The organism is Orrella marina (genome assembly GCF_003058465.1).
In the GTDB taxonomy this organism is placed as follows: Bacteria; Pseudomonadota; Gammaproteobacteria; order Burkholderiales; family Burkholderiaceae_B; genus Algicoccus; species Algicoccus marinus.
In genome coordinates this window covers 3,802,793-3,859,858 of record NZ_CP028901.1, presented here as the reverse complement: position 1 = coordinate 3,859,858, position 57,066 = coordinate 3,802,793, and the positions used below count along the sequence as shown (strand labels likewise).

Annotated in this window: 54 protein-coding genes (1 of these 54 running past the window's edge); 21 read left to right on the top strand and 33 right to left on the bottom strand. The window is 57.0% G+C overall.

The annotated features are described in order from the left end of the window. Positions 1 to 70 precede the first annotated feature (70 nt). From DBV39_RS17595 to DBV39_RS20355, 9 genes are all read right to left on the bottom strand, one after another. Positions 71 to 853, bottom strand: a complete 783-nt coding sequence (locus tag DBV39_RS17595; RefSeq protein WP_108622658.1) for a citryl-CoA lyase — start codon at positions 851 to 853, stop codon at positions 71 to 73. Next, entirely contained in the window at positions 850 to 2,427 is a 1,578-nt protein-coding gene (locus DBV39_RS17590) for an AMP-binding protein (RefSeq protein ID WP_159079023.1), read from the bottom strand. The genes DBV39_RS17595 and DBV39_RS17590 overlap by 4 nt, the downstream gene beginning before the upstream one ends. 14 nt (positions 2,428 to 2,441) lie before the next feature. After that, positions 2,442 to 3,632, bottom strand: a complete 1,191-nt coding sequence (locus tag DBV39_RS17585) for an acyl-CoA dehydrogenase family protein (RefSeq protein ID WP_227870698.1) — start codon at positions 3,630 to 3,632, stop codon at positions 2,442 to 2,444. A 69-nt stretch (positions 3,633 to 3,701) separates the two neighbouring features. Then, complete coding sequence (locus tag DBV39_RS17580) at positions 3,702 to 4,421, bottom strand: ABC transporter ATP-binding protein (protein WP_227870697.1); 720 nt, start codon at positions 4,419 to 4,421, stop codon at positions 3,702 to 3,704. Between the two features lie 2 nt (positions 4,422 to 4,423). Next, complete coding sequence (locus DBV39_RS17575; RefSeq protein ID WP_108622654.1) at positions 4,424 to 5,170, bottom strand: ABC transporter ATP-binding protein; 747 nt, start codon at positions 5,168 to 5,170, stop codon at positions 4,424 to 4,426. Next, positions 5,167 to 6,051, bottom strand: coding sequence for a branched-chain amino acid ABC transporter permease (locus DBV39_RS17570; RefSeq protein ID WP_108622268.1), 885 nt, complete (start codon positions 6,049 to 6,051; stop codon positions 5,167 to 5,169). The genes DBV39_RS17575 and DBV39_RS17570 overlap by 4 nt, the downstream gene beginning before the upstream one ends. A gap of 5 nt (positions 6,052 to 6,056) precedes the next feature. Beyond that, positions 6,057 to 6,929: a branched-chain amino acid ABC transporter permease gene (locus DBV39_RS17565; protein ID WP_108622267.1), complete on the bottom strand. Its 873-nt coding sequence runs from the start codon at positions 6,927 to 6,929 to the stop codon at positions 6,057 to 6,059. A 24-nt stretch (positions 6,930 to 6,953) separates the two neighbouring features. Further along, positions 6,954 to 8,072, bottom strand: a complete 1,119-nt coding sequence (locus DBV39_RS17560) for an ABC transporter substrate-binding protein (protein WP_108622653.1) — start codon at positions 8,070 to 8,072, stop codon at positions 6,954 to 6,956. A 217-nt stretch (positions 8,073 to 8,289) separates the two neighbouring features. Then, a complete protein-coding gene (locus DBV39_RS20355) occupies positions 8,290 to 8,412 on the bottom strand; it encodes a hypothetical protein (RefSeq protein ID WP_265416014.1) in 123 nt (40 codons plus the stop codon). 116 nt (positions 8,413 to 8,528) lie between these two features. Here DBV39_RS20355 and DBV39_RS17555 point away from each other — a divergent pair, with 116 nt between their 5' ends. Further along, entirely contained in the window at positions 8,529 to 10,127 is a 1,599-nt protein-coding gene (locus DBV39_RS17555; RefSeq protein WP_108622652.1) for a sensor domain-containing diguanylate cyclase, read from the top strand. 42 nt (positions 10,128 to 10,169) lie between these two features. Here the strand turns inward: DBV39_RS17555 and DBV39_RS17550 are convergent, their stop codons facing one another. The 7 genes from DBV39_RS17550 to DBV39_RS17525 form a co-directional block, all read right to left on the bottom strand. Next, positions 10,170 to 11,105, bottom strand: a complete 936-nt coding sequence (locus DBV39_RS17550; protein WP_108622651.1) for an N-carbamoyl-D-amino-acid hydrolase — start codon at positions 11,103 to 11,105, stop codon at positions 10,170 to 10,172. Between the two features lie 2 nt (positions 11,106 to 11,107). Continuing rightward, positions 11,108 to 12,247, bottom strand: coding sequence for a M20 family metallo-hydrolase (locus tag DBV39_RS17545; protein ID WP_322348726.1), 1,140 nt, complete (start codon positions 12,245 to 12,247; stop codon positions 11,108 to 11,110). Next, positions 12,244 to 12,384, bottom strand: coding sequence for a hypothetical protein (locus tag DBV39_RS20485; protein ID WP_322348725.1), 141 nt, complete (start codon positions 12,382 to 12,384; stop codon positions 12,244 to 12,246). Before DBV39_RS20485 ends, DBV39_RS17545 begins: the two co-directional genes overlap by 4 nt. Then, positions 12,381 to 13,610, bottom strand: coding sequence for a diaminopropionate ammonia-lyase (locus DBV39_RS17540; RefSeq protein ID WP_108622650.1), 1,230 nt, complete (start codon positions 13,608 to 13,610; stop codon positions 12,381 to 12,383). The genes DBV39_RS20485 and DBV39_RS17540 overlap by 4 nt, the downstream gene beginning before the upstream one ends. A 113-nt stretch (positions 13,611 to 13,723) precedes the next feature. Next, positions 13,724 to 14,770 carry a TRAP transporter substrate-binding protein gene (locus tag DBV39_RS17535; protein WP_108622649.1) on the bottom strand — a complete coding sequence of 349 codons (1,047 nt, stop codon included), beginning with the start codon at positions 14,768 to 14,770 and terminating at the stop codon, positions 13,724 to 13,726. Between the two features lie 70 nt (positions 14,771 to 14,840). Continuing rightward, positions 14,841 to 16,133, bottom strand: coding sequence for a TRAP transporter large permease (locus DBV39_RS17530; protein ID WP_193853037.1), 1,293 nt, complete (start codon positions 16,131 to 16,133; stop codon positions 14,841 to 14,843). Continuing rightward, positions 16,130 to 16,891: a TRAP transporter small permease gene (locus DBV39_RS17525; protein ID WP_227870696.1), complete on the bottom strand. Its 762-nt coding sequence runs from the start codon at positions 16,889 to 16,891 to the stop codon at positions 16,130 to 16,132. Before DBV39_RS17525 ends, DBV39_RS17530 begins: the two co-directional genes overlap by 4 nt. A 145-nt stretch (positions 16,892 to 17,036) precedes the next feature. Here DBV39_RS17525 and rfaH point away from each other — a divergent pair, with 145 nt between their 5' ends. Then, positions 17,037 to 17,528, top strand: coding sequence for a transcription/translation regulatory transformer protein RfaH (gene rfaH / locus DBV39_RS17520; RefSeq protein WP_108622648.1), 492 nt, complete (start codon positions 17,037 to 17,039; stop codon positions 17,526 to 17,528). Positions 17,529 to 17,609: 81 nt separating this feature from the next. Beyond that, positions 17,610 to 18,389 carry an SDR family oxidoreductase gene (locus DBV39_RS17515; RefSeq protein WP_108622647.1) on the top strand — a complete coding sequence of 260 codons (780 nt, stop codon included), beginning with the start codon at positions 17,610 to 17,612 and terminating at the stop codon, positions 18,387 to 18,389. A gap of 53 nt (positions 18,390 to 18,442) precedes the next feature. Here the strand turns inward: DBV39_RS17515 and DBV39_RS17510 are convergent, their stop codons facing one another. Together DBV39_RS17510 and norR are read right to left on the bottom strand one after the other, a co-directional pair. Beyond that, positions 18,443 to 19,753, bottom strand: a complete 1,311-nt coding sequence (locus tag DBV39_RS17510; protein WP_108622646.1) for an MFS transporter — start codon at positions 19,751 to 19,753, stop codon at positions 18,443 to 18,445. A gap of 201 nt (positions 19,754 to 19,954) precedes the next feature. Next, on the bottom strand, positions 19,955 to 21,547 hold the full coding sequence (gene norR, locus DBV39_RS17505) for a nitric oxide reductase transcriptional regulator NorR (protein WP_108622645.1): 1,593 nt from the start codon (positions 21,545 to 21,547) through the stop codon (positions 19,955 to 19,957). 318 nt (positions 21,548 to 21,865) lie between these two features. On the opposite strand from norR, the gene ytfE reads away from it, so the two are divergent. The 6 genes from ytfE to DBV39_RS17475 all read left to right on the top strand — a co-directional run bounded on the left by ytfE (position 21,866) and on the right by DBV39_RS17475 (position 27,356). Continuing rightward, positions 21,866 to 22,546 (top strand): iron-sulfur cluster repair protein YtfE, encoded by a 681-nt coding sequence (gene ytfE, locus DBV39_RS17500; RefSeq protein ID WP_108622644.1) that lies wholly within the window; start codon positions 21,866 to 21,868, stop codon positions 22,544 to 22,546. Then, positions 22,543 to 23,100, top strand: a complete 558-nt coding sequence (locus tag DBV39_RS17495) for a hemerythrin domain-containing protein (RefSeq protein WP_108622643.1) — start codon at positions 22,543 to 22,545, stop codon at positions 23,098 to 23,100. The genes ytfE and DBV39_RS17495 overlap by 4 nt, the downstream gene beginning before the upstream one ends. A 15-nt stretch (positions 23,101 to 23,115) precedes the next feature. After that, positions 23,116 to 24,273 (top strand): NAD(P)H-dependent flavin oxidoreductase, encoded by a 1,158-nt coding sequence (locus DBV39_RS17490; RefSeq protein WP_108622642.1) that lies wholly within the window; start codon positions 23,116 to 23,118, stop codon positions 24,271 to 24,273. A gap of 405 nt (positions 24,274 to 24,678) precedes the next feature. Then, entirely contained in the window at positions 24,679 to 26,487 is a 1,809-nt protein-coding gene (locus DBV39_RS17485) for a ribonucleoside triphosphate reductase (RefSeq protein ID WP_159079022.1), read from the top strand. Then, the gene (nrdD, locus tag DBV39_RS17480) at positions 26,474 to 26,680 is read left to right on the top strand and encodes an anaerobic ribonucleoside-triphosphate reductase (protein ID WP_108622641.1); all 207 of its coding nucleotides are present in this window, start codon (positions 26,474 to 26,476) and stop codon (positions 26,678 to 26,680) included. The genes DBV39_RS17485 and nrdD overlap by 14 nt, the downstream gene beginning before the upstream one ends. Before the next feature lie 25 nt (positions 26,681 to 26,705). Further along, a complete protein-coding gene (locus DBV39_RS17475; RefSeq protein WP_265416013.1) occupies positions 26,706 to 27,356 on the top strand; it encodes an anaerobic ribonucleoside-triphosphate reductase activating protein in 651 nt (216 codons plus the stop codon). Positions 27,357 to 27,388: 32 nt separating this feature from the next. Here DBV39_RS17475 and mobA read toward each other — a convergent pair whose 3' ends face one another. From mobA to moaA, 9 genes are all read right to left on the bottom strand, one after another. Beyond that, the gene (gene mobA, locus DBV39_RS17470) at positions 27,389 to 28,054 is read right to left on the bottom strand and encodes a molybdenum cofactor guanylyltransferase MobA (protein WP_108622639.1); all 666 of its coding nucleotides are present in this window, start codon (positions 28,052 to 28,054) and stop codon (positions 27,389 to 27,391) included. Positions 28,055 to 28,079: 25 nt separating this feature from the next. After that, complete coding sequence (locus tag DBV39_RS17465) at positions 28,080 to 28,583, bottom strand: molybdenum cofactor biosynthesis protein MoaE (RefSeq protein ID WP_108623361.1); 504 nt, start codon at positions 28,581 to 28,583, stop codon at positions 28,080 to 28,082. A 5-nt stretch (positions 28,584 to 28,588) separates the two neighbouring features. Next, the gene (gene moaD / locus DBV39_RS17460; protein ID WP_227870695.1) at positions 28,589 to 28,843 is read right to left on the bottom strand and encodes a molybdopterin converting factor subunit 1; all 255 of its coding nucleotides are present in this window, start codon (positions 28,841 to 28,843) and stop codon (positions 28,589 to 28,591) included. Next, a complete protein-coding gene (locus DBV39_RS17455; protein WP_227870694.1) occupies positions 28,728 to 30,095 on the bottom strand; it encodes a molybdopterin molybdotransferase MoeA in 1,368 nt (455 codons plus the stop codon). The genes moaD and DBV39_RS17455 overlap by 116 nt, the downstream gene beginning before the upstream one ends. Beyond that, complete coding sequence (locus DBV39_RS17450) at positions 30,092 to 30,751, bottom strand: response regulator (protein WP_108622638.1); 660 nt, start codon at positions 30,749 to 30,751, stop codon at positions 30,092 to 30,094. The genes DBV39_RS17455 and DBV39_RS17450 overlap by 4 nt, the downstream gene beginning before the upstream one ends. 2 nt (positions 30,752 to 30,753) lie before the next feature. Then, the gene (locus DBV39_RS17445; protein WP_108623358.1) at positions 30,754 to 32,682 is read right to left on the bottom strand and encodes a GAF domain-containing protein; all 1,929 of its coding nucleotides are present in this window, start codon (positions 32,680 to 32,682) and stop codon (positions 30,754 to 30,756) included. Positions 32,683 to 32,773: 91 nt separating this feature from the next. Beyond that, positions 32,774 to 33,286 (bottom strand): molybdopterin-guanine dinucleotide biosynthesis protein B, encoded by a 513-nt coding sequence (gene mobB, locus DBV39_RS17440; RefSeq protein ID WP_108622637.1) that lies wholly within the window; start codon positions 33,284 to 33,286, stop codon positions 32,774 to 32,776. Continuing rightward, positions 33,283 to 33,987 carry a carbonic anhydrase gene (locus DBV39_RS17435; protein WP_108622636.1) on the bottom strand — a complete coding sequence of 235 codons (705 nt, stop codon included), beginning with the start codon at positions 33,985 to 33,987 and terminating at the stop codon, positions 33,283 to 33,285. Before DBV39_RS17435 ends, mobB begins: the two co-directional genes overlap by 4 nt. 14 nt (positions 33,988 to 34,001) lie before the next feature. Continuing rightward, positions 34,002 to 34,994 (bottom strand): GTP 3',8-cyclase MoaA, encoded by a 993-nt coding sequence (gene moaA, locus DBV39_RS17430; protein WP_227870693.1) that lies wholly within the window; start codon positions 34,992 to 34,994, stop codon positions 34,002 to 34,004. Positions 34,995 to 35,342: 348 nt separating this feature from the next. Between moaA and DBV39_RS17425 the strand changes: the two genes are divergently transcribed. The 8 genes from DBV39_RS17425 (at position 35,343) to DBV39_RS17390 (ending at position 46,282) form a co-directional block, all read left to right on the top strand. Then, positions 35,343 to 36,575, top strand: a complete 1,233-nt coding sequence (locus tag DBV39_RS17425) for an MFS transporter (protein ID WP_108623357.1) — start codon at positions 35,343 to 35,345, stop codon at positions 36,573 to 36,575. A 108-nt stretch (positions 36,576 to 36,683) separates the two neighbouring features. Next, complete coding sequence (locus DBV39_RS17420) at positions 36,684 to 38,069, top strand: NarK family nitrate/nitrite MFS transporter (protein ID WP_108622634.1); 1,386 nt, start codon at positions 36,684 to 36,686, stop codon at positions 38,067 to 38,069. 176 nt (positions 38,070 to 38,245) lie between these two features. Beyond that, positions 38,246 to 42,055 carry a nitrate reductase subunit alpha gene (locus DBV39_RS17415; RefSeq protein ID WP_108622633.1) on the top strand — a complete coding sequence of 1,270 codons (3,810 nt, stop codon included), beginning with the start codon at positions 38,246 to 38,248 and terminating at the stop codon, positions 42,053 to 42,055. Between the two features lie 26 nt (positions 42,056 to 42,081). Next, positions 42,082 to 43,614 (top strand): nitrate reductase subunit beta, encoded by a 1,533-nt coding sequence (gene narH / locus DBV39_RS17410; protein WP_108622632.1) that lies wholly within the window; start codon positions 42,082 to 42,084, stop codon positions 43,612 to 43,614. A 1-nt stretch (position 43,615) separates the two neighbouring features. Further along, on the top strand, positions 43,616 to 44,338 hold the full coding sequence (gene narJ, locus DBV39_RS17405; RefSeq protein WP_108622631.1) for a nitrate reductase molybdenum cofactor assembly chaperone: 723 nt from the start codon (positions 43,616 to 43,618) through the stop codon (positions 44,336 to 44,338). Beyond that, on the top strand, positions 44,335 to 45,063 hold the full coding sequence (narI, locus tag DBV39_RS17400) for a respiratory nitrate reductase subunit gamma (protein ID WP_108622630.1): 729 nt from the start codon (positions 44,335 to 44,337) through the stop codon (positions 45,061 to 45,063). Before narJ ends, narI begins: the two co-directional genes overlap by 4 nt. A gap of 32 nt (positions 45,064 to 45,095) precedes the next feature. Continuing rightward, positions 45,096 to 45,875 carry a peptidylprolyl isomerase gene (locus DBV39_RS17395; protein ID WP_108622629.1) on the top strand — a complete coding sequence of 260 codons (780 nt, stop codon included), beginning with the start codon at positions 45,096 to 45,098 and terminating at the stop codon, positions 45,873 to 45,875. A 5-nt stretch (positions 45,876 to 45,880) separates the two neighbouring features. Then, a complete protein-coding gene (locus tag DBV39_RS17390; protein WP_108622628.1) occupies positions 45,881 to 46,282 on the top strand; it encodes a ribonucleotide reductase subunit alpha in 402 nt (133 codons plus the stop codon). 31 nt (positions 46,283 to 46,313) lie between these two features. Here DBV39_RS17390 and DBV39_RS17385 read toward each other — a convergent pair whose 3' ends face one another. Both DBV39_RS17385 and DBV39_RS17380 read right to left on the bottom strand, forming a co-directional pair. After that, positions 46,314 to 47,537 carry an ISAzo13 family transposase gene (locus tag DBV39_RS17385; RefSeq protein ID WP_108622627.1) on the bottom strand — a complete coding sequence of 408 codons (1,224 nt, stop codon included), beginning with the start codon at positions 47,535 to 47,537 and terminating at the stop codon, positions 46,314 to 46,316. A gap of 88 nt (positions 47,538 to 47,625) precedes the next feature. Next, positions 47,626 to 48,042, bottom strand: a complete 417-nt coding sequence (locus tag DBV39_RS17380; protein ID WP_108622626.1) for a MarR family winged helix-turn-helix transcriptional regulator — start codon at positions 48,040 to 48,042, stop codon at positions 47,626 to 47,628. A 136-nt stretch (positions 48,043 to 48,178) separates the two neighbouring features. Here DBV39_RS17380 and DBV39_RS17375 point away from each other — a divergent pair, with 136 nt between their 5' ends. Both DBV39_RS17375 and DBV39_RS17370 read left to right on the top strand, forming a co-directional pair. After that, positions 48,179 to 48,739: a Yip1 family protein gene (locus tag DBV39_RS17375; RefSeq protein WP_108622625.1), complete on the top strand. Its 561-nt coding sequence runs from the start codon at positions 48,179 to 48,181 to the stop codon at positions 48,737 to 48,739. Positions 48,740 to 49,237: 498 nt separating this feature from the next. Then, on the top strand, positions 49,238 to 50,851 hold the full coding sequence (locus DBV39_RS17370) for a BCCT family transporter (RefSeq protein ID WP_108622624.1): 1,614 nt from the start codon (positions 49,238 to 49,240) through the stop codon (positions 50,849 to 50,851). A 169-nt stretch (positions 50,852 to 51,020) separates the two neighbouring features. On the opposite strand, the gene DBV39_RS17365 is transcribed toward DBV39_RS17370, so the two are convergent. The 3 genes from DBV39_RS17365 to DBV39_RS17355 form a co-directional block, all read right to left on the bottom strand. After that, positions 51,021 to 51,704 (bottom strand): glutathione S-transferase family protein, encoded by a 684-nt coding sequence (locus DBV39_RS17365; RefSeq protein ID WP_108622623.1) that lies wholly within the window; start codon positions 51,702 to 51,704, stop codon positions 51,021 to 51,023. A gap of 65 nt (positions 51,705 to 51,769) precedes the next feature. Further along, the gene (locus DBV39_RS17360) at positions 51,770 to 53,155 is read right to left on the bottom strand and encodes an NTP/NDP exchange transporter (protein WP_108622622.1); all 1,386 of its coding nucleotides are present in this window, start codon (positions 53,153 to 53,155) and stop codon (positions 51,770 to 51,772) included. 65 nt (positions 53,156 to 53,220) lie between these two features. After that, complete coding sequence (locus tag DBV39_RS17355) at positions 53,221 to 54,282, bottom strand: aldo/keto reductase (RefSeq protein WP_159079021.1); 1,062 nt, start codon at positions 54,280 to 54,282, stop codon at positions 53,221 to 53,223. Between the two features lie 414 nt (positions 54,283 to 54,696). Here DBV39_RS17355 and DBV39_RS17350 point away from each other — a divergent pair, with 414 nt between their 5' ends. Further along, entirely contained in the window at positions 54,697 to 55,548 is an 852-nt protein-coding gene (locus DBV39_RS17350) for an alpha/beta fold hydrolase (protein ID WP_159079020.1), read from the top strand. A gap of 320 nt (positions 55,549 to 55,868) precedes the next feature. Beyond that, positions 55,869 to 56,933, top strand: a complete 1,065-nt coding sequence (locus tag DBV39_RS17340; protein ID WP_108622618.1) for a linear amide C-N hydrolase — start codon at positions 55,869 to 55,871, stop codon at positions 56,931 to 56,933. 87 nt (positions 56,934 to 57,020) lie between these two features. Here DBV39_RS17340 and DBV39_RS17335 read toward each other — a convergent pair whose 3' ends face one another. Next, on the bottom strand, positions 57,021 to 57,066 hold the 3' portion of the coding sequence (locus DBV39_RS17335) for a DSD1 family PLP-dependent enzyme (protein WP_108622617.1). Its footprint extends 1,088 nt past the window's final position; 46 of the gene's 1,134 nt are visible here — the last part of the coding sequence; its start codon lies off the right edge, out of view — the gene reads right to left on this strand; it ends in the stop codon at positions 57,021 to 57,023.

Below are 57,066 nucleotides of genomic sequence, written 5' to 3'. Positions count from 1 at the left end.
CCTGGCGGGGGAATGCGCGGACTGATGTTCAAAAAACGAGAAAAGTTCGTCCGGGCGTCGGGAACCTGGTTCAGTCTTTGGGTGCCAGATGCTGGCTTGCCTCGTGCTCCAGACGCATATAGATCTCGCCTGCCATGGGTTGGCGGGACTCTTCAATGATATGACCAACCAGACCCACTGCACGCGCAGCGACTGCCAGACCGCGACAGACACGGTGATCGATCCCCATCTGCGAAACCACCGCAGCCATGGCTGCGGTCACGTTGACCGGGAGAACCTTGCCCGTGCGCTTTTCTGCCGTCTGTCCGATCAAGGTGATCAGGTCAGCAAACGGTCCGTAATAGCCTGTTTCCTTCGCCACATTGAAGAGCGCTACGGTTCTGGGATCAATCGGCTTGTGAAATGGATGTCCGATACCGGGAATGATGGCCTTACGTTGCATGTAATCATCGACGATTTCGAGCGCCTTGGCCTTCAGATCACCCGGACTGGAGGGGTCGGGGATCGCAGTTTGCAGCATTCGAGCGGCCTGATCGAGTGATCCGACAAAGACTGAACCCAGCCCCAAAAGCCCAGCAGCAACGGCAGCCTGGACAGACTCAGGTGCGCCACAATAGGTGAGTCGTGTAGACAGTGAGGAGGGCGTGATCCCGTGCTCGACCAGAATCACCATCACGGCGTTAAACATCCTGAGTTCGTTGTCGTCCTTGGGCATTCTGGCAAAAATCTGCAGAAACGTCATTTGCCCAAAATCGACTTTGCCAACAATTTCATCACACAGGTTATAGCCATGAATCATGACCCTGTCAGGGGCACTCCATGCGATGTCTGATTTGATTTCTGCTCGTTTCATTGACTTGCTGCTCCTACTTGATGGTTATGTTGCATGACGATCTCTTGCGCCATGTCCCGAATCTTGTTTTTCAGAATTTTCAGACCATTTGGGCCTTCCTTGCGCGGATAGTCACCAACGAACACAAAGTGCGAAGGCACCTTGTAGTTGGCAAGGCCCGCTCTGCACTGCTCATACAGCCATTGCTCAGTGACGTGGTCCGGCGCATTACCAGATGCCAACTTGCGCACAAACGCCACCGCCATATCTCCTTTACCCGGGTGACGGTACGCTACCACCTGTGCATCTTTGACACCATCGAGTTTGAAGAGAAACTCTTCGATCTCGACCGGATCGACCAGATATCCGCGAAGTCGCATCGTGTCCTTTATCCGGGCAACGTAAGAAAAGCGGTCTGCGTAGACATATCCGAGATCCCCGCTGCGAAACCACCCGTCCTCCGTGAACGCGTCAGAAGTCGCGTCCGGGTTATTCAGGTACCCCGCCATGACGTTGTAACCCCGGAACTGCAGTTCACCACGCTGATCTTTCGGTAAGGTCTCGCCGGTTTCCAGATCGGCCACCCTGAATTCGATATCACGGCAGATGGGCTTGCCTCCTGGCACGGCACGCGCGGCGTCATCTTGTTCCCTGGACTGGCCAGCCATGATGGAGAAACACTCTGAAGATCCGTAAAGCGCAATCATGCGGATCCCGTACAGACGACGCGCTTTCTCGGTCACTTCAAGCCCGCGTCCGTTGAACTCGGCGAATCCTGCCACCTTGAATGACCGCGGATCTTTTCCGGGTACGGAAATCAGGTCGTCGAACAGTCCTTCACCTCCATAAAAGTGCGTCGCCCTGTGTTGCTCGACCAGTTCTGCCGCTCGCTCCAGATTGAATGTCTGCATGAACACGCACTGCCCGGCACCTGCGAGAGCACTAAGCGCCTGCATGAATCCCAGCACCCCGTAAAGAGGGACGGCACACAATGAGCTATCGCCTGGCACCACATCGCTAAAGCGGGCAACTTCGTAGGCATGGCGCAAGATTCCGTACTGGGTATGCGTGGCAAGCTTTGGGTTACCAGTGGTCCCGGACGTACTGAAAGTGCACAGCAGATCAGTCAGTTCACCTTCGTCAGCACAGACCGGCGTCACATCACCCGTATCGAACAGTCCCGCAGGATTGAACACATCCACCACATCCTGAACACTCTGGACCTCTGACTGAATCTGCCTCGCCACTGCTCCATAGTCATAACCGACAAATTCCGGCTGCACAAAAATCAGCTTGCCCTGAGCAGTTTTAACGATATGCAGCGCCTCATCATGGCGAAGCCGCGTGCTCACCGGCACCATCAAAACACCCAGACGTGCGCAAGCAAACAAAAGCTGCAGCCAGACACCGCCGTCAGGCAACCAGACACAGATTGTGTCGCCGCGCTCGACACCCCGGGACTTCAGGTAGCCAGCCATCCGGTCGGATGCGCGGGCCAGCCCGGCGCGTGTGACGGTCTCATCAAGACAGACGTACGCCGGCAAGTCAGGGTGCTTGAGCAGAATGTCAGAAAAACTGGTCGGTATGGTTTCCATCTGTACATCAACCTTCAATGCTGCAAAATATGACGGGCAATCTGGATGCGTTGCATCTCGGAGGTTCCTTCCCCAATCCTGAACGCACGCATATCGCGGTAGAACCGCTCGATCGGCAACTCTGTCATATATCCCATCCCGCCAAAGATCTGCATCACCCGGTCCACCACGCGGCTTCCCATTTCTGTGGCATAAAGTTTTGCCCGGGATGCGGCGATTCGTGCCTGCGGGTCGTCGATGTCAGTCAGGTGGGCTGCTTCATGTGCCAGCAGACTGGCCGCTCTGAGCTCGACATCATTGTCGGCCAGCATGAACTGGATAGCCTGGTGATCGGCCAGCCTGGCACCGAACGCCTTGCGCTCACGGGCATACTCGATCGCCATATCCTGGGCGCGCCTGGCTATTCCCCACGCCCGGAAAGCCGAGAACACCCGGTCTGTATTGATGCAGCTCATCATCACTTCAAACCCCTGCCCGGGCGCCCCCAGCACATCCTCGTGCGGTACAAAACAGTCCTCAAGCGAGAATCCGTTCAGGTGATACCCACGCCAACCCATCTTCTGGTAGCGGACCATACCCTTGATGCCTGGATTGTCCTTGCGAACGATGAAAGTCGACAGGCGCCGCTTGATTGGTGCAGCAGGGTCGGTGCAGCTCAGAACGACAATGTAATCCGCTGTCTGTGCGTTGGAAATAAACTGTTTGCTGCCATTGAGCAACCATCCGCCTTCCACGCTGACACCCCGAGTCTGGATCGCACCCAGATCGGAGCCAGCGCCTGGTTCTGTCAGGGCGTATGTCATGAGCTTGCGTGCAGAAACGATTTCCTTGAGCAAGCCCGCTTTCTGGCCACTGTCACAGTAAGCCAGCGTCAGTGGCAGATGTCCCAGTGCCTCGACCAGCGGCATGGAGGTCTGAGTGATCTCCTCGTAAATCACACATCGCGCTTTCACGCTCAGACCGGGACCTCCCAGATTCTGCGGGAAGTTGAACCCATAGATGCCAAGCTCGAGCGCCTCCTGGCGGATCTTTGCATCGAGCTCCGGGCTCACATCATCGGCCTGGTCAATCGCCGCCTCAAGCGGCTGCAAACGCTGCTGCACGAAGCGTCGAACTGTCTGCCGCAGAAGGTCGAGATCTTCATCAGACCATGTGTCAGCACCTGGCTGTCCGGGTGCTGTATTGTCCAGTTTCATTTCAGTCATGAATCACTTCGTAAAAAGATGCCACCGGTCACGTCTCACCGTTCCAGTTCCGTCGTTAGTACGGATGGCTCAGTACAGCTCCATCAGTGCCGTGTTGTCACTGAACTCGGCGGGATCTCCCTCCTTGATCAGTGCCCCGGACTTCATCACGATCACCCGATCCGAAATCTTGAGCGCCTCCTTGACGTTCTGCTCCACAATCAGGATCGACATCTTTCGCTCTTGCTGCAACGCCTTGATCGGGCCCATCAGGTCCTGAAACAGCTTCGGTGCCAGTCCGATCGACGGCTCGTCAAGCAACAGACAACGCGGCTGACTCAGCAACGCCCGGCCCAGCGACACCATCTGCTGCTGCCCACCCGAAAGCGTGCCGGCACGCTGGTTATAGAACCGCTTGACCATCGGCAAAATCTCGAACACCCACTCCAGGCGCGCCTGCTGATCAGCCGGCTTGATCCCGGCCGCCCAGAACCCCAGCCGCATGATCTCGGCCACACTCAGCCCCGGAAATATCCCGCGCCCTTCGGGCACCATCGCGATCCCGTTGGCATTCATGAATCGGGAGTTCAGATTCTGTATTGGTTTGCCCTCGAGCCAGACTTCACCGGACGAGGGCGCCACCAGCCCGAACAGGGCTTTGAGCAGCGTGGACTTGCCAGCCCCGTTGTGACCGATCAGACACAGCACCTCGTCGTACCCGAGTCTGACATCAAACCCCTCGAGCACGGGGCGCCCGCCATAGCCGACCTTGAGCCCGCGACCTTCCAAAAACCAAGACGATGTCGACATGCTCATCGATCTCCAAAGTAAATTGCAGCCAGATGGGGATCTTTCAGAATCTCCTCTGACGATCCTTGTGCCAGCACCTTGCCCTGATCCAGAAACGCCACCGTGTCCGAGAGCTGGATCACGATATCGAGGTTGTGCTCGATGATACAGATCGTCACCCCTCGACGCGCGTAGTCCTTGAGCAACGCCACGAAACGATCGAATGAGCGTGGATCCAGACCAGAGGCTGGCTCATCGAGCAGCCAAAGTTTGGACTTGGCTGCCATGATCCGGGCCATGCTTAAAAACTTGCGCTCGGCATACGCCAGATCCACGGCCCGCTCGTTGCGTTTGCCGGCCAGGCCAGTCTCCTCCAGAATCTCGTCGATGCGCGCCGCATCAGAGGCACCGAACTGCCACAGCCAGCTGCTGTTCTCCATGACGCTCTGGATGTTCTCCTGCACGGTCATGTGATTAAAGAGCCGCAGATCCTGAAAGGTGCGCCCGATCCCCTTTCGCGCGATTTTCCAGGGGGGCATGCTCACCAGCGGCTCGCCAAGCCAGTGGATGGTTCCGCTCGTAGGCACCAGGTGCCCGGTCACCATGTTGAACAGCGTCGTCTTGCCCGCGCCGTTGGGTCCGACCAGGGTCGTAATGATCCCCGCAGGCAAATCCAGCGACACATCGGAAATCGCCTGCAAACCACCAAAATTCTTGTTCAGACCCCGGATCTCGAGCAGGATCTCGTTCGAGGAACGCGTTTGACTCATGCTGACTTTTCCTTGCTGCGTCCACCAACCAGACCACCCGGCCGGTACATCATCAGAATGACCATGGCTGCGCCATAGATGATCTGCTGGATCGTGCCGAGCTCGCCCGGCGGAATGAACGGCAGATAGGTCAGTGCCGCAGGCAGTGCCATGACGATGGCCGCCCCCACGAGTGGCCCCATCAACGTGCCGGTGCCTCCGATGATGACCATCGCCATCAGCAGGATCGACATATTCAGCGTGAACACCTCGACGTTCACAAAGCTCATGTAAAACGCGTACAAGCCGCCACCCAGCGCCGCGAGCGCCGCTGACACCGCAACCGACAGCGTCTTGATCGCGTTGACGTGCTTGCCGTAGGCCTGGGCGGCCGATTCGCTATCGCGAATGGCCATCAGGCTCCGTCCAAAGCTGCCCCTGACCAGTAGCGCCAGCACTCCCAGCACCCCCAGCAAAATCGCCAGCGACAGCCCCACGAACTGGCTGGTACTGGTGAACGTGTAGCCAAACAGCACCGGCGGCGGAATGCCGACCATGCCGCCCAGACCACCGGTGACCGACTTCCATTCAGAAAAGATGGTCACACCAATAATCTGCAGGCCCAGGGACGCCGCTACAAAGTACTCACCGCGCACGCGCAGCGCGGGCAAGGCCAGTGCCATGGACAGAATGGCGGACAAGCCCATGGCCGCCAGCATGCACAGCAGTAGCGAATCGGTGAAGTTCAACGCCACGTAGGCAGCCGTATAGGCTCCCACCCCGAAGAAGATGGCATGGGCGAGCGAGAAGATGCCCGCATAGCCCATGATGAAGTTCAGCGTCAGCGCCAGAATCGCGTTGATCGAGAACAGGATGAAAATGTTCTGAAGATAGGCAAGCATGGCTTTTATGACACGATGGCTCGCCCGTAGAAACCGCCCGGACGAAAGATGATGAAAAGAAACAGGATCACGAAGGTGACCGCTTCGCTCCACTGCGGCTCAAAGAATGCAAGACTCAGGTTCTCGGCCAGTCCAAAGAGCATCCCGGCCATGGCCGCGCCTCGCAGACTGCCCACACCCCCCACGATCGTGGCCGCGATACTGATCATCATGATGTGATGCCCCATCGAGGCACTCAAACCGGTGGTCGTGGCCGTGAGCACCGCAGCCGGCACCACCAGCACGGACCCAATCAGAAAGGCGTACTTGCCAAGCTCGCGCTGGTTCAGACCGAACACATCGATCAGCATCGGATTCTCGCCCAGCGCCCGTAGCGCCACCCCCAGACTCGTGTGGGTGAACAGCCAGTGCAAAATGGCAAAGCAGACGATGGCCACAATCACCGCGACAAACGACATCGGTGCAACAAAGAGCCCCGGCATCATCTCGACACTGCGGCTCCAGTCGGTGCTGACCGTCATCAGACCCTTGCCAAAGAAAATGGCGATCAGGTTCTCGACCACGATCGCAGCACCAAATGACGCCGCAAAGACGGTAAAAAACGACCCCTCATGGCGCTGAATCACCACATAGACCCAGCGGTTGAGCAACATGCCAAACAGACCCGCAGCCAGGGCCGAGCCCAGAACCGAGAGGATCAGTCCGAGCTCGAACACCTGGTAACACTCGTAGAACACGAAACCGGCAATCGTGAAGGTGGCACCATGTGCCGCGTGAAACACCCTGGTCATCCCGAAGATCAGCGAGAATCCCGCGGCAATCAGGGCATACATCGCCCCGGTCTGTATGCCGTTAACCAATAGTTGCAAATACAGCATGACGCCACTCTTCCTTGAAGCTGATTATTTGCCTGCCTTGAGCAAGGTGAATGACCCGTCACCAGCAATCTCGTTGATCTGGACGGGTGATTTCACGGTGCCGTCCTCAAGGAACGAGACCGGCGACCCCACGAAATCAAACGTCGGAGTTTTCTGGCGCTGCTCGAGCAGATTGGCTCCCGTGATCGCCTTGCCTTCCTTTTGCAGGGCCTCGACCAGATCCGCATAGAGGAGGACCGCGTTGTAGTAGTTGATCGCGTACATGTTGGGATCTTTGTTGAACTTCTGGCGATAGTCGGCAACCATGCGCTTGGTGCGCTCATCCGGGCTGTCAAGATTGATCTGCTGACTGGTGAAATAACTACCTTTGGCTTCCGGCAGATTCAGCAGGGAAGGGATCGAGAAGGCTGAGTAGCTTGCCAGTGGCTGGCTCACACCATTGTCACGCAACTGCTTGACCAGTTGTACCTGCTGGTTGCCATAGGACGCGATATAGACGGCATCGGGTCTGGTGTCACGCACCCGGGCGGCAACACCCGAGAACTGTTGCGCTGTTGCTGGAATGGAAAAAGCACCCACCAGTTCTCCACCCGCAGCCTTGAGCTCCTTGTCCAGCACTTCACGAGCAGCCTGGCCCAGTGGATCATCAACATAGACCAGCGCCACCCGTTTGAGACCCTTTTCATTGACCAGGAACGGAACCATGGTTTCAACCTCAAGGTTGGCCAGCGGAATCACGTTCCAGAAATATGGGCCCAGCTGAGCCAGATCGGGGCCCACACCGCCCCCGTTGATCATCACGACCTGGTTGCGCTGACCGAGTGGTGCCAGTGCCTTCGACACACCTGTGAATGCGGACAGGATGTAAGGGGTCTCTTCAACGTTGATCAGTTTGTTGGCTGCAATCACACCCTGCGTCGGCAATGCCTGGCTGTCTTCGTAGACCACTGCCATGGTGCCTTTAAGACGCTTGTCAGCGTTGACGTGCTCCACCCCCAGGTTCACACCTGAGGAAAAAATTTCACCGTATTCCGCATTGGCCCCGCTCATGGGGAACGCGGCACCTAGCTTGATATCCTGCGCGAGCGCAGGTGCAGCCACAAGAGCCTGGCATAGAGCCAAGACACCCAGTACTTTTTTCATGGTTATGTCTCCATAGATCAAGACCTCTGCGGCGCTAATGGACGGCCGTCAGACGCTGCGAGGTCATGGGTCTTGTAAATTTTTGTAAATCAGTTCTTGACCTGTGCATATAACGATGCAATGACAACAACGTGACGTCAACCTCGAGTAATCCCCAAGCAGGGACAACCCGGGTTCGCTTGACACCAGGTTCGCCAGCAGAGTGCAGGGCTGAGATTTACTCACCCAGACTCACAGCACATGACTGAGCCAGCACACAAAAATTGATATACATCATGGCCAGCACGCTTGCCGCCCCATCGACCCGGATCGCCTTATAGACTCCTGATTGAATACACATCTGGCAGCATCCGCCCAACAGCACAGCGCAGCTCCCGGTGTAGAGATACCGTAACGACGCTGACTATCAGCACGTTGTCCGACGCACAACCAGACCCGGTTTAACAAGATAATTCGATGGGAACTCAGCAGAAAAGAAGCTCAATCCGCATCAACCTGCTCCAGCTGATCTTGCTACTGGCCATCTCCAGTGTGATCGTGGTGCTCGTAAACAGTCTTTTTGTGAGCTACCGGGTGCAACGGGACCTGCTGGTCAGCACCGTCACGCAAGCCAATCGGGCATACGCCGCCAAGCTCGCCACAAGCATTGACGAGTTTCTCGAAACCGCCCTGCAACAACTGGCCTTTGGTGCGGCTGTGATCGGTAAAAACTGGAACAACCCTAAAGCCATCGCAACTGAAACCAGGCGTCTCAAACATCAGACAGACAGCTTCAATTCAGTCGTGACTGTCAATCACCTGGGAACCGTTCTGGCTACAGATCCTGACCTGGGTCTTGTTGACTCCAGACTAACCTCTGAGTCTTCGCGCACGGCGCTGGAGAAAAGACAGGGATGGATCAGCTCACCCTTTGTTTCATCAACTGGCAATCTGATCATCTTTATCTCTCAGCCTGTCTTCGCACCGGACGGCAAGTACCTTGGCTACGTCGGCGGGACGATCTACCTGCTGGCAAACAACATCCTGAACGACATCCTCGGAAACCACTACTACCAGGATGGCTCCTACGTCAGCGTCATCGACCAGAACAGAAAGATCCTGTACCACCGTCAATCCGATCTGATTGGCACCGAAGCGCCGCCAAGAATGCTCTATCAGGAGGTTCTCAAAGGCCAGACTGGCGGCACCCGACTGACCAATGCCGAGAACCTGGACGTGATGGCAGGATTTGCACCCGTCAAACACACTGGATGGGGGGTCGTGGTCCAGAAGCCAACCGACCTGGCACTGGCCCCGCTCAGCAAGGCAACTGAAGAAGTGCTGATCAGGTCGCTACCCTTGACCGCCCTGATTGCGCTTGGCATTCTGTGGATGTCTAGAAGAATCACCTTACCGCTCAGGAAACTGGCCGATTCCGCCCGAAATCTGGATCAACCCGGGGTTGGAGAAGCGATACGATCAGTCAAATCCTGGTATTTCGAGGCCGCTGAGCTCAAGCGCGCAATGATCCTTGGCACTGACATGGTGCGAGGCACCATCGAAAAACTCAATCACGATATCCAGATAGACGCACTGACCGGGCTTTTCAACCGAAGACGGCAAGAAACCGCACTCACTGTCTGGGAGGCCGAGGGCAGACCTTTTGCTCTCATGGAAGTCGACATCGATTTCTTCAAGCGTGTCAACGACACTTACGGACACCCGGTGGGAGACCAGGTACTTGAACAGATTGCCTCACTGATCACGCATCACACGCGAAATGATGACCTGGCCTGCAGAATTGGAGGTGAGGAATTCACGCTGCTGCTGCCAGACACCACCGCGCAAGCCGCGTATCAGATCGCGGAAAGACTGCGTAAAGCCGTTGAATCGGCCCTCTTTCCGGGAGTCGGCCGTGTCACCATTTCAATTGGTGTGGCCCTCTGGCCGGAACAGGTTGATAATATCCACGAGGTGATGCGAGTTGCCGACCAGATGCTCTACAAAGCCAAGCACAATGGACGAAATCAGGTTCAGATGGCATGGGCAGATCAGACACAGAAAGTCCGGGCATAAGCGGCGAGCCCTGAGCCCAGAGCCCTGATCTGACTCAAGCGATCACACCGTCACAATCGCACCCTTGCGCTCGACAATCAGACCGTAGGCGTGTGGTTCGCGGTGCATGGCAAAATTGAAAACCGTGTTCTTGTAGGACTGGGTCAGATCCAGATCACAGCGAGCAATCGCCAGCTCATCCCCGAGCGTGCTGCATGCACCCACGATCTCGCCTGACGGTGCAACGATGATAGAGTTCCCGATCTGGTCCACCCCCTCTTCGTGACCTGCCTTGGCCACCCCTACTACCCAGGTTCCGTTCTGATAGGCACCTGCCTGCATGACCAGTTCGTTATGAAAGTTCGACAGATTATCGTGCTCGGGCGCAGGTGGATTGTGCACCGGCGTGTTGTAGCCAATCAGCACCATCTCCACACCCTGCAGCCCCATCACCCGATAGGTTTCCGACCAGCGACGATCATTGCAGATCGCAATCCCGATGACACCCCCAAACGCACGAAACACTGGAAACCCGAGATTCCCGGTCTCGAAGTAACGCTTCTCCAGATGCTGAAATGCCCTCCAAGGCTCATGCTCGGCATGTCCCGGCAAATGCACTTTGCGGTATTTACCAACGATCTCGCCTGCCTGATCCACCAGGATGGACGTATTGAAGTGTCGCGCCCGCCCATCCTCTTGCGTGAGCTCTGCATATCCCAGACAGAACCCGACACCGAGCTTTCTGGCTGTATCAAACAAGGGTTGCGTATCAGGCCCAGGCATCTGTCGCTCAAAGAACGCGTCCACCTGCGCCTGGTCTTCAAAATACCACCTCGGAAAAAATGTGGTCAGTGCCAGTTCCGGGTAGACCACCAGGTCGCAGCCGTGACGGGCCGCCTGCTCCAGCAGACTGACCAGTCGTTCAACGACCACTTTTCTGGATTCATTCAAGGCAATTGGACCGAGCTGGGCTGCGCCGACGGTCAGCACTCTGGACATGTTTAATTTCCCCTTTGGGCAAGTTCATAAAGCGTGGCGAGCAGTACATTGGCGCCTGCCACCAGATCATCAGGCTCGGTGAATTCGGCCGGATTGTGGCTGATGCCCTTGACGCTCGGCACAAATATCATTGCGGTCGGACAGATGCGCGCCAGCATCTGGGCGTCATGTCCAGCACCCGAGGTCATCGGACGATTCGACAGCCCGAGCAACGTTGCGTGACGTGCAATCCGGTCAGCCAGTGCAGTGTCGAACTGCACCGGCTCGAAGCGGGCCAGCGACGTGGAGTCGATGCTGACCCCTTCACTTTCGGAGAGCTTGTATAAGAATTCTGCAAGTCGGACTTCAGCCTGCTTCAAAAGCGCCTCGTCGGTGTTACGCAGGTCGACCGTCAACTCGGCCCGCGAAGCGATAACGTTAACGAGGTTGGGGGTCAGATCAACCTTGCCAACCGTGGCAACCTGATCCCCACCCATATCGCGGGCGAGTTCGCGCACAAAACATGCGATGGCGCTCGCCGCGTAACCGGAATCGTGGCGCAAGTGCATCGGCGTGGTCCCGGCGTGATTCGACTGCCCAATGATGACGACTCGCTGCCACGAGATTCCTTGCAGATTTTGAACCACGCCAATCTTCACACCTTCCATGTCCAGGACCGGCCCCTGCTCGATGTGCAATTCCACAAACGCGTCTGGCCGGAACAGTCCCAATGGAGCGTCACCGGCATATCCGATGGCTTGTAGTGCCTGTCCCAGCACCTCACCGTCAATCGCACGTGTCTGCAAAGCTTGATCCAGGTCCATCCCGCCTACGTACACCAATGACCCCATCATGTCGGGTGCAAACCTTGCGCCCTCTTCATTGGTAAAGACTGCAACGACCAGTGAGCGCGCGGTCTGGATCCCTGCTTCATCAAGTGTGGCAACCACTTCGAGCCCGGCCAGCACACCCAGGTTGCCGTCATAGGCTCCGCCTGAGCGCACCGTGTCAATGTGCGAGCCCGTCATGACGGGCGCAAGTTGAGGGTCCAGGCCTGGCCTCACACCAAAGATGTTGCCGATCCGGTCAACGACGACAGACATGCCAAGGGAGTTCATACGTGCGACGATCCAGTCACGGCCCAGTCTGTCGTCCTCGGTCAATGCGAGACGGCAACTCCCCCTTCGGGTGTGGCCCCGATCCGCGCAAGGTCCTGAAGGCTATCGAGCAGCCGGCTATCGTTGATCAACAGACGGTTGGCATCACTCAGCCCCTCTGAGGTCGGGTTGTCAGCACTCATGATGCCAGCACCTCGCGCGCAGTCCGACCAACCACCTTCTCGAAAATCTCGGCATCCGTATCACCCTCGCTACCCAGAATCAGTACACGCGATTGATTGTCGAGTCCTAGCAACGACCAGATTTCTGGAGACTGGTTTGCAGCGAGCAGCAATGCGAGCCCTGCAGCCCCGGTTTCGCCAGAAACAATGGCCGGATCACCTCGCCCGGGATTCGCCAGACGACGCATGGCGTCAAGTGCATAGGCATCACCCACAGTGCTGAACACATTACATCCACTCTGAAGGACCTCCCAGGCAACAGGGGAAACTTCGCCGCAAGCCAGACCTGCCATGACGGTATCGAGTTCGCCGGTCACAGCGACCGGCTCACCCTGCTGTCCACTGACAAAGAAGCAGGCTGCCTGCTCAGGCTCCACGATGATGAAACGGGGGCGTCTGTCAGCCCAGTGCTGCCAGAAGGCCGCACACACGGCCGCAGCAAACGCACCGACACCGGCCTGAACAATCACATGGGTTGGCGCCTGGCCACCGAGCTGATCAATGACCTCTCGCGCCATCACGCCATAACCGTGCATGACGTCGATCGGAATATCCCGATAGCCTTCGTAGGTTGTATCCGAGACAACGGTCCAGCCATTTTGCTCAGCCTGTTGCTGTGCATGGCGTACGGAATCGTCATAGTTCCCGTCAAGTCGAATCACTTCAGCTCCGAAAGCTTCGATTGCCCGAACACGTCCTTCGCTGACAGTTGCGTGCACGTAGATGACACACCGGCAGCCAAACAGACGGGCGCCCCAGGCAACTGAGCGGCCATGATTGCCATCGGTTGCGCATGTCACCGTCATCTGACGGATCAGATCGCGATACGCCCCGTCGAGAATGTCGCTCACACCGACAACAGCATCGGGCATCACAGCACGGATGGCATGCTGGAGCAGACGTAGCACGGCATATGCACCACCAAGCGCCTTGAAGCTCTTTAGCTCGAACCGCTGGCTCTCATCCTTGTAAAAAAGCTGCCCTAGACCCAGATCCGAGGCCAGGACGGGCAAACCATGCAGCGGTGTCGGCGCATAGCCTGGCCACTGACCGATTTCACGTTGTGCCTGATCAAACCCGTCCTGGTTCAGGACATGATCGAGCATCGGACTATAAGAAGCATCTGGCTGGGCAGCGCCCGGGTTGCGATACGCAGCGACCGATACACCGCTTTTGATTTCTGACATGCTGGATCAAACTCCTGACATAAAAAGATTCCAACCTTGCGTCAGGTGCGCATGCAGGATCCAAAGCCCCTGCTGGTCACTGCGGCCTGTCCTTCGTGCGCACCCTTCACGACTTAGTTGGCTTTCTGAACTTGCTGAATGTTGTCCATCATGGCATCCAGCAACTCGACTCCCTCGGGCCCAAGGCGCTCGACAATTACCTGTCTGACCGCTGGCTGTGACATCTCAGCCAGCTTCTGCAACTCAGCTGGTTCAATCGCGTTGATTTCCATACGTTTTCCGAGCTTGGGCAAGCCCTTGTCTGCAGACGCCTCGATGATGCGAGACAAACCGACACCTGATTCGACTGCAACCTGTGCAGCCATGTCAACGACTGCCTTTTCGGCGTCAGTCAGACCATTGTAGAAATCTTCATTCATAGTCCAGATGTAAGGGGTGATCACATGATTGGTAATCGAGAGATACTTCTGGACTTCGTCGAACTTGGCAAACGCGATGATAGGAATCGGGTTCATCTGTCCGTCAGCCACCCCCGTCTGCAATGCCGTATAGACCTCAGCCCATGGCAGGGGTGTTGGCTGGCCACCAAGCGAAGTAATGGTGGCCTCGTGCGTTGGCAAAGTCATGGTCCGGATGCGCAACCCTTTGAAATCATCTGCGGTACGAATCGGGCGCTTGGAGTTACTCACAGCAAAGAACCCGCCCGAGTCCAGCAGGCCGAGGACCTTAAGCCCGGTCTTTTGCTCCAGGTCAGCGGCAAACTTCTTGCCAAACGGACTATCCATATTGATGACTTCCTGGGCAACTCCAATGTTCGGGAACGCAAAAGGCATGTCGAACACGCCCACCAGGTTGTAATGGGCAGCGATGCCACCAGCCGACGAGATCGCTGATTGCACCAGCCCGTCACGCACTTGCTGGATCACTTCATCGTCCTTGCCCAGCTGGCCATTGGGAAACACCTCAACCTTGAGGCTGCCATTGGTGCCGGTCTCAACCAGGCTCTTGAACACCGCGGACATTGCGGCCGAGTGACTGTCAAACGGATTGTCTGGATTCAAGTGCGCAAGCCGGATGGTCTTTTCTGCCAGTGCCGGCCCTGCCAGCAGAGCCGAAGCAGTCAATGCAGTCATGGCAAGTTTTTTTAACGATCGTTTCATGTTGACTCCTGTTCAGTCGCCTGGACAAGTGACGAGTCAGTGCTCACTACCGCCAGGCAAGGTGGATTCCTCAGTTTGTGGTCATACCCAGCCACCGGGGAACTGTGAGGGTGAGCGATGGCCAGTAAGCCACCAGAAAGAGCACGGCCAGCTCTGCCAGCAAAAACGGCCAGAGCGACCTTGCAATCCGTTCAATTTTTTCGCCTGTTACCGAGGCCAGCACAAACAGACAGGCACCGACTGGCGGGGTCATCAGGGAGAGGTTCAAGGCCAGCACGATCATCACACCTGCGTGAACGGGGTCCATGCCGATTGCGACGCTCAAGGGTCCCAGCACAGGAGCCAGAATGATCAGCAGCGCGTTGACATCCATGAACATGCCAATGATCAGCAGCAACGCCAGAACCATGGCGATGATCACCGCCGGATTGTCAGAGACCGCCAGGAACGAGGCTGCAATCATCTGCGGAATCTGGTTGAACGTCATCCACCAGCCAACGATCGAGGCACTCGCGATGATGAGAAACACCACACCGGTGATCCGGGCGGTCCGCATCAGCATGAGATACAAGTCCGACCAACCAACTTTGCGGTAAACAAAACACCCCATGACGAGCGCGTAAAGGACCGCAAGCGAGGCTGCTTCGGTCGGCGTAGTGATACCGCCCAGAATCGCACCCAGAATCATCACGGGCATCACCAGCGCAGCCAGCCCATCCTTGAAGGCCAGCAGAATCCTCATCAGACTCGGCCGATTCTTGCTGACAGGCAGATTCAGGCGTTTGCCAAGCGCGGCAATGGTGGCCATGCAGACCAGACAAATTAACAGCCCTGGAAGAATACCGGCGGCAAACAGCCCAGCCACAGAAACCCCCATGAGCGACCCATAGATCACCATCAGATTCGATGGCGGGATCGTCGGTCCGATGATCGAGCCGGCTGCCGTCACGGCACAGGCGAACGGGCGGCTGTACCCTTGCTTGACCATTGCAGGAACGAGCGTGTTGCCGAAAGCAGCAGCATCCGCTGTCGCCGCGCCTGAGAGTCCGGCGAACATGACTGAGGCCACCATGTTTGAATGTGCCATCCCGCCTCGCAAGTAGCCAACCAGCGCGTCGGCCAGACCGATCAGCCGATCCGTGATACCCGAACGGTTCATGATTTCGCCTGCGAGTATGAAAAACGGCATCGCCAGAAAGGTGAACAGATCCAGTCCGGCAAAGAACCGGTCAGGTGCCATGGCAAGATAGCGTCCCTGTCCACCGATGGTGAACATACCCACCATACCGGCCAGGCCGATCGTGTAACCGATTGGCATACCAAGCAGGAGCAGAATGACAAACGTCAGGCCGACCTCGATCATGGGCACACCACCAGGGTCGAGTCCTGCCTGAGCCGAAGCTGATCACGTACGGCCACCAATGCCAGCTGAGTGATCGCCAGCGCGGCACTGACTGGCACTGCAGCAAATGGCAACTGTTTGGAAATCCCGTAGATCATGGTCGAGACCCGGGCACCGCGTTCAACCATACCCAGCCCATAGTAAAAAAGCACAAGAAAGAACAGAATCCCGAGCAGATCCATCGCACCAAGCAAAATCCGCTGAACACACCTGGGAAACATCACGAACAACATCTGCATCCCGATATGCTCGCGCCGGCGGATACAACTCGACACAGCGAGTAACGCAATCCAGATCATCAGATATCGTGCCGCCTCTTCCATGAACGTGATCGGCAATGGCCAGACGTAGCGCGCAAAAACGCCTAGCCAGACGTCAAGCACCAGCAGGCCCATCAACCCGACGCAAACCCGGTCAGTCATCGAAGAGAGCCGACGACTGATGTCATCGCAGGCTCTCGCGAACCCGCTTAACTGCATCTGCGATCTGGTCGATCCTTCACTCATGCGTCGTCTTCCTGTTTGTGTTTCCCATGTCCGTTTGCTCTTGTTAATCACGCCATCCAGCCTGGCGTGACCGGCTCTGCACCGTCTGGCACCACTTTGGTGCTCATGCACCAGCATCAGCACCGTGTTCCGCACGGCGAGAAAGCCCTGGCAGGTGCCACTCGCGACAGCATGCCCTTCTGCTGGCAGACCATGACCTTTTGTCTGAAGCAATTGGTGTGCCAGGCCGGCACCCGGACACTTGAAACGAGTCGTCAAGCCCGGGCCTGAAGGCGCATCCGGGAGACTCCAAACTCTGCTAGAGTAAGGAGGAGGATCTGGATTCAGGCCCGGGAAACATGGATGATTTGATATACATATGTTCTGGTTTGTCGTACACACCAAGCCGAGGCAGGAGCATCGGGCACTTGAAAACCTCCAGCGTCAGGGTTTCACATGTTTTTTGCCGACACTCGCCAAAAAGAAAACCACCAAGAGAGGTCTCAAAGTGGTTCATGAGCCCCTGTTCAAGCGCTATCTGTTCATTGAGCTCGATACCACCATGTCCGGGCGCAGCTGGGCCCCGATTCGTTCCACTCTTGGTGTGACCAGACTCGTGACGTTTGGCAACGAACCTGCGAGAGTCGATCCGCGTCTGATCGAAATTCTCAAGATCCAGCAGGAACGGCAGGATGCACCGGAATCGCCCTACCAGAAAGGTGCCGTGGTTCGCATCATCAGCGGTCCGTTCGCCGGTATCGAGGCGATTTACCAGATGGACGATGGCGAACGCCGGGCGATGGTACTGATCGAACTGATTCAGAAGCCGACCAGGCTCGAAATTGACATTTCTCACATAGAAGCCATCTGAGACAGTGATCCTGACGACTCGCACACGGGGACGCCAAGCCTGTATTCTTTGAGTCGGACAACAGCTTCTGAGGAGACGACGATGGACATCGGGCTAAAAGGAAAGTGGGCCGTGGTATGCGGCGCGAGCAAAGGGCTGGGCTATGGATGTGCACAGGCACTCGCCCAGGAAGGCGTGAACCTGGTGATCAATGCCAGAACCCAGTCCACACTGGAAAGTGCGGCCCAGGAACTGGCCCACGCAAACGGAGTCACTGTCCATGCCGTCGCTGGCGACGTGACCGACCCCGCTGTGCAGACGCAGCTCCTGTCGGCTGCGCCCCAGGTCGACATTCTGATCAACAATGCGGGTGGCCCACCGCCGGGCGACTTCAGGGAATTTGAGCGGGAAGACTGGATCAAGGCGCTAGAGCAGAACATGCTGGCACCGATCGAACTCATCAAAGCCTGCATCGATCCCATGATCGAGCGCCAGTTTGGCCGTATCGTGAACATCACATCCATGTCGGTCAAGATGCCTGTGGAGTCACTGATTCTGTCAAATGGCGCACGCGCCGGGCTCACCGGGGTGGTTGCAAGCCTTGCCCGGGATGTCGCTCACCACAACGTCACGATCAACAACCTGCTGCCGGGCAAGTTTGATACGGATCGACTGCGTGGCAACGCAGTCAAGCGCGCCGCCGCTGCCCAGCGCACAGTTGAAGAAGAACTCAAGCTCGCGGCAGCAACGGTGCCTGCCAGGCGACTGGGCGTTCCGAGTGAATTCGGCCACGCCTGCGCCTTTCTTTGCAGTGCCTACGCGGGCTACATCACCGGACAGAACCTGTTGATCGATGGTGGCGCATTTCGCGGTGTCATGTGAAGGATGTGCTGAAGCGATGTGATGTGGAGTGAAGCCTCCACAAGTCGCCTCGATCAGCGCATCCGATCGCGAGCAAGTGGTGGCGAGGCATTTGCTGCCGCACGCCGGCCTCGCTCCAGATTGATCGGCAACATGAGAATCAATCCGGCGACAAACAAGAGACTGGTCGCACTGATTGCCAGTCTCTGATCACCATCACTCAACCAGGTCACCAGTCCGTACATAAGCGGACCGATGATGCTCGCCACCCGGGTCGCCAATGTCCACAAACCATAAAACTCTGCAAGACGGTCTGACGGGGCAAGCAACCCTACCATCGCCCTGCCCACCGACTGACTCGCACCCATGCTCAGTCCCGCAATCGTTGCTGCCACCCAGAATCCGGATTTGGTCGTCACTGCAGCAGCTATCAGACACGTCGCAAACCAGGCCAGCAGAGTCAGTGCCAGCGCACGCTTGTGTCCAATCAGATCCTGCCCGTACCCAAAAATGAGCGCACCGATGACAGCCGCAATGTTCAACACAAAAATGAGCAGCATCGTTTCATCCTGCCCGAAACCGATCACTTCCTGTGCATAAATCGCGGCCAGTGCGATGGCCACTGCCACACCACCCATGTATGCCACTGTACAGGCCAGCAGCCACACAAAGTCTGAGTATTCCCGCGCATGACGCCAGGTCTGCTGCAGTCGCTTGAATGCATTGCTGCGGCCGACGGACTGACCTGGCACACCACGCTCTTTCAGCAGACTCAGCGACACTGTGGCTGCCAGCGCGAAGACGCCCGCTGTCAGCAACATGGTGACTGGCACAAATGATTCCGCAGTCTGTCCTTGATCCTGCGCCCAGATCACATAAGCCAGGCAGATACCAAGCGTGAGCATGCCCCCCAGATACCCAAACCCCCACCCCCAGCCGCTGACGCGACCAATGGACTCCTGACGGGCGATACCTGGCAGAAAGGCCGAGATCAAGGCCTCGCCCCAGCTGAAAAAGGCATTCGACAGTATGACCAGGATCATGGCCCAGGCGAGCTCCCCGGGACCCGCAGTGGCCAGCCCGGCGGTTGCAAGCACACACCCCGTTGTTGTCCAGACCAGTCCGCGTCGCTTGGACTGGTGGCGATCGGCCCATGCCCCGATCACGGGTACCGTCAGCATCACCAGAAGGTTGGACAGACTCAGGGTCACGGTCCAGAGCAGCGTGCCGAGCGACTCACCCCCGGCCACTACACCCACAAAATATGCCGAAAAAACCGCGGTCAGGACCACGGTGGTATAGCCGGAGTTTGCGAAGTCGTAAAGCGCCCATCCGAAGACCTCGGACGGTCTGACCCCTGGCCTTAGAATACCCTTGCTGAGCATCGCATCGGGATGCTCCTGACTGGCTGGCTGCTGCAATCCTGTTCCCCTGGTTTAGCGACAATCGGTTCGGACTTCGCAGCAACGACGCCCACCCGTACGAACCAGTGCGGGTTGTACATCATTCCTTGATATTCTCAAAGACAATCGGGCCCACATTGCCTGCCTCGCCCTGTGCCCGTGGACCTGACCCGATGGGCTGCTTCATGCGGGCGACTGCACGCCCAGTCGCCTTGCCAGCTTGTGCAAGTTGCTCGCATCCAGATCAAGCGCTCGAGCAGCGGCAGACCAGTTTCCACCATGCCGTTCCAGTGCCTGCTGAATGCACTCTCGCTGAAATTGATCAGTCGCATGACGTAGTCCCATCACCTGCATGCCTGGATTGAGACGATCCTGACTGGCACGTCTGCCGGTGTCAGCATTGACATCTTCATCTCCGAGACCCTTCCCCTGATAACCGGGCTGGCCAATGACATCAGGATCGAGTCCGAGCATTTCCGGCTCAATGGTCACGATGACATCTCTGGATGTTTTTCTGCTGGCTGCGCGCAGTGCTGCCCTGCTGATGGCGTGCTCGAGTTCGCGGATGTTGCCCGGCCAGGCGTAGCTTGTGAGCGCTTGCTGAGTCGCCTGCGACAGACGCAAACTGTGCAGACCCAGACGGGCACGGTTCAGTTCCAGAAACCGGCCTGCGAGCAACAGCACATCGCCCCCTCTTTCCCGCAGTGGCGGAACATGGACGGGATAAACCGACAGCCGGTGATACAGATCGGCCCTGAACCGTCCAGACTTGATGTTCTCGGTGAGATTACGATTGGTGGCGGCCACGATACGGACATTGACCCGGCGCGGCCGGTCTTCGCCCAGACGTTGAACCTCGCCGTTTTGCAAGGTACGCAGCAACTTGGCCTGGATGCTCAAGGGCAACTCTCCGACTTCGTCCAGAAAGAGTGTGCCCTCGTCAGCGGCTTCGATCCGGCCGGCACGATCTGCACCTGCCCCTGAGAATGCCCCTTTCAGGTGCCCGAACAACTCGCTTTCGGCGAGTGACTCGGGCAAGGCAGCACAGTTGACATGAATCATGGGCTTGTCAGCCCGTGGGGAATGCCTGTGAATTCGCAATGCAAACAGCTCCTTGCCAACCCCGGTTTCACCCAGCAGCAAAACAGGCAGATCCGAGTCTGATGCCACATCGAGTTCACTCAGAAGCGCCCGCATCACGGCGCTCTGCCCGACGATCTGCGCATCGTGAGGCACACTGGCCATGGCATCACTCTGCATGCCACGCAAGAGTTTCAGACTGCGATAATCCTCTTCCAGTCTGGACACCCGCATACTGGCTGCCGCAATCTGGGCGTAGGCGGACAAGGCCGTGATGTCACGTGTTGTGAAAGTGCGATCCGGCAAAGCATCCAGTGTCAACGCTCCCCAGGGCCGCCCCTCCACATACAGGCTCACGCCCAGGCAGTCGTGCACCGGCAATGGCTCTCCCCAGCGCTGATCCAGCAGTCCATCGTATGGATCCGGGGTGGGATCGCCTGGTACGAACCGAACCGGTTCACGCGCCGACATAATCTTCGCAAGCCGCGGATGCTGCCCTAGTACAAACCTTCGCCCCATCGCCTCACTGGCGAGTCCGTCAAGTGCGACAGGAATCAGGGCATCACCCTCTGACCGAAGCAAACCGACCGCGTCACAGGAAAATCGCTCGCGCAGCGTACGCACCAGTCGCTGGGCCCGCATCGACAATGGCAGATCGGTGATCAGGTCAAGGATCAGGGACAGCTCGGTTCTCATGGCACCCAGGTGACGAGGGAAGGGTCGACGTCGTGAAACGACGCGAAAGCATGGTTATATTAACCCAGCACCGGGTAATATAAACCTGATTTAATTGGGTATTTTTTACCACAATAGATTAAATTACATATAAATCAATGAACTAAAATGTGGCACAGGACTTGCATTTATCCGTCATGAAACGCTCACGCCCTGTCTGTTCAAACCTGGCAGTCACCTGAGCGATCAGGCATCTCGATCTGCTCAGCACCAGACGTCTGCGACAGATCGAAGCTAAACCACAATCGACACACTCACGTGTCTTGACGGAGCAATAACATGCATCAATTACTGGATCAAACAATCGGTCATATTGCCTGCGAACTACCGGGCGCAACGCGTGTGTTCCACGCCAACCGGCTCGATTTCTGCTGCGGTGGTGACAAGACGCTGCGCGAAGCCATGGCAAGCCGCAAGATCGCCGACCCGGGTCCGATCGTGATGGCACTGCAGGAGCTCGCCGGCCAGCAGACGCTGGATGGCCGCGACTGGCGCAAGGCGTCGCCAGGGGAACTGATTGATCACATCCTCACCCGGTTTCACGACAAGCACCGTGAGGACCTGCCTGAACTGATCCGGCTCGCACGTCGGGTTGAGCATGTACACCGCGATCACCATGCATGCCCGCGAGGTCTGGCTGACCATCTGGCTCAGATGCAACAGGAACTCGAAAGTCATATGATGAAAGAAGAGCAGGTTCTGTTTCCCATGCTGCGCCGGGTTGATGCCGCTCAGGTTCCCGCACCGGTGGCCATGATGCGGTTTGAGCACGACCAGCACGGTGAGGCACTGGACCGGATTGATCAGCTGACGACCGAAATCACCGCACCCTCCGATGCCTGCAACACCTGGCGCGGTCTGTATGCAGGTTTGAGACAGTTACGCGAGGATCTGATGCAACACATCCACCTTGAGAACAACATTCTGTTTATCAGCGCACAAGACCTGCACGCAGCATGATCCAGAACAGGTCAATCAAGCGCGTCGACTCCCAGGATCCCGGGTTTGAAGACCCGCGAGACATGTTGCTCGCGTGCCACGAGAAGGTGGCACGCTTTAGCAGGCTCACGCGCAAGCTGCAGTCTCACATCGAGGCAAATGGAACCGGTCAGGACGCCATCGAAGCTGCCAATCGGGTTTTACGGTACTTCCGAATCGCTGCGCCATTGCACCACCAGGACGAGGAACTAGACCTGTTCCCGGCCTTGCTGAATCTGGAGAAGACAGGGCTGGACCATGCTACTGCCATCGCGCTCCGTGCCGATATCGACCAGCTTGAGCGCGAACATCAGCAACTCGAGCACATCTGGCTGGAGATTGAGCCGTGGCTGGATTCTGTTGCGGCAGGTCAAACTTTGGTGACTTCAGCAGACCTGAACGCGTTCGTGGAACTCTATGATGCCCACATGCAGCGCGAGCAGGAGCGGGTCTTTCCACACACTTCCCGCCTGAGCGCAGAAAGACGCAAACAGGTTTGTATCCGCATGGCGCAACGCCGCGGACTGACCATCTAACAGAGAACATGCATCATGTGGTTTAAAACTGTGCGGCTCGCCGGCCGCGACATCCTGCCTGTGTTTCAGGGAGGAATGGGAGTTGGCATTTCTGCTCATCGACTTGCAGGCGCCGTCGCGCGAGAAGGCGCAATGGGGACGATCGCCAGCATCGACCTGCGTCATCATCACCCCGATCTGGTCGAGGTGACAGAGAACTGCAAGGATCGTGACATCGTTGACTGGGCCAATCACGTCGCACTGGACCGGGAAATCAAGCAAGCGAAGTCACTCTCTGAAGGTAACGGACTGATCGCGGTCAACGTCATGAAGGCCGTGCGTGACCATCCTGCTTTGGTCAGACAAGCCTGCGAAAGCGGTGCAGACGTAATCGTCATGGGAGCGGGATTGCCAATCGACTTGCCGGAGATGGTCCAGGACTACCCGTCGATCGGACTGGTCCCCATCCTGTCCGAAGCGCGTGGCATCGCCATTGTCCTCAAGAAGTGGATGAAGAAGGGTCGTCTGCCGGATGCCATCATCATCGAGCACCCCGCCCACGCTGGCGGACACCTCGGTGCCACGAGACTGGAGGATTTGCGTGACGGTCGATTTGACTTTGCGGGGGTGATTGAACAGACTCAAAACCTGTTCCATGAACTTGGCCTTGGCAACAACGCGCCACCACTGGTACTTGCCGGTGGCATCGACAGCCATGAGAAAGTACGCCACTGGCTGACCTGCGGTGCGCAAGGGGTTCAGCTCGGTACCGCCTTTGCTGTGACCAAGGAGGGGGATGCCCATCCCAACTTCAAGCAGGTTCTGCTAGACGCAGAGCCCAGTGACATGACCGAATTTGTGAGCGTAGCAGGCCTGCCCGCCAGAGCTGTCGCTACCCGCTGGCTCAAAAGCTACAAGAAAAGCGAAACTCGACTGGCCAACTGCGCCAAGGCAGACCCCAGACGCTGTTCGCAACGCGCAGACTGCCTCACACAGTGCGGGCTACGTGATGGCATTAGCAAGTTTGGTCAGTTCTGCATTGACCTCAAGCTCATTGCCGCCTTACGTGGCGAGGTCGACAAGGGATTGTTTTTCAGGGGAGCGGGCAAACTCCCGTTTGGCAAGACCGTGCGCAGCGTTCACGAGTTGATCGACTACCTGCTCAACGGTCATATGCCTGAACCTGCTGTTTAAACAAGTACGGCTCGAGCAGTCGATACCAGCCCCATTTCCCAGACAGGCTCGGGCACAGTGGGTTGTCATGGCGAGCATGCCATGACAACCCACCTCCGCGCAGCTGCTCCCAGCCTGATATGCCAGACAAGCACATATGCTTGCTGACTACGGTAAGCGTGGCATCAAGCTTCCAACCATCACAGCCTGATCCGGAGCCAGAGTAAACCGGCTCGAATGAACGCGCCTGTTTAAGAATGACTTTTGCACTTTTGACCTATCGCAAGTCACCAGCAAGAACAGTTCGTCATTTGCTTGATCGACGATACAAATCACAATATGTAGTAGTAATATTTAAAAAACAAACTATATATAGACACCTGGCCCTGAAACACTCTGTGGCTCAGCAACCAGAAAGGAGCCGTCATGACGCAGCCAGCGAGCACACCTCTTTCACCCGGTTCACCGTCGGCATCGCCGGCGATCGATGTGCAGCAGACCATGCAGGAATACCTGGATCGGCTAGACTGGCGAGTCAATGCGAATGCCAACCAGGGCTACAGTCTGGGGGGTCTGATTCTGAATGTTGCCGGCAAAGTCACGGCAAACTACTGGCTCTGCGGGATATTCAGCCCGTCAGCTGCGGTGGCTCACCGCGAGGCCGACATTCACATTCATGACCTCGACATGCTGAGTGGCTACTGCGCTGGCTGGTCATTGCGACAACTCCTGACAGAGGGCTTTAACGGAGTGCCCGGCAAAGTCGAATCACGGCCTGCACGGCACATGTCTGCCGCAATCGGGCAAATCGTCAATTTTCTGGGAACACTGCAGAACGAATGGGCTGGCGCCCAGGCGTTCAGTTCATTCGACACGTACATGGCACCGTTTGTCCGCAAGGACAACATGACCTACACCCAGGTTCGCCAGTGCATGCAGGAATTGATCTACAACCTGAATGTGCCGAGCCGCTGGGGAACCCAGACACCGTTTACCAACCTGACGTTTGACTGGACCTGCCCGGCAGACCTGAAAGACCAGATCCCCTATATCGGCGGACAGGAGATGCCGTTTAGCTACGGTGAGCTGGGCACCGAGATGGACATGATCAACCAGGCCTACATTGAGGTCATGACCACGGGCGATGCCTTGGGCCGGGCCTTCACGTTCCCGATCCCGACGTACAACATCACCCCGGATTTTCCGTGGGATCACCCCAACACCGACCGGCTGTTCGAAATGACTGCCAAGTACGGATTGCCTTACTTCCAGAACTTTCTGAACTCCGACCTCGAGCCGCACATGGTGAGATCGATGTGCTGCCGGCTTCAGCTTGATTTGCGAGAGCTTTTGAAACGTGGCAACGGTCTGTTTGGATCCGCGGAGCAGACCGGGAGCGTCGGGGTTGTCACCGTCAATTGCGCCCGTCTCGGATACTTGTACCAAGGCGATGAGGCCGGACTGATCGTGCGTCTGGACGAACTGCTCGAACTCGGACGCGACGTGCTTGAACGCAGGCGTGAAACAGTACAACGACTCATGGATCAGGGTCTTTACCCGTACAGCAAACGCTATCTGGGCTCGCTCAGAAATCACTTCAGCACACTCGGTGTCAACGGCATGAACGAGATGATCAGAAACTTCAGTGGTGATCAGTTCGATCTGACGACACCTGAAGGGCAGTCCATCACGCTGCGGGTACTCGATCACGTACGCGCCAGAATCGTGCAGTTCCAGGAAGAGACGGGTCATCTGTACAACCTGGAAGCCACGCCGGCCGAAGGGACCACGTACCGATTCGCCAAAGAAGACAAGAAACGCTGGCCGGCCATCATTCAGGCGGGCACAGCCGATCAACCCTACTACACCAACTCCAGTCAGCTGCCTGCAGGGTATACGGACGATCCGTTCGAGGCACTTGAACTTCAGGAAACCCTGCAATCGCGGTACACCGGTGGAACCGTCCTGCACCTTTACATGAACGAGGCGATCAGCTCTTCAAGAGCCTGCAAACAGCTCGTCAGAAGGGCACTGAGTCACTTCCGGGTGCCGTACATCACCATTACACCCACTTTCTCGATCTGCCCCAAACACGGTTACCTCTCAGGCCATCACGAGTACTGCCCGAAGTGCGATGCAGAACTGCTCGGCTCTGGTCGCGAGAACAGTCAACATGAAGACCATGCACATGGGACAAACTTCAACTTGCAAGGAGAGCCACATGCCATCCAGTAATCCTGCTCACTCATCAAACCCAAACCCGCCCGCCGCAATCAGTCTGGATGGACTTGATCCGGCCGCACGCACCCGTTGCGAAGTCTGGACCCGTGTCATGGGCTACCACCGTCCGGTCAGTTCGTTCAACATCGGCAAAAAGGGGGAGTTCAATGAAAGAAAATTCTTTGAGGAGCATCCCCGTCAGGCATGACAGGCGTCCCTGTCTTGGAGGCCTGATGCCTTTCTCGACAGTGGACTGGCCAGATCGCCTGACGGCTACCTTGTTTGTGTCTGGCTGCCCCTGGCGCTGCCACTATTGCCACAATCCGCACCTTCAGCCCCGGAACACTCGCGTGCAATGGGAAGATGCGCTGTCGTTTCTGAAGTCCAGGCAAGGCCTGCTCGATGGAGTCGTGTTTTCCGGGGGAGAGCCGCTCATGGAGGTCGAGCTGCCGTCCATGGTTCGCGCCATCCGGAAACTCGGTTTTGACATTGGGCTACACACAGCCGGCATTTATCCGGATCGGCTACATGCGATTCTTCCGGATCTGGCCTGGGTCGGACTGGACATCAAAACCCTGCCTGAACGCTACGACCAGCTGACTGGACGCGCTGGATCCTGGACACCTGTCTCGTCCTGTCTGCAACAACTGCGGGAATGGGCGCGCCGGACAGGCCAGCCATATGAATGCCGCACAACCTGGTCAGAGGACTGGCTCAGTCAGCCAAAGCTGCTAGAGCTGGCAGCGATGCTAAAGAACGAGGGAGTTCAGACGTATGCGGTGCAACGTTTCAGAAGCGCCCCGGATCGGGAGCCTGTTGACAGGCTGCTGCCGCAAACAGAGGCCGTTTTAAACGCCCTGTTCACCAGTTACACACTACGCTGACAGTCAAAGAAACGCTCACTGTAGGGACCAGGTCAGGAGAGCATCTCCGGGGAATTAAAGTTCATGAAACTCGACTCACCGCCCGCATCAACACCCAGATCATCACCCTCATCTTCGAAGTTGACCTCCACGGCTTTGATCTTCGACATAAACGATCTGACCTTGCGCTGCCCTGTATCCAGGAAGGCGTCCAGTGCCGCCAGATCACATCTGCGCAACAGGCAACACAGTGGCTGCTGGTGACCGTCTGCACTGGCAAATGCAGCGTGCCCGGCTCCCTGACGATACAAGCGCTCAGCCAGGACCAAAGGTAACCGTGGAGTGTCACACGGGACAACGAGCAACCGGCTGGTATGACAGACACGCAAAGCAGCCTGAATCCCGCGCAAGGGTCCATCGAACCCAGGCTCGGCATCCGTCACCACGGTTGCCCGCCTCCGGTATTCGTCCAGATTGCGATTGGCGCTGATCAGAATGCGCCTGGGAGCAACCGTCTGACCTCGCAGGCGATCGATTAAATGATCGACCAACGGCTTGTCACGCCAGACCACCAACCCTTTGTCGGCGCCTCCCATACGCGATCCTCGACCGCCAGCCAGAATCACGGCCTCGTATGCAAAGCCATCAACCGGGCACCTGTCTACACGCTTGCCCTCAGCCTGTTGGCGGGTGGTCGTCTCGGTGATCGGATATGCCATATCGGTCTATATGTATCCCGAACAATCAGGCCGCTGCCCGCCAGCGAACCAGCGCATCCCTGTCTGCAGTCCGCTGGTCCAGCCAGCGTGGCCCGTCGGCGGTCCATTCTTTTTTCCAGAAAGGGGCCTCAGACTTCAGATAATCCATGATGAACTCGCAGGCCTCGAACGCCTCTCGCCTGTGAGCCGACGCAGTCAGCACGAGCACAATCGGGTCCCCCGCGTGCAACAGGCCGACGCGATGAATGATACGTGCTGCATGGAGCCCGAACCGCACGATGGCCTGACGTGCAATCCGGTCCAGGCATTTCTCTGTCATGCCAGGATAGTGTTCAAGCTCAAGAGCAGTGACATCGTCACTCAGATTGAGATCCCGGACCAGACCAGTAAATGAAACGATCGCACCGGCCCCACCAGTTTGTCTACGTAATGCCTCATACTCCCTGGTCAGATCAAAGGCCTCGGCCTGGACACTGGCGATCGGAGCCGCGCTGGCTGGCAGCGACTGTGCCCCTGAGAGGGTGCTCATGTTCATCAGCCTCCGGTCACTGGCCGAAAGAATGCCACTTCAGCACCGGATGACAGCACACAGGATGGTTGCACCATTTCCTGATTCACCGCAATTCTGAGCGCTTCGGAATCTTGTAGCTGCTCTTGCCAGACACCCCCTCTGTCAGCCAGCACACTGACCAGGTCCTGAACCGTCCTGACCTGACACTCCAGTGTTTCCCGTGCAATACCTAGCGACTCGCGCAGCTGCGCAAAATACAGCAGATTCAGCTTCAGCATGATCCCCCTGAAACCCTCTCATTGGATAGTAGACGACGCGACTTCCAGGCTCGATGCTGGCGCCGGGTGGCACATCGACCAGCCCGTCAGCCAGTGCAATGCTGCTCATCACGCCTGCACCCTGACCGGGTGTACTTAACTTCAAGCGAAGTGACAACGACTGATCAACCGCCTCACTGACGCGGATGAACTCACGTTTTCGGCCCTTGGACTGCCACACAAAATCCGCAACCGCTTCAAATCTCAACGGCAGACACTGCTCGATACCTTGTCTACGCTTGATAAACGGGTTGGCCAGCAGCAGGAACGTCACGAATGCACTCACCGGATTGCCAGGCAGACCGATGAAGTCGGCTTGGCCGATTCGTCCAAATGCAAATGGCTTGCCAGGTTTGATTGCTACTTGCCAGACGCCCAGAGTCCCCAGTTGCGTCACGGCGGCCCGGACATGGTCCTCTTCTCCAACAGAGACACCACCAGATGTGATGACGACATCATTCTCGGCACTGACCCGTTCAAGCATGGCCAGCGTCGCTTCCCGGCTGTCACGCACGATGCCATAGTCCGTCAGGCGGCAACCCAGACTGCGAACCAGGCTGCCGATCGCATAACGATTGCTGTTGTATATCTGGCCTTCGTCCAGTGGTGAGCCGGGTTCGACCAGTTCGTCTCCGGTAAAAAAGATCCCCACCTTAAGGCTCCGGTATACATCCAGTGTCGGCACACCGACAGATGCTGCCAGGGCAAGATGTTTGGCGAGCAAGGCTGTACCAGGCAACAGAATCGTCTGACCCTGTTCAATATCCTCACCACGGCGACGCACATGCTGGCCGGGCCTGACCGGTGACTTGATTCGCACCCAGTCGCCTTGTGGGCCTGTCTCGCTATCGGTTTCTTCCTGTGGAACGACCACGTCGCATCCGTCTGGAACCGGGGCACCCGTAAAAATGCGGGCCGCCATGCCGGCGGGCAAGGATCCGCCCGCCTGCCCCGCGGCGATGCGCGCAACCACCTTGAACTGGTCGGGCATGTCAGGCAACCCGGACAGATTCAGTGCGTAGCCATCCATGGCACTGTTATCAAAACCAGGCACGGCAATCGGCGAGACCAGCCCTTTGGCCAGCACACGTCCGTCACAAGCCGACAGTGAACAGGACTCTGTGTCTGTCATGACGCGTGCGAGTCTGACAAGTTCGGTCTGGGCCTGCTCCACCGACAGCATGGTGCCAACAGTCTGGCTGTCTGCATTCATTTCCTGGCACCTCCCATCCCATGCTCGACTGCGTAGATTGCCGCCTGAACCCGATTGGATAGTTCAAGCTTCCTGAGTATGCTCTGCAAGTGAATCTTGACCGTGCTTTCAGCCAGATCAAGCTTGCGTGCAATTTCCTTGTTGCTCATGCCGAGTGCGAGCTCTCCAAGGATATCGCACTCACGCGGCGTGAGTTTTTCCGTATGGTCGGCGGGTATGTCGATCCGGGGTTGTCGCAGGCTCGCCACAAGCCTGGCTGTCATTTCGTTTGAAATAACGGACTCTCCGTCCATGACCCGGCGCAACGCGTCAACGAATACCTGCGCGTCGATGTTCTTGATCAGGTAACCGGCCGCACCGGCACGCAATGCCCTGGTCAGATCTTCGCTATCTTCCGACACAGTCAACATAATGATGTGGCTCTGCGGGACCTCCTCACGCAAAAGCGTGATGGCATCAAGCCCTGACATACCCGGCATGTGCAAGTCCAGCAAAATGATGTCAGGCACCAGCTCCTTCGCTCGCTTGATCCCCTCCAGTGCATCTGACGCCTCAGCCACGACCTCTACCCCTGGCTGGCGCTGCAACAGCAATCGCACACCACTTCGAAACAGGGCGTGATCATCGATCAAAAGCACTCGAATAGTGGATGTCATGGTCACGCGGTTGTCCTTTGCTCTTTCTTGAGTCTGAGACAGACCCGGGTGCCGGCACCCGGGCGAGAGGTCACGTCAAAGTCGGCATTCAGTCGTTGCGCGCGTTCGCGCATGATTCGCAATCCAATGTGCTGCTCAGCCTGAATCTGGCTGCTGTCCGGATCGAATCCTTGCCCGTCATCTTCTACACACACCTCAAAATCTTCCCGGTTGACCAGTTCAATCGTGACTTTTCCTGCCCTGGCATGCTTGCGGATATTCGACATCGCCTCTTGCACCACAAACAGGACTTGCAGTTGCTGCTCGGATGGCAAGGGAGCTCCTTCGTCCCGGATACGGGTCTGGACCGCAATGCCGGACTGCCGCTCAAACCGTTCAGCGGCTGATCGCAACGCACTGGCGAGATCACCTTGTTCCACGCGCACCCTGAAATTGGTCAGCAGCTCTCGCACATCGTCGTAACTCTCCTTGATGCCAACCTCCAGCAGGTCCATACCCTGCTCGATCTCTTCACGCTCACCTCGGGTAATTGAATCTCTCAGCATACGGACCTGCATCTTCATGAAGTTAAGGCTCTGGGCGATGGAGTCATGCAAGCCCTGAGCGACCAGATTGCGCTCCTGCGCAATCGCGAGCTCACGGGTACGCGCGAGCAGGCGCTGATTCTCGATTGCCACGCCCAGATGCTGCCCGAGTGACTCGAACAACTGTCGGTCGTTCTGAGTGAACTCTCGTGGCACCTGAAAGTGAAGAGTGTAGATGCCAAGGCGATTGCCGCCATGGACCACTTGCGCAACAGCAATCGCTGTGAACCCGGCCTCCTGACACGGAAGCGCGAACTCTTGCGGCATGTTCCTGAAGTCATGAATCACGGTCACACCTGACTGGGCTGCCTCACCACACACGCAGTCACCGATGTGCATGCACTGCTCACGCTCAACCAGGTTATCAGACAGTCCCTGATGAACCGCGATGTGCAGATTGTCATGGTGAGGATCCAGAATCCGGACCGACCCGCCGTCCGCGCCAAAGTAGGTGATCAGCCGCGACAGAAATCCTTCAGACTTGGCCCGGATATCACCAGGCCCTGACAAATAGGCCGAAAAATCATACAGCGTCGTGATCTCCCTGTTGCGCAACGCAAGGCTTCGGGTTTTATCTTGTACACGGCGCTCAAGATCCGCATACTGTTCGCTCAACTGAGCGGCCATGTCGTTGAAGCCTTCCGCAAGTTCGCCAAGTTCATCGCTACTTTCGACCGGCACTCTGTGCGAGAAGTTGCGCGCTGCCATCTGCGAGACACCGTGGCGCAATGCCTCAACCGGCCTGATGATCCAGCCATACATCAGATAGATCATCGCCACGCAACCTGCAATCATGAGGCCAATCAGTCCGAACTGAGACGCCCTGAGCAATGCTGTGTCGCGCGCGTTTTGTTGTTCCACAAAATGAACCAGCGTATTGGTCTGAACAAGAAAGTCCAGCAGACTTTTGCGATACTCTGAAAATGAAGGTTCCAACCCGCCTGCCGTCAATCCGTACTGCATGGCCTGCGGTGAAAGTTGCTCGCGCCAGATCCGGTCAATGCTGTCTAATTGAGCCTGCACCAGATCGGAGCTCGGCAGACGCAAAGGCCGGGTTGGCACGCCATGCCTGAGGTTATCAAACGTCTGGTCAACCTGTTTGACCAGGTCGGGAATCTGCTCGCTCTGATCACCGCCTTCTTCCATGATCAACGCAATGCGTACGGTCTGCATCCGCAGACTTCCAGCGTCGTTAATTGCTGCGGCCGCCCCTTCTAGCGCCCATGAGAGCCACAAAGTCCCGAGCACCATGGACAGACTGAAGACCAGCGCTGCCAGCAATGACATGACAAGTCGTCGACCGAGCCGGTAGTGACCTGAAACGGCATGGTGCCAGAATCCCTTCATTATCTGATCCTGTTCACTGTTCACACCTGACGACACTGGATTATCACCGGGCGTGAGCACGGAATCGGCATGGCTTACGGTCTGCTCCACCTCAGCCTCCTCTGCCAACAGTATCAATCTGAAGGTACTGGCAGATCAACCTTGCAATCTGCGCGGGCTCATTCAGCGGCCAGACCTCGGGCTTGAAAGGCAACGACTCATCGCTTGCCAAGGCAACCAGATGCGGGTCAGCCAGGCACCTCGGGTCATGCCCGACTGCATGACGAAACACCTCCATGCGGGGAATCGGATAATCATGGTACCCCTCGACCAGCACCAGATCGCACGGCGCAAGACGCGCGAGTTGCTCGTCCAGCGTCGGTACATCGGTACCGTTGAGTTCCCGCACGATAGCGTACCTGTGCGCAGAACAGACCATGACTTCATATGCGCCTGAAGCACGAAACCGGGCACTGTCCTTGCCGGGCGGCTCTACCGGAAAGTCGTGGTGAGTGTGTTTGATCACACTGGTCCTGACTCCCAGCGTCGACAGCTCTGGCAGCATGGCCTCGATCATTGTGGTCTTGCCACTGCCGGAATGACCTGAAACACCGAACACTTTCATGTCGTCCTCGTCCCTGGTTCAACCGTTCCGGGGGAGGCCGTGTTCTCGAGCGCACACACCACTGGCAGAAACTGTCCTGCCCTGTCTGAATAGGCGAGCAACTCGCCTCGTTCCAGATCAAAATACCAGCCGTGCAAGGTCAGACGACCATGCTCGACTGCGTCACGAACCCAGGGAAACGTCATCAGATTGTTCAGCGAGTTCAGGATGGAGGTTTTCTCGCAAATCCGGCATTGTGTCTCGAACGGCGTGTGACCGTATGCAGCCAGGGTCTTGCGCCGGGCTGGCTCTGCAATACGAACCCAGCTTCCCACAAAATCGAGTAATGCCGGCTCTGGTGTGTCAACCGACTCCATCAGGGCGCGGATACCACCGCAACGAGAATGCCCGAGGACGATGACACGCTCAACTTTGAGGGACTGAACCGCGAACTGGATCGCCGCACTCACGCCATGGTGACCATGACCAGACGGCTCACAGGGCGGAACCAGATTAGCAACATTGCGGGAAACAAAGATCTCTCCCGGATCTGCCCCCATCATCTGACTGGGATCGACTCTTGAGTCGCAGCAGCCAATCAGCAAGCTGCGCGGATGCTGACCTTGCGCAAGATCTTCAAAGAGTTCGTGCTTCTCATCAAAATACGTCTTTTGAAACGCTGCAAATCCGGCAATGAACTTCTCAAGATCATGTCTGGACATGATGATTCCTTTTTTCAACCGCCCGTCTGGGACATGAAACGCACAATTTTCTCGGGGCGCTGACTGAACTCGTGACGTTCTGGCTTTCGATCAATGGCAGATCTGATCAGCGTAACCAGTTGATGATCATCCATTCCCTGACGCAGGGCCGTGCGCAGACAGACTTTATCTTCCTGTCCGAGGCATAAATAGAGTGTGCCATCAACTGATAACCTCACGCGGTTACAAGTCTCACAGAAGTGCTGACTCATGGGCGTAATCACCCCGACCTGGCCCTTGCCGTCCCGTGTACGCCAGTAACGGGCCGGCCCGCCGCCAAGCGGCCTGATTTCCGGCACAAGATCCAGCTCCTGCCGGATGGGCTGCAGAACCGACTCGATCGGGAGCCATCCCGAAACTCTTCCGGTCTGGCCAACTGGCATGGTCTCGATCAGTCGAAGCACAAACCCCCTCTCAAAACAGAAATCCACCATTTCCCGGACCTGATGGGCATTGACATCCGGCATGACCACCATGTTGATCTTGATCGGCGTAAAACCAGCCGCCCTGGCCACTTCCAGCCCCTGCAGAACATCGGCCAGACAATCCCGCCCGGTGATGGATTCCACACAGTCGCCTGCCAGGCTATCCAGGCTGACGTTCAGACGCCTGACGCCAGCCTGCTTCAGTGCGCTCGCATGACGGGCCAGCATGGTTCCATTGGTCGAGACGGACAGGTCGTCCAGTCCATCCAGCGCGCAGATCCGGTTTGCAAGCTCTGGCAGATTCCTGCGCGTGAGCGGCTCACCACCAGTCAGACGTACATGCCGGGTACCCAGGCGTACGAACGCACCGACAATGCGCTCGATCTCTTCAAAGCTCAGCCAGTCAGCCGGCTCTTCAAACCCCTTGAAGTCCCTGGGCATGCAATAACCACAACGCAAGTCGCAGCGATCCGTCACGCTGACTCGCAAGTAGTCAATCGTGCGGCCAAACCGGTCAATGAGAGGCATGTTCGCGTTTTTCATGTGGTCATTGTCCCCGGAGTGTCGAGTTTTTGCCATGACTCGTTCGGGTGGGTCAGTCTAGTTCTTTCGGATGGGAAGTGCCGCCCAGAGTCTGATCCCGACACTCAAAAGTTCTCCCTCACACCTCCCGTCGGCCGGCCTCTCTAGACAAAAAGAACTATGTCACATCGGCCAAACGCCGTGCTCCCTATCCCGCCAATGACGAATGGGCAGCCATCCCGGGCAGGCGTAGTCTGTCGAGAGCTGGCAACAGCCTTCCGACACAACCCGTCCCGACCAGGCCGCCATCGCCGGCAGGATGCAATTCAGGAGACTTCTACCGTGGACTCACAAGCGCGCAAACCGGTGATGGTGCTGGCATCGAGCACCGTCGCCTTTACGATCTGCTTTGCAGTCTGGATGATGTTCGCCGTGATCGGCATCCCGATCAAGGATGAGCTTGGACTCAATGAAACCGAGTTCGGACTCATGGCTGCCATGCCGGTGCTCACCGGTGCCATTGTCCGAGTACCTCTGGGCTTCTGGACCGACAGGTTCGGCGGGCGGATCGTCTTCTTTCTATTGATGCTGTCGACCGTCATTCCGATCTGGATGATGTCTTATGCCACCGCATACTGGCACTTTCTGGTGATTGGCATGTTTGTCGGGCTCGCCGGTGGTTCTTTCTCGGTTGGCACTCCGTATGTCGCACGCTGGTTCCCTAAAAACCGCCAGGGTCTTGCCATGGGTATCTTTGGTGCTGGGAATTCTGGCTCTGCTCTCACCAAGTTCATCGCCCCCGCACTGATCGCCGCAGCGGGCGGAACGTGGACCATCGTGCCTCAGGTTTATTCGGTTGCCATGTTAGTGACTGCGATCCTTTTCTGGACGTTCTCGGCCACCAACCCGGCTCATGCCAGCTCGTCAGGTGCGACGCTCAGGCAGCAGTTCTCCATGCTCAAGGATCCGCGCGTCTGGCGCTACTGCCAGTACTACTCGGTAGTGTTCGGAGGATATGTCGCCCTGGCACTGTGGATGACCAAGTACTACGTCGGCGAGTACGGCTTCACCATCCAGAGCGCGGCCCTGCTGGCTGCTGTCTTCTCGCTTCCAGGTGGCGTACTGCGCGCGCTCGGTGGCTGGATCTCGGACAAATACGGCGCGTACAAGACAACCTGGTGGGTCATGTGGGTGTGCTGGGTGGCGTTCTTCATCCTGAGCTACCCACAGACAGAGTTCACCGTTGCAACGATCGATGGCCCCAGAACATTCAACATCGCGCTCTCGCCTGCGATCTTTACTTCATTGCTGTTCGTGGTCGGCATCGCAACCGCCATCGGCAAAGCGTCTGTATTCAAGTTCATTTCAGACGATTTTCCGAGCAACATCGGCGCGGTCTCCGGCATCGTCGGACTGGCAGGCGGTCTGGGCGGTTTCATCTTGCCCATCATGTTTGGCGCCCTGGTAGACATCACCGGTGTGCGGTCCTCGAGCTTCATGCTGCTCTACGGCACGGTCTGTGTGTCACTGGTGTGGATGCACTTCAGCTTCCGCGGTCAGTCCGGATCCGGACAGCGCGAGGCCACTGCACCCACGCACTGATGTCGGCCACGTCCATCACATCACCACACAGACTCTTTTCTGAATATTCCTTATTGCGCCCGCCTGAGCCTGACTGATCAGGCTCAGGCTCACCCCCTGGAGCACACCATGCCCTCAAACGTACTGACCCGCTGGGAACCGGAAGACAAAACCTTCTGGGAATCCGAAGGCAAGCGGATAGCCTACCGGAATCTGTATATCTCCATCCCGGCGCTGATGCTGGCCTTCAGCGTCTGGATGCTCTGGTCAGTGGTGGTTGTCAATCTGCCCAAAGCAGGCTTTGATCTGACCAAGAACCAGATGTTCTGGCTGACCGCCCTGCCCGCCCTGTCCGGTGCCACACTACGAATCTTCTATTCGTTTCTGGTTCCGATATTTGGCGGGCGCCGCTGGACCGCGATCTCGACGGCCAGTCTGTTGATTCCCGCCATTGGGATGGGGTTCGCCTTGCGTGACCCCTCTACCAGCTACCCAACCCTGCTGGTGCTGGCCCTGCTATGCGGTCTGGGAGGAGGCAACTTCAGTTCCTCCATGTCCAACATCAGCTTTTTCTTTCCCAAAGCCAGCAAGGGACTGGCGACCGGGTTGAATGCCGGTATCGGCAACCTCGGCGTCTCGATCGTCCAGTTTGTCACACCGCTGGTGATCTCGATTGGCATGTTCGGCGCACTCGGCGGTGGCGGGCACAGCATCACGGCTACTGACGGGACGACCCAGACCATCTGGCTGCAGAACGCCGGCTTCATCTGGGTGCCATTCATCGTGCTGGCAACGATTGCATCATGGTTCGGCATGCATGACATTGCCTCGGCCAAGGCCTCGTTTGCGGATCAGGCCATCATCTTCAAACGAAAACACAACTGGCTGATGTGCTGGCTCTATCTCGGCACTTTTGGTTCATTCATCGGGTTCTCGGCAGGCCTCGCGCTTTTGACCCAGTCACAGTTTCCCGGTATCAACCCGACCACCTACGCATTTCTGGGACCACTCGTCGGTGCTGCCGTCCGTCCGGTGGGTGGCTGGGTGTCGGACAAGCTGGGCGGAGCACGTGTGACTTTCTGGACATTCCTTCTGATGATTCTGGCTGTGCTGGGAGTGATGTTCTTCTTGCCAGACGGACAGGGTAGCGGCAACTTCTACGGATTCCTGACGATGTTCATCATACTGTTCGCACTCACAGGCATCGGCAACGGCTCAACCTTCCGGATGATCCCGGTGATCTTTCTGCAAGAGCGCCAGCAATCCGCCGCCAAGGACCCGGAATCCCAACGTCGCGCAACACTCGAGGGTGGCAAGGAAGCCGCAGCCGTGCTTGGTTTTACGGGTGCCATGGGGGCATACGGCGGATTCTTCATCCCCAAGACCTTCGGCACGTCCATTGATCTCACGGGCGCCCCGCACGCCGCACTCGCAACCTTCATTGCTTTTTACGCGTCCTGCCTGCTCGTAACCTGGTTCTGGTACTCGCGCCGCAACGCCCCCATGCCCTGCTAAGAAAAATCACCTAATCCGAAAGAACTAGCAACAACCGCCAAATGTAGTGACACACCTGTGCGTTAGGAGAATTGGCGCGCCGGACCCTGAGCCCTACGATGACTGCAGGATTCAAGGACTGAGAACGAAGGACTGAGAGGTCCACGCACCAAGCCCGCACTCATGGAGAAATAGCAATGAGTCATTTTTTAGACCGTCTGACCCACTTCTCGCTGCCCAAGGAGACATTCTCCGAAGGCCACGGCCAGGTCACCAATGAAGACCGTACCTGGGAAGACGCTTACCGTAACCGCTGGGCACACGACAAGATCGTTCGCAGCACCCATGGCGTGAACTGTACCGGATCATGTTCATGGAAGATCTACGTCAAGGGTGGGATCGTAACCTGGGAGACCCAGCAGACCGACTACCCTCGCACGCGCTGGGACATGCCCAATCATGAGCCGCGCGGCTGTGCCCGCGGGGCTTCCTATTCCTGGTACCTGTACAGCGCCAACCGGGTCAAATATCCCATGGTCAGAGGGCGTCTGCTCGAACGCTGGCGCGCCGCACTCAAAGTCACCAGAACCCCGGTTGACGCATGGGCACTGATCGCCGAGGATCCTGCTGCCCGAAAGGACTACCAGCAAGTCCGTGGCATGGGTGGGTTTGTGCGCAGCTCCTGGGAAGAAGTCAACCAGCTGATTGCCAGCGCCAACGTCTACACCATCAAGAAGTATGGGCCAGACCGTATTATCGGATTCTCGCCCATTCCGGCCATGTCGATGGTCAGCTATGCAGCCGGGAGCCGGTATCTGTCGCTCATCGGCGGGGTCTGCATGAGCTTTTACGACTGGTACTGCGACCTGCCACCATCGAGCCCGCAGGTCTGGGGAGAGCAGACCGACGTACCCGAGTCAGCTGACTGGTACAACAGCAACTACATCATCGCCTGGGGATCGAACGTTCCGCAGACCCGTACGCCAGACGCTCACTTCTTCACCGAAGTGCGTTACAAGGGCACCAAAACCGTCGCAGTCACACCAGACTTCTCGGAAGTCGCCAAGCTGGCCGACATCTGGATGCATCCCAAACAGGGGACTGATGCGGCACTGGCCATGGCCATGGGCCATGTAGCTCTCAAAGAATTCTACTTTCCGGATGGAGGTGGCAAGCGCAGCGCATACTTTGATGACTACGCCAGACGCTACACCGACCTGCCTATGGTTTTGCTTCTCAAGGAGCAGACGACACCGGATGGTCAGGTCATCCAGGTTCCGGACCGGTACCTGCGAGCCAGCGACATCGCTGGCCAGCTTGGCCAGGAAAACAATCCTGAATGGAAGACACTCGCGTTTGATGTGCAGGGCAATCTGGTTCTGCCCAATGGGTCGATCGGATTTCGCTGGGGACCGGAGGGCCGCTCAGATGAGCGCAAGTGGAACCTCGAGTCCAGGAATGCGGCCGACGGCCAAGAGACCAGACTCAAACTGTCGATCATCGAAGATGGCGATCAACCGCATGAAATTGTCGAAGTCGGATTGCCGTACTTTGGCGGCCAGAACACCCCTCACTTTGCGAACAACCCGGCGCAGGGCGACATCAATCGTGCCCGGGTCCCGGCTGTTCGCCTTACCCTGGCCGATGGCCAGTCGGTGCTGGCATCGACCGTTTTCGATCTGCAAGTTGCCCAGTATGGCATCGACCGCGGCCTGGGAAGCGGCGCGAAGTCATATGACGACGACGCGCCCTACACGCCCGCATGGCAGGAAAGCATCACTGGCGTTGCGCGCCAGCAGGTGATCACGGTAGCACGCGAGTTCGCCGAGAATGCCCACAAGACAGAAGGCCGCTCGATGGTGATCATTGGCGCCGCCATGAACCACTGGTACCACTGCGACATGAACTACCGTGGCGTCATCAATCTGCTGATGATGTGCGGATGTATCGGCAAAAGCGGGGGCGGCTGGGCACACTACGTCGGACAGGAAAAGTTGCGTCCGCAGACAGGCTGGACCGCACTGGCCTTCGCACTTGACTGGATCCGCCCACCTCGTCAGATGAACAGCACCAGTTTCTTCTACGCGCACACGGATCAGTGGCGTTATGAAAAACTCGATCTAGGGGAGATTGTGTCACCGCTGGCCGACAAGCAAGTCTATGGCGGCAGCATGATTGACTACAACGTGCGAGCAGAACGCATGGGGTGGCTGCCCAGTGCACCTCAACTCACGGCCAACCCGATCGAACTGGTCGCAAAAGCACAGGCAAACAATGTCGACCCCAAGGAGTTTGTGGCAAAAGCACTGGCGAGCGGCGAGTTGCAGATGAGCTGCGAGGACCCGGACGCACCTGAGAACTGGCCGCGCAACATGTTTGTCTGGCGTTCCAATCTGCTGGGCTCGAGCGGTAAAGGGCACGAGTACTTCTGCAAACATCTTCTAGGGACAGAAAGCGGCCTCCAGGGCAAGGACCTTGGCGAAGAGGATGCCAAGCCCAGGCATGTGAAGTGGCACGACCAGGCACCTGAGGGCAAGCTCGACCTGCTGGTCACACTGGACTTTCGCATGTCGACGACCTGCCTGTACTCGGACATCGTCCTGCCGACCGCCAGCTGGTACGAAAAGAACGACTTGAACACCAGCGACATGCATCCTTTCATCCATCCACTATCGGCAGCAGTTGACCCAGTATTCCAGTCACGCTCGGACTGGGAGATCTACAAAGGATTTGCCAAGGCATTCAGCGAGGTCTGCGTGGGTCACCTTGGCGTCGAGAAGGATGTGGTGCTCACACCGCTGATGCACGACACACCCGCCGAGCTCGCCCAGCCCTTTGACGTGAAGGAATGGAGAAACGGCGACTGTGACCTGATTCCCGGCAAGACAGCGCCTCAGATTGCCGTGGTCAGTCGCGACTATCCCAATGTCTACAAACAGTTCACAGCGCTCGGTCCACTGATGAAGCAGATCGGAAACGGTGGAAAAGGCATTTCCTGGAAGACCGAAACTGAAGTGACCCAGCTCGGACAGCTCAATGGCAAGACACTTGAGCCCGGCGCCACGCGGGACATGCCTCGCATCGTCACCGACATTGACGCCTGCGAGGTCATTTTGCAGCTGGCACCAGAAACCAACGGGCATGTCGCGGTCAAGGCATGGGAAGCACTGTCAAAGCAGACAGGACGTGACCATACCCATCTGGCCCTCTATCGCGAGGACGAAAAAATCCGTTACCGCGACATCCAGGCACAACCTCGCAAAATCATCAGCTCACCCACCTGGAGCGGGATCGAAAGTGAAACCGTGAGCTACAACGCCGGCTACACCAACGTTCACGAGCTGATCCCGTGGCGCACCCTGACTGGGCGCCAGCAGTTCTATCAGGATCACGCCTGGATGATTGCATTCGGTGAAGGTTTCAGCACCTATCGCCCACCGGTAGACCTCAAGACCACAAGTGGTATCCATCAGATCAAGCCCAATGGCAATACCGAGATCTTGCTGAATTTCATCACGCCACACCAGAAGTGGGGAATTCACTCCACCTACAGTGACAACCTGCACATGCTGACGCTGGCAAGAGGCGGTCCGATCATCTGGTTGAGCGAAGACGATGCAGGCAAAGCCGGAATCGTTGATAACGACTGGGTTGAACTGTTCAACATCAATGGGGCAATCGCAGCCCGGGCAGTGGTGAGTCAGCGGGTCAATCCCGGGATGGTCATGATGTATCACGCCCAGGAGAAGATCATCAACACCCCGGGATCCGAGATCACCGGCGTGCGGGGTGGCATTCACAATTCAGTCACCCGAATCGTGACCAAGCCAACCCACATGATTGGCGGCTATGCCCAGTACAGCTACGGTTTCAACTACTACGGCACGATCGGCACCAATCGGGACGAGTTCGTGGTGGTTCGCAAGATGAAGAAAGTCGACTGGCTTGATACACCCCGTGATGATCATCTGGCCAAAGTCTATCAATCGCAGGGCGAGAACCCTTAAAGCACGTCGAATCAAGGAGTCAGCAAATGAAAGTTCGTGCACAGATCGGCATGGTGCTCAATCTGGACAAGTGCATCGGGTGCCACACCTGTTCGGTGACCTGCAAGAACGTCTGGACCAGCCGTCCAGGCGTCGAGTATGCATGGTTCAACAACGTCGAGACCAAGCCGGGTATCGGCTACCCCAAAGAGTGGGAGAATCAGGACCGCTGGAAGGGTGGCTGGGAACGGCGCTCCAACGGAAGCATCGTCCCGAAGCAAGGTGGCAAGTGGCAGTTGCTCATGAAAATCTTTGCCAATCCTCACCTGCCACAGATTGACGACTACTACGAGCCGTTCACGTTCGATTACGACCATCTTCAGTCTGCACCGGAGATGAAACATGCACCGACAGCCCGGCCACGCTCACTGATCACCGGCATGCGCATGGAGAAGATCGAGTGGGGTCCGAACTGGGAAGAGCTGCTGGGTGGCGAGTTCAGCAAGCGCAGTGAAGACAGTAACTTCAATGGATTTGAAGCCGCGCAGAAAGAGATGGTCGGCCAGTTTGAGAACACCTTCATGATGTACTTGCCGCGGCTGTGCGAGCACTGTCTGAATCCGGCCTGTGTTGCTTCCTGCCCGTCCGGTTCCATCTACAAGCGCGAAGAAGACGGAATCGTGCTGATCGACCAGGACAAGTGCCGCGGCTGGCGCATGTGCGTGAGCGGCTGCCCGTACAAGAAGATTTACTACAACTGGAAAAGTGGCAAGGCGGAGAAGTGCATTTTCTGCTACCCAAGGATAGAGGCAGGTCAGCCAACGGTCTGCTCGGAAACGTGCGTCGGACGCATCCGGTATCTCGGCGTACTACTCTATGACGCGGACCGCATCGCCGAGGCAGCCAGTGTGGAACATGAGGCCGACCTGTACGAAGCTCAGCTCGACATTTTCCTGGATCCCAATGACCCCAGGGTCATTGAGCAGGCACGTGTCGACGGCATTCCGGATGCGTGGATGCAGGCTGCTCGCCAGAGTCCGGTCTACAAGATGGCGGTTGACTGGAAAGTCGCCCTGCCACTGCACCCGGAGTACCGCACGCTGCCGATGGTCTGGTATGTACCACCACTTTCACCCATATCGGCAGCCGCCAATGCAGGACTAGTCCAAGCCAACGGGCAGATCCCCGATGTGAGCCAGTTGCGCATTCCGGTCAAGTACCTAGCAAACCTCCTGACCGCCGGGAAGACTGAACCAGTAGTGCGAGCTCTCGAACGCATGCTGGCAATGCGTGTGTTCCAGCGCAACAAGCACGTTGACGCAAGGGTGGACACCGACGTGCTTGAACAAGTCGGACTCAGTGTCGCTGAGGTCGAGGATATGTATCGCTACATGGCCATCGCAAACTACGAAGACCGTTTCGTGATTCCAACCACCCATCGCGAGTATGCAGAAAATGCTTTCAATGTCCGCGGAGGCTGTGGTTTCAGTTTTGGAAACGGATGTTCGGAAGGGGTGACCGAAACCAGTCTGTTTGGGAGTGAGAAGAAGCGGACGATACCGATCAAGGTGGAGGCCTGACATGAAACGTTTCAACCACGCCACCAAAGCTGTCGGCCACACATTGCGTGTGCTAGCCCACCTGTTGCGCTATCCGGATACAGCAGTGCGCGAGCATTCGCAGGAGTTGATTGACGCGCTCGCGCAGGAGGGCGCACTCTCGCAATCTCGCCAGCAGGAACTGCGCCGTGTCATCACTCGTCTGGCCAGTGGCCCGTCGATGCTGATTGAAGCCGAGTACGTGGAGACCTTCGACCGGGGACGGCAGACATCCTTGTTCCTGTTCGAGCATGTCCACGGGGATTCCCGCGACCGGGGTCCTGCCATGATTGACCTGATCCAGACCTATGAACAGGCAGGCCTGCTGCTGGCGCCGCATGAGCTTCCGGACTACCTGCCGGTGGTGCTGGAGTTCGCTTCGACCCAGCCTGCACAGCAGGCGAGAGCATTTTTAGGCGAGACCGTACATATCGCACAAGCCATCTTCACGGCATTAGCCAACCGTCACAGTCCTTATGCAAGTGTACTGGCGGCAATCATCGAGCTGGCTGGCGAACAGGCTCGAGCCGTCGAGATTGCACAGGACGACGGTCTGGACGACAGCTGGGCGGAGCCCGCGGCCTTTGATGGTTGCTCCACCAAAGGCCAGGCTCGCCCAGGGCAACCACAACCGATCCATATCGTCAGACGAACCGAATCCCTTTCCCCTTCGAGCCACACCCCGAACCCAGGAGCGCAGGCATGAACACGCTGCATAATTTCCTATTCAACGTCTATCCATATATTTGTCTGACCGTGTTTCTGATGGGAAGCCTGGCCCGGTTTGACCGTGACCAGTACACCTGGAAGAGCGATTCGTCGCAACTGCTGCGCGCCAGGCAGTTGCGCTGGGGCAGTAACCTGTTTCACGCTGGCATCCTGTTTCTGTTTTTTGGACATACGGTCGGCTTGCTTACTCCGCATTTCATCTACGAGCCGTTCATCAGTCCTGGTGCCAAGCAACTGGTGGCCGTCTACGCGGGTGGCGTGGCTGGCATTATCTGTTTCATTGGTCTGACCATGCTGTTGCATCGTCGCCTGTTTGATCCCAGGATCCGGCTAACCAGTCACCGTACGGATCTCTTCATCCTGATCATCCTGTGGATCCAGCTGGTGCTAGGCCTGATCACACTGCCTTATTCAATCGGACATTCGGATGGCTCGGTGATGCTGGTACTTTCGGACTGGGCACAGCGCATCTTCACGTTCAGACCGGATGCCGCCGGACTCGTGGCACTTGACTGGCCTTACAAGGTCCATCTGGTGCTTGGCATGACCATCTTTTTGCTGTTCCCGTTTTCGCGACTGGTGCACGTCTGGAGTGGCTTTGGCACGCTTGCCTACCTCTTCAGACCACCACAAGTTGTTCGCAGCAGAAAACTGGGTCTCAAGCCAAGTGTGTCAAACCAGCAATCCGGCGCGTCACGTTGACGTCTGCCAGAAGCCCGAGAACAGGAACGATCATGACAACATCCATGCCCAGCATCAATAACACGCAACTGGCCCACCCAGATGAGGCAGTGTCAGCCGACTCGCTGCGAGAAAGGGCCTACACAGAACTGCTGCGCCAGCGTGCCGTGGCGCTTGGCCTGCTTCAGGACCATGGCATGTCTGCGTTTCAGTTCCCGGATAGCCAGACGCAAGACATCATCGAGCAGATGCTAGAGCGTGAAGTGAGCACACCCGAGCCGGACCCACAGGAGCAACAACGGCATTACGCGGCCAACCGGCATCGATACGTTATCGACCAGTCCTTGCACGCACGCCACATTCTTTTCGCGGTCACGCCCGGGGTCAACGTGCAGGCACTGGCAAACAAAGCCGAGGGCGTACTGCTTTCTCTCACGGCCAGGGACGCAGCACCTGATGGTTTCGCCAGAGCTGCCGCCGAATATTCGAACTGCCCCTCATCGCAACAGGGTGGCGATCTCGGCTGGATCACGCCTCAGGAGTGTGCGCCCGAGCTTGCTCAGGCATTCTTCTGGGACAGTGCCGGCATGATGCCGCCCGGACTACATCCACGCCTGGTGCACTCCCGGTTCGGTTTGCACATCGTCGAGGTTCTGGCCTCAAACCAAGGTCGGCAGTTGACATTTGAGGAGGTTCAGGAGCGGGTCGCCATGACCCTTCAAGTCCAGTCACGTTCAACCGCATTACGCCAATACATGATGATTCTGGCGGGCGAGGCCGATGTTCGTGGCGTGGAAATTGAAGGGGCAGACAGCCCCCTGGTTCAGGGGTAGCAAGCATGATTGATCAATTTGACGATTTGCTCAAACTGGCAAATGAGCAGGCCCTGAAACAACACTTGTTTCTGGTGTATACCATTGCCGAATTACCTGAAGACAGTACTGAAGAGCAACGCAGGGAGTTTGAGCAAGGCCACGGCGGTGCGCTAGTCCCGGCGGCCAGTGTCGACAAGCGCGCCTCGGACATCAAGTCGTTTGCAGACTTGGAACACGAGGCGCGCCAGTTTATCCCTCAGTGGGACATTCTGTTTGTCACGGCAATGGACGTAATGCCCGGTCATGAACTCGACGAAGCTCAAATCGCCACGCTGATGGAGCGTGTGGTTGAACAGATCAAGAGTGGTCAGATTGGTCACTTCGTCTCGTTTGACCGTCAAGGCAATGCGGTGGCTTTGAACTAAGGGACTGTTAACAAATAATATAGTCGAATGACTAGGGTCGTATGCAGTAATTCCATTCGCCATGAAAATCGCTTCGATCGATCTTGATCGTCGCCATTTGGGCGTCAGTGACAGAAATTCCCTTCGGATACGCGGCAGTATCGAGCTCGGCCTTAACCGACAGGCCGCTACGGGTTCGTGTGTTGGCGATCAGATTGACAATGACTTCGTGACTGATCAGTGGGCGCGCGCGCCAGTTCATGGTGATGAACGAGAACAAGCGGTGTTCAATCTTGTTCCATTTGCTGGTCCCGGGAGGAAAGTGATGCACGTGAATCTCGAGCCCCAGTTCCCTGGCTAACTGGCTCAACTCATACTTCCATAGCCGAACCCGATGGCCATTGCTGCCACCACCATCTGCTGTGATCGTCAATCGGCTGGCTTCAGGATAGCGCGCTCGGCCCATCGAGAACCACCAGCGCCGGATAGTTTGCACGGCAAATGCCGACGTGTCGTGATCCGTTCCCACGCTGACCCAACCCTCATTAGCACCTATGTCATAAACGCCGTACGGATTGGCGCGCCCCAGATCCTTGTCGACAAAGTCATGAACTTGGACCTGATCGGGTTGACCTCTAGGCAGCCATCGCTGGCCCGCGTTCTTGAATGCCCCAACCAGCTCCTTCTTTTTGGTATCGACCGAAATGACCGGTTCGTTTGCATCCAGTGCGATCTTCACGGCTGCATTGATGTGCTCAAACTGTGCGTTTCGATCAGGACTCTGGTTGCCTTCGAGCACCTTGGCGTTTGCTTGCAGACTAAAATTCTGGCTACGCAATATATTGCCCACCACCACATGGCTGACCTGATGATGTCTGGTCTTGAGCTCATCGGCCAGATTGCGCAGACTCTTGCATGTCCAGCGCAACGGTGACTCCGGGTCACCTCGCGTGGTCGGCTCGACCAGAGCCAAAAGGTCTGCAACCAAGGTCTCATCGGTTGTCTCGAGTCGCTTGCGGCCACCTCCCGGTCGACGCGATCCTGTTGCCGTCATGGACCGAGAGTCATCCGCCGCGTCGATACTTTTCAACGAGCCGAGCTCCTTGATACCGGCGGCTACCGTTGTGCGGGATGCACCAGTGGCCGATGCCACCTCCGCTATGCCACCTCGACCGAGTGCTTTGGCTTCTGCGCCGAGCAACAATCTTCTCTGACGCTCATTGAGTGTCTCGTTCAGCGCCTCCCAGCGCAAAGCGATTGGTGAGATATTCGGCATTCGATAAGCATAGCCGATTCCCAATAAATAACCAAGTTAAATATTTACAGTCTCTAAGCGCCTCTCATGCATATCTGAGCGGATCAGGTCAGGCGCTTAAACCGGTCATAGCCAGCACTTCACGCAACCTTGTCAACTCAGGCTGGTGAAGTGTTGCGACCTGTTCCAGCACGGCCTCTGCATCCGCGCACAGATAGACCCGGACTTGCCGCTGATCAGTCGGACAGGGACCACGTCGCACCAGGCCGGCTGCCTCGCATCGGTTCACCAGAGCGACAACGCCGTGATGCCTGGACTGCAACCTCTCGGCCAACTCGCTGATGGTGGCCCAGTCCCGGTCTGGTTGTCCCTTCAAATGGAGCATTAACTGGTACTGCAGCGGTGTCAGACCATGCTCGCGACAGATGTCCTCGCTGACTCGTAAAAAGCAACGTAGACGGTAACGAAACTGTGACAGCCGCTCGAAATCGACGCAAACCGCATCCTGGATGTCCTGACCAGCCATCGTGTTTCCCCCGTTTAACGAGCATGTAACGATTGATTGACAATCATCATATTATTGCCATACAAATACATCATGTTGTGATATATGGGCAGTCGATCCGAATGTTCGCTTCGCAACCCGGCAGAAGGAGCACGTCATGTTGATCCTCTCAATTCCCCAGATGATTATTTCCTCGCAAAAGGGATGGCAGGACCTGGTGCAAAACAGACCGACGCTCGCTAGCCTGTTCTGGCGACTTGTCTTACCGCTATCGCTGATTCCACCAGTCATGCTGTTCTTCTACGGGCCAGTCTACGGCGATCTGTTGATACAGGGCTACAGCAACAAACCCTGGCAACTCATCGCACCCGTGTTCTTCGGGGCCGAAATGCTCACCTGGCTGCTCATGGGCTGGCTCATCAGACAAGTCACGCAGTCCCACTGGATTGAAGTGAATTCGACTGATGCATTTCGACTGGCCAGTATTGCGCCTGTACCGTTGTGGTTGTCTGCCTTCGGACTGTTCATACCCGACATGACGGTGAACGTCATACTGGCCCTGCTCGCCTTGGCAGCGACCTGCAGTCTGATTCATCACGGTGTCAGAGCAGTCCTGAGAGTGGAAGACCAACTGGTCGCGGCGGCCATCACGCACACCGTCATGGGCGCTGGCATTGCAGGCTGGTCATGTCTGCTGCTGCTCATCGCCTGGATCTGACTTGCCAGTGCGCTGACCTCGGTCCAGATGCCTGGACCGTCGGCCTCAGTATTGCTTGGTCACCGTGAACACGATCGAGCCCGTGTTGCCTTGCACAAGCGGGGCCAGTAGGTGCCATGTAACTGCATGAAGCCTGATTATCACCTGAGACCGATCGGGGCGCAGATTTCCAGCCAGAGTCGTACGGAAGACAGACAACCCGCGCAGCGCCCAACCTGCACGCACTACACATAACGACCCCGAATGTTCTACGCTTGCCCAGTCGCTTGCAGGGTCTGCTGCAAACGACTGAATCCGGGGCAGATATCGCGACACGTTCCATCGATCGTCACGTTAGACGTGACGATCAAGGTTTGTTACCCTTTTAAAGTAAAACTTTAGTCACCAATCAAGGGATTTCTCTATTGAGGCAGCCCGTCCATTCGTTCAGACTGATAAAAGATCCTTCCAATCTTCGAGCACTAGCTACTTTCAAGAAAATCATCACAAGGTAACTCCGTGAACTCAGCTTACAAACAGCCTGTATTCGTTTTGTCCGTTCTCATCATCACCGTACTGGTGCTGATCGGGGCGGTGGCCCCGAAACAGTTCGGGGATGTCGCACAATCCGGACTGGACTGGGCGACTACACGCTTCGGATGGTTCTTCCTGATGTCAGTATTCGGATTTGTGGTCGTCCTCGTATACCTCGCCTTCTCAAAATACGGAGAAACCAAGCTAGGCCCACCAGACAGCGTGCCCGAGTTCTCCTATTACTCATGGATCGCGATGCTGCTGGCAGCAGGGTTCGGAATCGGTCTGGTTTTCTATGGTGTGGCCGAGTCGATGATGCACTTTGTCACGCCACCACACGGCATGGCCGAGCCAGGAACCGACAGAGCAGCCGAACTCGCGCTTCAGTACAGTTTCTTTAACTGGGGGGTCAGTCAATGGGCTGCTTTCTCTGTGGTTGGCCTGATCATCGGGTTCTTCCAGTTTCGCAAAGGCAAGCCCGGCCTTGTATCGGTTGTCATGGATCCACTGACCCGCAAGTCCAGGTTTCGCCACCAGATCAACGGTGCACTGGACATCTTTGCTGTTGTCGCAACCGTCATGGGTGTGGCGACGTCCCTCGGCCTGGGGGTGCTGCAAGTCAACGGCGGACTGGAGTACCTTTATGGGATCCCGGAAGGCTTCGTTTGGCAGGCCATCATTCTGGGCGTGATGTTCACCGCCTACATGCTGTCAGCCGCATCGGGACTGGACAAGGGCATCAAGATTCTCTCCACAATCAATCTGACTGTTGCGCTCGCGCTGATGGTGTTCGTACTGATGTTCGGACCGACGCTCGCCATCCTGAACTACTTCACACAGGCCCTCGGTAATTATCTGCAGCACTTCATTTTCATGAGCCTGCAGACCAACGCGCCGGGCGATACCAGTTGGGGCGCCGGATGGACGATCTTTTACTGGGCGTGGGTGATTGCCTGGTCGCCCTTCGTCGGCACCTTCGTTGCGCGGATTTCCTACGGTCGCACGGTTCGCGAGTTCGTGCTGGGTGTGCTGGTGGTACCTCCATTGCTTGCCTGCGTCTGGATGGGTGTGTTTGGCGGGGCAGCCCTGCACTTTGACCTGGTACAAGGTGCCAACATTGCCGAAGCAGTGCAGAGCAACATCACGACGTCTCTGTTCCGGTTCTTCGAGCTCTATCCGATGTCGGAGTTTTTGTCGATTCTAGGCATGATTCTGGTGTTCATTTTCCTGATCACGTCTGCTGACTCGGCCTCCTACATCGTTGCGCAGCTGACCGATCGCGGCAATCCGGCCCCTCCACTTGCCAAACGTCTGGCTTGGGGTGTGCTGATTGCAGCCATCTGCCTGACACTGATCGCCACCGGTGGACTGCAGGCCTTGCAGGCGGCCGCCATTCTGGCAGCACTGCCGTTTGTGCTGATTCTGTACGCGATGGTCTGGATGCTGTTCAGGGAGCTTGCTGAGGATCGCAAGGCACAACTTGAGATGCTCTATCAGGCAAACGACCAGACACCTGTCGGCGCCTCGCTGGAGGAAGCCCGGCAGCTCACGGAGGATGATGAACTGGGTGCATCTGCAACGGGCTCGTCAAACCAGTAAACAGTGACTGTAGAGGCCGGCGTCGAGCTGGCCTCTAAACGTTCGGCTTCAGTTCTTCTTTGCAAACAGGCAGACGTATCGCCAAGTTTCGCGAACCCCCTTGGCACATCAATACATGCATTGATGTGTGACATCGCACCCGACATGTATGTTCTGGCGCAAGTCGTGGTTATCGACCCAGCCTGTAAGGCTCCTCAAACGCCAGAAAGTCATTTTCTGCGCGGGCGCGCTGAACCCATTGCGCCACGGCCGGTGTGGTGGCCACACGGTTGATGTAATCGTCTGACTGTTTTGACACGGGCAAACCGTACCCCCTGATACGCATGCAGACCGGCGCAAAAAATGCATCAGCAATGCTGAACTCACGAAACAGAAAAGGCCCACCACTCAGGGCACGAGATATTTCCCACAGACTTTCGATCTGCGCCACATCGCGCCTGACCTCCGGATGATCACGCCAGATCAGCGCACCTGTCTGGCGCAGATCCGCCTCAATGTTCATGGGGCAGGCTGTTCGCAAGGCTGCAAAGTCACTATGCATCTGGGCACAGACGCTGCGGGCCTGGGCTCGCAAGGACCGCTCTGCAGGCCAGAGCGGTCGATCTGGATATTGTTCCGCCAGGTACTCCGCGATCGCCAGGGAATCCCACACGACCAGATCACCATCGATCAGGACTGGTACCTTGCCTGTGGCTGATAACGCCAGTGCGGATTGCTTAAACACAGAATCTGGCTCAAACCCATCAAATCGCAGATACCGTTCACGAAACGGAATGTTGAAATGCTGCAGCAAGAGCCATGCACGCATCGACCAGGACGAATAGTTGAGATTGCCAATCGCAAGTTCAAGCATTGGAGTGTTTCCTGTTGATTCGTTGAGAAAGCTGAGCAGCGACGTCGGTGAGTGATTGATCTGCCTCACTCGGGTGGCTTCGCTGCCTTGCGGTTGTACTGCCTGGCCAGCCAGAGCGCCAGCACTACCCATACCAGAGAAACCGGCACCATGGTCAGCGCCAGACCCGACAATCCGAGGCCAAGCCAACCCATCGCAGTGTATGACCAGGATCCGAGCTGATCCCCGAGTCGATAGACGAACGTGTCGTTGAAATTTTTGGCCTTGTACTTGTCCGAACGAGACATGACGGTGTAGAGAACCTCACGCGCCGGCCTGGCAAGCGCAAAGTTTCCAGCTCGCCGAATCACCTCGAACGCCACCACCACCCAGAGTACAGGTGCCATACCCAGGCCCGCAAACCCGATCAGACTAACGGCAGGCAGGAATGCCAGCCCGAAGCCCACCCCGAGCCAGCGCAACAGGCGACCGGTCAGAAACAACTGCGTCAGCAATGTAAGGAGATTGGTAGCAGCATCAATCGTACCGAACAACCGCACCCGGGCAACGGAATCGTCTGCAAACTCACGCGCGATAATGTCCATCCGCTGAAAATACAGAAAGGTCGACGCGATGGTGAACAGCAACATGAGCGCAGCGATCCCCAGCAGGTACGGTGACTTGAGCACATGGGAAATACCATCCAGAACGCCGCCACCGATCACCCGCTCATCCTGTCTGCTCCTCTCACCATCCAGGATCGCTGATGGCGCTGCTGCGTCAAGCAGTCCGGCAGCTGACACGGGAGCCTCATGCACCCTTTCTGCTTCGTTGAGCTGTTCCTGAAAACGTCCTAATCGTCTTGCACTACGGGCCGCAAGCTCCAGCAGCAACGCGCTCAAGAGCATGAGATTGAACGCGCCCAGCCACTCGACAAGCACGGCTGTCACACTGGACCCACTGAGGGCACCGAGCGTCCCCCCGACTGCGATCACCCCGAAAAGTCGCTTGCCCTGCCCGGGTCGATACACATCAGTCATGTACGACCAGAACACCGACACCACAAAGAGGTTGAAGACGCTGACCCAGATGAAGAAGAGCCGGCCAACCCAGACTTCGTCCCGACTCGCATCGCCTGCCCCTTGCACCATGCTGAACAATACATAAAACCCGATCAGATTGGCGATGAAGAAACGATAGGTGTACGCGATGAATCGGGCTCGCGTGAGTCGTGAAACAAGCCAGGTGTACAGTGGATGAAGCAACAAGGTGCCGATCAGCGTACCTGTAAAGAGCCAGGCAAGATTGCGTACGCCGCCCAGCACCCCCATCTCGTCGCGAATGGGCCTCAGAACATAGTAGGCGGCCAGAACCAGAAAAAAGTACGCAAACGACCAGGCGAGTGCGGGCACCTCACGGCGGTCAACATCCAGGGCTCGCAGCACACGCAGCCCGATTGAATCAGCGCTCATGAGATCGCACCTCGACCCCAAAACACCCGTTCGCTCACGTCACCATCCGGCATGGTCTCCAGAACTCACTCAAACAGTGCGGCCATCCGGGCTCTCGTCCTCTCATCCGGCATGGGTGGATGGCCCGCTCCCAGGTTATCTACCAGATACTGTGGTCGGGCCGTCCCGGGGATTGCGACCGTCACGGCGGGATTCGACACCACGTACTTGAGGGCTAACTGCGCCCACGTTTGTATCCCGAGCTCCTGCGCCCACGGCGCAACAGGTTGTCCCTGAAACTGCTTGAACACCCGTCCCCGGCCAAACGGAAGATTCGTCAGAACAGCCATACCCCGGTCCTGTGCCAGCGGCAGTATGCGCTTTTCTGCCGAGCGGTTGTCGATCGCGTAGTCGACCTGAATGAAGTCAAGCACCTCGGACTCCATGACTGTCACAAAATCATCGTACTGACGCTCAAATGACGTACTCATGCCGATATAGCGGGTTCTCCCTTCGGCTTTCCACTGTCTGAGTACGGGGAGCATTTCGCGAATGCCCGCCAGATTGTGAACCATCATCAGGTCTACGTGATCGGTACGCAGACGCTTGAGCGACCCTTGCATTTCGGCGATGCCCGCTTCGACGCCAGAACGTCCTGCGCCCACCTTGGTCGCCAGGAATAATTGATCCCGATTGCCCAATGCCTGCATTAGTTCACCGATCACTGTCTCGGCATTGCCATAAGACGGAGCGGTGTCCACAACACGACCGCCCAGGATGGGTAGCTCTCGCAAAACCGTTCGAAGCGGGGCGAGTTCCTCTTCGGTGCTTGCGACATCAAACCGCCTGGCTGTACCGATTCCGATGACAGGCAACAGTTCGCCTGAAGAAGGGATGGGTTTGGCCACCAGCGGCCCAGACAAGCCCGAAACCGAGGCACCAGCAGAACTGGCTTCGGTCGCAGAAGCCCATGCGGACAAACCTGGCCAGCTCGCCAGTCCGGCCACGACAGCGCCCTGCCCCAGAAACCGCCTTCGCGCGAGTTGTTGCGCAACGCGTGACGCGGCCACGCCAGCATCCAAATGACCAATGACGTCCTCGCCCGGTACAGCTTTACAACTGACGGGTTGATGTTCTTTATCTGACATGCCACCTCCTCCACCGTTGCGTGAAACAAGACCTGAAGAGTCGACTGTTGCGAAATCCGAAAGTTCAGCAGACTGGGCTAACGTCACCCACCATGCGAGCATCCTGTGCCGTACCCATCACAATACTGCGCTTATTCACAAGACAAGTCGGATGATCCGTACACATTCGGGTTATCCCCATGAACTGTGAACAACCCTCTGAACAACTGTCGGATAGCGACGCCAACCCATTCAGATACAAGGGATTTCATTAAACTGCTTTAATAATGACATCCTGACCAACGGAAAGCTGTGTACGCACGCCCGTGTGAAGGATTTACACCCCGTGGTGTAAAGTGATCAGGAGCCACCAGAAGCACCGAATCCACCATCGGCCCCGTACGGTTTCTGATGGCAGGCCTTGAGGAAGACAACTTGCTGACAGCCACTGCACCCGACCTGATTGCCACACTTCCGTCCACCTCTCTGGGCTACTGGGATACGGCACACAGAATCAAAAATTCGGTCCATGCCCGAGAGCCTGACTCAACTGCCACGATCATTCTGCTGCATTCTGGCGTTCAGAGCGCACTGGCCTGGGGTTACCAGCGCGACAGCTTCGCGCGACGAGGGCTCCGGGTCATTGGCTACTCCAGGCGTGGCTACGCTGGCTCAGCGCCCATTGATCCTGATGATCCGGGCGTCGCAGCCGAGGATCTGCGCGACTTGCTGGATTATCTTGCGATCGAGTCTGCTCATCTGGTTGCGATTGCACATGGTGGATACTTTGCACTCGACTTTGTGCTGAGCTGGCCCGAGCGAGTGCGCTCCCTCTCGATTACATCATCCATGATGGGAATCCATGACACCGAGTACCAGGCCGTTCTGGAACGCCTGCGCCCCCCTTGCTTTGAGACGCTCACGCATGACATGAAGGAGCTCGGACCAAGCTATCGCGCCAGCAACCCCGAGGGTGTGAAAGCCTGGCAAAGCCTCGCGGATCAGGCCCGACCGGGCGGATCCACGAGCCAGTCTCTCGGAAACGAGATAAACCGGCAAAGGTTGACCCAAATCGCTTGCCCCACATTGCTCATGACAGGCGATGCGGACCTGTACGCACCGCCCGCAGTACTGCGGATGCAACAATCACTCATACCGGGTTCCTCTGCTGTCGTCATCCCGGAATGCGGACACTGTGCGAACTGGGAGCAACCAGGCGCCTTTAATCACCATATCCTGACTTTTATCGAAAATTCGGAGCGATGCCGTATAAAAAAAGACAGATAGCCGTCTAGATACAAACTGACAAGCGCCCGTACAGCACCCCTACCCGTCCCAGCAAACCCAAATGGGAGCCCATTCGAAACGGGTCAGTATGGTTCGATATCACGCCAGATGTGACGACCTGTATTGCACGCTGCAAAGAAAGCTGGGCGACACTGAGCAAAATTATGCTTATCATGAAGCCTGAGTACAGGACAGCATCGTCGATCGCTTGCGCCTGACATGGACCATCACTGAGCGCGATCCATGAGCCAGTAAGTGGCATAGACATCATGCGGATAGAAACTGCCTGGCATCCCGCTCACCACACTCAAGGAAGCATCATGCAACATCAGAAAAGATTTTTGCGAAACGCTCTGGCCAGTGCGCTGGTCGCCACCAGCCTGCTCGCTTCGACCACCCATGCCTGCACAAGGGTTGTTTTTCACGGTGACGACAGCCATGTGATCACGGCAAGGTCCATGGACTGGCGCGTCGATGTCGAGACCAATCTGTGGGTCTTTCCGCGCGGCATGGAGCGCAACGGTGAAGTCGGACCCGACTCGATCAAGTGGACCTCGAAGTACGGCAGTGTGATCGCATCTGGATACGACATTTCTACAACTGACGGCATGAACGAAGCAGGACTGGTTGCCAATGTGCTGTGGCTGGTGGAATCGGAGTACCCGGTCTTTGATGGCTCGGCACCAGGACTGTCGCTGGCTGCCTGGGCCCAGTACATACTGGACAACTTTGCGACGGTTGACGAGGCCGTGCAGGCGCTGCGTAAAGAGCCCTATACGATTGTGACAAACTTTGTACCCGGTCAGGATCGCCTAGCCACATTGCACCTGTCTATCTCTGACGCAAGTGGTGACAGCGCCATCGTTGAATACATCGAGGGCAAGCAGGTTATTCACCACAGCAAAGAGTATCAGGTACTGACCAATTCGCCGACGTTCAAACAACAGCTGGCACTGCACGAATACTGGACCGAAATCGGAGGAACAGTGTTTCTGCCTGGCACCAATCGGGCTGCTGACCGCTTCACCCGTGCTGCGTTCTACATCAATGCCGTTCCGCGCGACGAGAATCGGCTGAAATCGATTGCAAGCGTCTTCAGCGTCATCCGCAATGTATCCGTGCCATTCGGCATCACAACTCCCGACCAGCCGAATATCTCGTCAACCCGCTGGAGAACCGTTGCTGACCAAAAGAACCTGATGTACTTCTTTGAAAGTGCACTGACGCCGAACACATTCTGGGTGGATCTGAAATCAATCGACTTTTCCGAGAAGACGGGTAAAGTCAAGATGCTCGATCTTGGCCCCAATCAGGCCAACATTTTCTCGGGTACCGTCAACGATAAATTCAAACCCGCCGAGCCATTCCGCTTCCTCGGGATCTGAACTCCACCCCGACTAGAACCGGCTGTGTCAGTGTGAGGCAGGCGATCGTTACCGCCTGCCTCAGGCGAGCGATCTGCCCGTATCGACCTACCAGCCGTAAAACCTCTCCCATTGCTCAACACTGCCGTCTGCC

What these genes read in the sequence shown, in the direction of transcription:
- DBV39_RS17595 (WP_108622658.1), bottom strand. Translation starts at nt 853, where the DNA reads ATGAAACGAGCAGAAATCAAATCAGACATCGCATGGAGTGCCCCTGAC.
- DBV39_RS17590 (WP_159079023.1), bottom strand. Translation starts at nt 2,427, where the DNA reads ATGGAAACCATACCGACCAGTTTTTCTGACATTCTGCTCAAGCACCCT.
- DBV39_RS17585 (WP_227870698.1), bottom strand. Translation starts at nt 3,632, where the DNA reads ATGACTGAAATGAAACTGGACAATACAGCACCCGGACAGCCAGGTGCT.
- DBV39_RS17580 (WP_227870697.1), bottom strand. Translation starts at nt 4,421, where the DNA reads ATGTCGACATCGTCTTGGTTTTTGGAAGGTCGCGGGCTCAAGGTCGGC.
- DBV39_RS17575 (WP_108622654.1), bottom strand. Translation starts at nt 5,170, where the DNA reads ATGAGTCAAACGCGTTCCTCGAACGAGATCCTGCTCGAGATCCGGGGT.
- DBV39_RS17570 (WP_108622268.1), bottom strand. Translation starts at nt 6,051, where the DNA reads ATGCTTGCCTATCTTCAGAACATTTTCATCCTGTTCTCGATCAACGCG.
- DBV39_RS17565 (WP_108622267.1), bottom strand. Translation starts at nt 6,929, where the DNA reads ATGCTGTATTTGCAACTATTGGTTAACGGCATACAGACCGGGGCGATG.
- DBV39_RS17560 (WP_108622653.1), bottom strand. Translation starts at nt 8,072, where the DNA reads ATGAAAAAAGTACTGGGTGTCTTGGCTCTATGCCAGGCTCTTGTGGCT.
- DBV39_RS20355 (WP_265416014.1), bottom strand. Translation starts at nt 8,412, where the DNA reads ATGTGTATTCAATCAGGAGTCTATAAGGCGATCCGGGTCGATGGGGCG.
- DBV39_RS17555 (WP_108622652.1), top strand. Translation starts at nt 8,529, where the DNA reads ATGGGAACTCAGCAGAAAAGAAGCTCAATCCGCATCAACCTGCTCCAG.
- DBV39_RS17550 (WP_108622651.1), bottom strand. Translation starts at nt 11,105, where the DNA reads ATGTCCAGAGTGCTGACCGTCGGCGCAGCCCAGCTCGGTCCAATTGCC.
- DBV39_RS20485 (WP_322348725.1), bottom strand. Translation starts at nt 12,384, where the DNA reads ATGAGTGCTGACAACCCGACCTCAGAGGGGCTGAGTGATGCCAACCGT.
- DBV39_RS17540 (WP_108622650.1), bottom strand. Translation starts at nt 13,610, where the DNA reads ATGTCAGAAATCAAAAGCGGTGTATCGGTCGCTGCGTATCGCAACCCG.
- DBV39_RS17535 (WP_108622649.1), bottom strand. Translation starts at nt 14,770, where the DNA reads ATGAAACGATCGTTAAAAAAACTTGCCATGACTGCATTGACTGCTTCG.
- DBV39_RS17530 (WP_193853037.1), bottom strand. Translation starts at nt 16,133, where the DNA reads ATGATCGAGGTCGGCCTGACGTTTGTCATTCTGCTCCTGCTTGGTATG.
- rfaH (WP_108622648.1), top strand. Translation starts at nt 17,037, where the DNA reads ATGTTCTGGTTTGTCGTACACACCAAGCCGAGGCAGGAGCATCGGGCA.
- DBV39_RS17515 (WP_108622647.1), top strand. Translation starts at nt 17,610, where the DNA reads ATGGACATCGGGCTAAAAGGAAAGTGGGCCGTGGTATGCGGCGCGAGC.
- DBV39_RS17510 (WP_108622646.1), bottom strand. Translation starts at nt 19,753, where the DNA reads ATGCTCAGCAAGGGTATTCTAAGGCCAGGGGTCAGACCGTCCGAGGTC.
- norR (WP_108622645.1), bottom strand. Translation starts at nt 21,547, where the DNA reads ATGAGAACCGAGCTGTCCCTGATCCTTGACCTGATCACCGATCTGCCA.
- ytfE (WP_108622644.1), top strand. Translation starts at nt 21,866, where the DNA reads ATGCATCAATTACTGGATCAAACAATCGGTCATATTGCCTGCGAACTA.
- DBV39_RS17495 (WP_108622643.1), top strand. Translation starts at nt 22,543, where the DNA reads ATGATCCAGAACAGGTCAATCAAGCGCGTCGACTCCCAGGATCCCGGG.
- DBV39_RS17490 (WP_108622642.1), top strand. Translation starts at nt 23,116, where the DNA reads ATGTGGTTTAAAACTGTGCGGCTCGCCGGCCGCGACATCCTGCCTGTG.
- DBV39_RS17485 (WP_159079022.1), top strand. Translation starts at nt 24,679, where the DNA reads ATGACGCAGCCAGCGAGCACACCTCTTTCACCCGGTTCACCGTCGGCA.
- nrdD (WP_108622641.1), top strand. Translation starts at nt 26,474, where the DNA reads ATGCCATCCAGTAATCCTGCTCACTCATCAAACCCAAACCCGCCCGCC.
- DBV39_RS17475 (WP_265416013.1), top strand. Translation starts at nt 26,706, where the DNA reads ATGCCTTTCTCGACAGTGGACTGGCCAGATCGCCTGACGGCTACCTTG.
- mobA (WP_108622639.1), bottom strand. Translation starts at nt 28,054, where the DNA reads ATGGCATATCCGATCACCGAGACGACCACCCGCCAACAGGCTGAGGGC.
- DBV39_RS17465 (WP_108623361.1), bottom strand. Translation starts at nt 28,583, where the DNA reads ATGAGCACCCTCTCAGGGGCACAGTCGCTGCCAGCCAGCGCGGCTCCG.
- moaD (WP_227870695.1), bottom strand. Translation starts at nt 28,843, where the DNA reads ATGCTGAAGCTGAATCTGCTGTATTTTGCGCAGCTGCGCGAGTCGCTA.
- DBV39_RS17455 (WP_227870694.1), bottom strand. Translation starts at nt 30,095, where the DNA reads ATGAATGCAGACAGCCAGACTGTTGGCACCATGCTGTCGGTGGAGCAG.
- DBV39_RS17450 (WP_108622638.1), bottom strand. Translation starts at nt 30,751, where the DNA reads ATGACATCCACTATTCGAGTGCTTTTGATCGATGATCACGCCCTGTTT.
- DBV39_RS17445 (WP_108623358.1), bottom strand. Translation starts at nt 32,682, where the DNA reads ATGAAGGGATTCTGGCACCATGCCGTTTCAGGTCACTACCGGCTCGGT.
- mobB (WP_108622637.1), bottom strand. Translation starts at nt 33,286, where the DNA reads ATGAAAGTGTTCGGTGTTTCAGGTCATTCCGGCAGTGGCAAGACCACA.
- DBV39_RS17435 (WP_108622636.1), bottom strand. Translation starts at nt 33,987, where the DNA reads ATGTCCAGACATGATCTTGAGAAGTTCATTGCCGGATTTGCAGCGTTT.
- moaA (WP_227870693.1), bottom strand. Translation starts at nt 34,994, where the DNA reads ATGAAAAACGCGAACATGCCTCTCATTGACCGGTTTGGCCGCACGATT.
- DBV39_RS17425 (WP_108623357.1), top strand. Translation starts at nt 35,343, where the DNA reads ATGGTGCTGGCATCGAGCACCGTCGCCTTTACGATCTGCTTTGCAGTC.
- DBV39_RS17420 (WP_108622634.1), top strand. Translation starts at nt 36,684, where the DNA reads ATGCCCTCAAACGTACTGACCCGCTGGGAACCGGAAGACAAAACCTTC.
- DBV39_RS17415 (WP_108622633.1), top strand. Translation starts at nt 38,246, where the DNA reads ATGAGTCATTTTTTAGACCGTCTGACCCACTTCTCGCTGCCCAAGGAG.
- narH (WP_108622632.1), top strand. Translation starts at nt 42,082, where the DNA reads ATGAAAGTTCGTGCACAGATCGGCATGGTGCTCAATCTGGACAAGTGC.
- narJ (WP_108622631.1), top strand. Translation starts at nt 43,616, where the DNA reads ATGAAACGTTTCAACCACGCCACCAAAGCTGTCGGCCACACATTGCGT.
- narI (WP_108622630.1), top strand. Translation starts at nt 44,335, where the DNA reads ATGAACACGCTGCATAATTTCCTATTCAACGTCTATCCATATATTTGT.
- DBV39_RS17395 (WP_108622629.1), top strand. Translation starts at nt 45,096, where the DNA reads ATGACAACATCCATGCCCAGCATCAATAACACGCAACTGGCCCACCCA.
- DBV39_RS17390 (WP_108622628.1), top strand. Translation starts at nt 45,881, where the DNA reads ATGATTGATCAATTTGACGATTTGCTCAAACTGGCAAATGAGCAGGCC.
- DBV39_RS17385 (WP_108622627.1), bottom strand. Translation starts at nt 47,537, where the DNA reads ATGCCGAATATCTCACCAATCGCTTTGCGCTGGGAGGCGCTGAACGAG.
- DBV39_RS17380 (WP_108622626.1), bottom strand. Translation starts at nt 48,042, where the DNA reads ATGGCTGGTCAGGACATCCAGGATGCGGTTTGCGTCGATTTCGAGCGG.
- DBV39_RS17375 (WP_108622625.1), top strand. Translation starts at nt 48,179, where the DNA reads ATGTTGATCCTCTCAATTCCCCAGATGATTATTTCCTCGCAAAAGGGA.
- DBV39_RS17365 (WP_108622623.1), bottom strand. Translation starts at nt 51,704, where the DNA reads ATGCTTGAACTTGCGATTGGCAATCTCAACTATTCGTCCTGGTCGATG.
- DBV39_RS17360 (WP_108622622.1), bottom strand. Translation starts at nt 53,155, where the DNA reads ATGAGCGCTGATTCAATCGGGCTGCGTGTGCTGCGAGCCCTGGATGTT.
- DBV39_RS17355 (WP_159079021.1), bottom strand. Translation starts at nt 54,282, where the DNA reads ATGTCAGATAAAGAACATCAACCCGTCAGTTGTAAAGCTGTACCGGGC.
- DBV39_RS17340 (WP_108622618.1), top strand. Translation starts at nt 55,869, where the DNA reads ATGCAACATCAGAAAAGATTTTTGCGAAACGCTCTGGCCAGTGCGCTG.